The sequence below is a fragment of the Rhizobium sp. AAP43 genome (genome assembly GCF_001296045.1).
GTDB lineage: Bacteria > Pseudomonadota > Alphaproteobacteria > Rhizobiales > Rhizobiaceae > Allorhizobium.
On sequence record NZ_LJHS01000044.1, the window covers coordinates 1 to 56,158 of the forward strand.

Annotated in this window: 53 protein-coding genes (1 of these 53 cut by a window edge); 26 read left to right on the forward strand and 27 right to left on the reverse strand. The window is 60.6% G+C overall.

Going from position 1 to position 56,158, the window contains the following annotated elements:
* Nucleotides 1-17 precede the first annotated feature (17 nt).
* Nucleotides 18-1,031, forward strand: coding sequence for a porin (locus IP76_RS18755; RefSeq protein ID WP_054159770.1), 1,014 nt, complete (start codon nt 18-20; stop codon nt 1,029-1,031).
* Nucleotides 1,032-1,131: 100 nt separating this feature from the next.
* Here IP76_RS18755 and IP76_RS18760 read toward each other — a convergent pair whose 3' ends face one another.
* A complete protein-coding gene (locus IP76_RS18760) occupies nt 1,132-1,992 on the reverse strand; it encodes an alpha/beta fold hydrolase (RefSeq protein ID WP_054159771.1) in 861 nt (286 codons plus the stop codon).
* Nucleotides 1,993-2,133: 141 nt separating this feature from the next.
* Nucleotides 2,134-4,242, reverse strand: a complete 2,109-nt coding sequence (locus IP76_RS18765; RefSeq protein ID WP_054159772.1) for a transglycosylase SLT domain-containing protein — start codon at nt 4,240-4,242, stop codon at nt 2,134-2,136.
* 220 nt (nt 4,243-4,462) lie between these two features.
* On the opposite strand from IP76_RS18765, the gene dapA reads away from it, so the two are divergent.
* Complete coding sequence (dapA, locus tag IP76_RS18770; RefSeq protein ID WP_054159773.1) at nt 4,463-5,347, forward strand: 4-hydroxy-tetrahydrodipicolinate synthase; 885 nt, start codon at nt 4,463-4,465, stop codon at nt 5,345-5,347.
* Nucleotides 5,348-5,453: 106 nt separating this feature from the next.
* Here the strand turns inward: dapA and IP76_RS18775 are convergent, their stop codons facing one another.
* On the reverse strand, nt 5,454-6,437 hold the full coding sequence (locus IP76_RS18775; protein ID WP_054159774.1) for a hypothetical protein: 984 nt from the start codon (nt 6,435-6,437) through the stop codon (nt 5,454-5,456).
* Nucleotides 6,438-6,942: 505 nt separating this feature from the next.
* On the opposite strand from IP76_RS18775, the gene IP76_RS18780 reads away from it, so the two are divergent.
* The 3 genes from IP76_RS18780 (at nt 6,943) to IP76_RS18790 (ending at nt 8,771) form a co-directional block, all read left to right on the forward strand.
* Entirely contained in the window at nt 6,943-7,740 is a 798-nt protein-coding gene (locus IP76_RS18780; protein ID WP_156318644.1) for a hypothetical protein, read from the forward strand.
* A 130-nt stretch (nt 7,741-7,870) separates the two neighbouring features.
* Entirely contained in the window at nt 7,871-8,347 is a 477-nt protein-coding gene (gene smpB / locus IP76_RS18785; RefSeq protein ID WP_054159776.1) for an SsrA-binding protein SmpB, read from the forward strand.
* A gap of 4 nt (nt 8,348-8,351) precedes the next feature.
* A complete protein-coding gene (locus tag IP76_RS18790) occupies nt 8,352-8,771 on the forward strand; it encodes a DUF3830 family protein (RefSeq protein ID WP_054159777.1) in 420 nt (139 codons plus the stop codon).
* Between the two features lie 249 nt (nt 8,772-9,020).
* Here the strand turns inward: IP76_RS18790 and IP76_RS18795 are convergent, their stop codons facing one another.
* Nucleotides 9,021-9,605, reverse strand: a complete 585-nt coding sequence (locus IP76_RS18795) for an NYN domain-containing protein (protein WP_054159778.1) — start codon at nt 9,603-9,605, stop codon at nt 9,021-9,023.
* Between the two features lie 293 nt (nt 9,606-9,898).
* Between IP76_RS18795 and rpoZ the strand changes: the two genes are divergently transcribed.
* From rpoZ to era, 8 genes are all read left to right on the forward strand, one after another.
* Nucleotides 9,899-10,300, forward strand: coding sequence for a DNA-directed RNA polymerase subunit omega (gene rpoZ / locus IP76_RS18800; RefSeq protein WP_054159779.1), 402 nt, complete (start codon nt 9,899-9,901; stop codon nt 10,298-10,300).
* Between the two features lie 96 nt (nt 10,301-10,396).
* Entirely contained in the window at nt 10,397-12,625 is a 2,229-nt protein-coding gene (locus IP76_RS18805) for a bifunctional (p)ppGpp synthetase/guanosine-3',5'-bis(diphosphate) 3'-pyrophosphohydrolase (protein ID WP_054159780.1), read from the forward strand.
* 227 nt (nt 12,626-12,852) lie between these two features.
* Nucleotides 12,853-13,002, forward strand: a complete 150-nt coding sequence (locus IP76_RS22910) for a DUF3563 family protein (RefSeq protein ID WP_082352613.1) — start codon at nt 12,853-12,855, stop codon at nt 13,000-13,002.
* A gap of 126 nt (nt 13,003-13,128) precedes the next feature.
* Entirely contained in the window at nt 13,129-13,710 is a 582-nt protein-coding gene (locus tag IP76_RS18810) for a DUF2062 domain-containing protein (RefSeq protein ID WP_054159892.1), read from the forward strand.
* The gene (gene acpS, locus IP76_RS18815; RefSeq protein WP_054159781.1) at nt 13,711-14,118 is read left to right on the forward strand and encodes a holo-ACP synthase; all 408 of its coding nucleotides are present in this window, start codon (nt 13,711-13,713) and stop codon (nt 14,116-14,118) included.
* 93 nt (nt 14,119-14,211) lie between these two features.
* The gene (gene lepB, locus IP76_RS18820) at nt 14,212-14,949 is read left to right on the forward strand and encodes a signal peptidase I (RefSeq protein WP_054159782.1); all 738 of its coding nucleotides are present in this window, start codon (nt 14,212-14,214) and stop codon (nt 14,947-14,949) included.
* Nucleotides 14,946-15,668: a ribonuclease III gene (gene rnc / locus IP76_RS18825; RefSeq protein WP_054159783.1), complete on the forward strand. Its 723-nt coding sequence runs from the start codon at nt 14,946-14,948 to the stop codon at nt 15,666-15,668. Before lepB ends, rnc begins: the two co-directional genes overlap by 4 nt.
* A gap of 9 nt (nt 15,669-15,677) precedes the next feature.
* Nucleotides 15,678-16,619 carry a GTPase Era gene (gene era, locus IP76_RS18830; RefSeq protein ID WP_054159784.1) on the forward strand — a complete coding sequence of 314 codons (942 nt, stop codon included), beginning with the start codon at nt 15,678-15,680 and terminating at the stop codon, nt 16,617-16,619.
* Nucleotides 16,620-16,625: 6 nt separating this feature from the next.
* On the opposite strand, the gene IP76_RS18835 is transcribed toward era, so the two are convergent.
* On the reverse strand, nt 16,626-17,795 hold the full coding sequence (locus IP76_RS18835) for an AbrB family transcriptional regulator (RefSeq protein ID WP_245281510.1): 1,170 nt from the start codon (nt 17,793-17,795) through the stop codon (nt 16,626-16,628).
* 106 nt (nt 17,796-17,901) lie between these two features.
* Between IP76_RS18835 and IP76_RS18840 the strand changes: the two genes are divergently transcribed.
* The gene (locus IP76_RS18840; protein WP_197278382.1) at nt 17,902-18,534 is read left to right on the forward strand and encodes a TetR/AcrR family transcriptional regulator; all 633 of its coding nucleotides are present in this window, start codon (nt 17,902-17,904) and stop codon (nt 18,532-18,534) included.
* 41 nt (nt 18,535-18,575) lie between these two features.
* On the forward strand, nt 18,576-19,349 hold the full coding sequence (gene recO / locus IP76_RS18845; RefSeq protein ID WP_054159786.1) for a DNA repair protein RecO: 774 nt from the start codon (nt 18,576-18,578) through the stop codon (nt 19,347-19,349).
* On the opposite strand, the gene IP76_RS18850 is transcribed toward recO, so the two are convergent.
* From IP76_RS18850 to IP76_RS18870, 5 genes are all read right to left on the reverse strand, one after another.
* On the reverse strand, nt 19,277-19,531 hold the full coding sequence (locus IP76_RS18850) for a hypothetical protein (protein WP_054159787.1): 255 nt from the start codon (nt 19,529-19,531) through the stop codon (nt 19,277-19,279). The two genes, recO and IP76_RS18850, sit on opposite strands and share 73 nt — an antisense overlap.
* A 404-nt stretch (nt 19,532-19,935) precedes the next feature.
* Entirely contained in the window at nt 19,936-21,159 is a 1,224-nt protein-coding gene (locus IP76_RS18855; RefSeq protein ID WP_054159788.1) for an MFS transporter, read from the reverse strand.
* A 116-nt stretch (nt 21,160-21,275) separates the two neighbouring features.
* Nucleotides 21,276-22,121, reverse strand: coding sequence for an MOSC domain-containing protein (locus IP76_RS18860; protein WP_054159789.1), 846 nt, complete (start codon nt 22,119-22,121; stop codon nt 21,276-21,278).
* A gap of 8 nt (nt 22,122-22,129) precedes the next feature.
* A complete protein-coding gene (locus IP76_RS18865) occupies nt 22,130-22,783 on the reverse strand; it encodes an HD domain-containing protein (protein WP_082352624.1) in 654 nt (217 codons plus the stop codon).
* 139 nt (nt 22,784-22,922) lie between these two features.
* Nucleotides 22,923-25,247, reverse strand: coding sequence for a membrane-bound PQQ-dependent dehydrogenase, glucose/quinate/shikimate family (locus IP76_RS18870; RefSeq protein ID WP_306765495.1), 2,325 nt, complete (start codon nt 25,245-25,247; stop codon nt 22,923-22,925).
* Between the two features lie 211 nt (nt 25,248-25,458).
* Between IP76_RS18870 and IP76_RS18875 the strand changes: the two genes are divergently transcribed.
* The gene (locus IP76_RS18875; protein ID WP_054159791.1) at nt 25,459-26,604 is read left to right on the forward strand and encodes an acyltransferase; all 1,146 of its coding nucleotides are present in this window, start codon (nt 25,459-25,461) and stop codon (nt 26,602-26,604) included.
* Nucleotides 26,605-26,729: 125 nt separating this feature from the next.
* On the opposite strand, the gene IP76_RS18880 is transcribed toward IP76_RS18875, so the two are convergent.
* The gene (locus IP76_RS18880) at nt 26,730-27,734 is read right to left on the reverse strand and encodes a glycosyltransferase family 2 protein (protein ID WP_054159895.1); all 1,005 of its coding nucleotides are present in this window, start codon (nt 27,732-27,734) and stop codon (nt 26,730-26,732) included.
* Nucleotides 27,735-27,851: 117 nt separating this feature from the next.
* Nucleotides 27,852-28,844 carry a glycosyltransferase gene (locus IP76_RS18885; RefSeq protein WP_082352614.1) on the reverse strand — a complete coding sequence of 331 codons (993 nt, stop codon included), beginning with the start codon at nt 28,842-28,844 and terminating at the stop codon, nt 27,852-27,854.
* Between the two features lie 124 nt (nt 28,845-28,968).
* Between IP76_RS18885 and IP76_RS18890 the strand changes: the two genes are divergently transcribed.
* Nucleotides 28,969-29,289 carry a hypothetical protein gene (locus IP76_RS18890; RefSeq protein ID WP_156318645.1) on the forward strand — a complete coding sequence of 107 codons (321 nt, stop codon included), beginning with the start codon at nt 28,969-28,971 and terminating at the stop codon, nt 29,287-29,289.
* A 187-nt stretch (nt 29,290-29,476) separates the two neighbouring features.
* Here the strand turns inward: IP76_RS18890 and IP76_RS18895 are convergent, their stop codons facing one another.
* The 5 genes from IP76_RS18895 to IP76_RS18915 form a co-directional block, all read right to left on the reverse strand.
* The gene (locus IP76_RS18895) at nt 29,477-30,925 is read right to left on the reverse strand and encodes a hypothetical protein (protein WP_054159793.1); all 1,449 of its coding nucleotides are present in this window, start codon (nt 30,923-30,925) and stop codon (nt 29,477-29,479) included.
* Nucleotides 30,926-31,055: 130 nt separating this feature from the next.
* Nucleotides 31,056-32,423 (reverse strand): polysaccharide biosynthesis/export family protein, encoded by a 1,368-nt coding sequence (locus tag IP76_RS18900; protein ID WP_082352615.1) that lies wholly within the window; start codon nt 32,421-32,423, stop codon nt 31,056-31,058.
* On the reverse strand, nt 32,420-33,442 hold the full coding sequence (locus IP76_RS18905; protein WP_082352616.1) for a glycosyltransferase family 2 protein: 1,023 nt from the start codon (nt 33,440-33,442) through the stop codon (nt 32,420-32,422). The genes IP76_RS18900 and IP76_RS18905 overlap by 4 nt, the downstream gene beginning before the upstream one ends.
* A 4-nt stretch (nt 33,443-33,446) precedes the next feature.
* A complete protein-coding gene (locus tag IP76_RS18910) occupies nt 33,447-35,165 on the reverse strand; it encodes a Wzz/FepE/Etk N-terminal domain-containing protein (RefSeq protein ID WP_054159794.1) in 1,719 nt (572 codons plus the stop codon).
* Between the two features lie 86 nt (nt 35,166-35,251).
* Nucleotides 35,252-35,965 (reverse strand): sugar transferase, encoded by a 714-nt coding sequence (locus IP76_RS18915; protein WP_054159795.1) that lies wholly within the window; start codon nt 35,963-35,965, stop codon nt 35,252-35,254.
* Between the two features lie 445 nt (nt 35,966-36,410).
* Here IP76_RS18915 and IP76_RS18920 point away from each other — a divergent pair, with 445 nt between their 5' ends.
* The 5 genes from IP76_RS18920 (at nt 36,411) to IP76_RS18940 (ending at nt 42,418) form a co-directional block, all read left to right on the forward strand.
* Nucleotides 36,411-37,160, forward strand: a complete 750-nt coding sequence (locus IP76_RS18920; RefSeq protein ID WP_054159796.1) for a Crp/Fnr family transcriptional regulator — start codon at nt 36,411-36,413, stop codon at nt 37,158-37,160.
* A gap of 190 nt (nt 37,161-37,350) precedes the next feature.
* Nucleotides 37,351-38,721: a glycosyltransferase family 4 protein gene (locus IP76_RS18925; protein WP_197278383.1), complete on the forward strand. Its 1,371-nt coding sequence runs from the start codon at nt 37,351-37,353 to the stop codon at nt 38,719-38,721.
* A 148-nt stretch (nt 38,722-38,869) separates the two neighbouring features.
* Nucleotides 38,870-39,964 carry a glycosyltransferase gene (locus IP76_RS18930; protein WP_245281513.1) on the forward strand — a complete coding sequence of 365 codons (1,095 nt, stop codon included), beginning with the start codon at nt 38,870-38,872 and terminating at the stop codon, nt 39,962-39,964.
* 115 nt (nt 39,965-40,079) lie between these two features.
* Nucleotides 40,080-41,576: a lipopolysaccharide biosynthesis protein gene (locus IP76_RS18935; RefSeq protein ID WP_054159797.1), complete on the forward strand. Its 1,497-nt coding sequence runs from the start codon at nt 40,080-40,082 to the stop codon at nt 41,574-41,576.
* Nucleotides 41,573-42,418 (forward strand): glycoside hydrolase family 16 protein, encoded by an 846-nt coding sequence (locus IP76_RS18940; RefSeq protein ID WP_054159798.1) that lies wholly within the window; start codon nt 41,573-41,575, stop codon nt 42,416-42,418. Before IP76_RS18935 ends, IP76_RS18940 begins: the two co-directional genes overlap by 4 nt.
* A 133-nt stretch (nt 42,419-42,551) precedes the next feature.
* Here IP76_RS18940 and galE read toward each other — a convergent pair whose 3' ends face one another.
* Together galE and IP76_RS18950 are read right to left on the reverse strand one after the other, a co-directional pair.
* Entirely contained in the window at nt 42,552-43,538 is a 987-nt protein-coding gene (gene galE / locus IP76_RS18945) for a UDP-glucose 4-epimerase GalE (RefSeq protein WP_054159799.1), read from the reverse strand.
* 222 nt (nt 43,539-43,760) lie between these two features.
* A complete protein-coding gene (locus tag IP76_RS18950; RefSeq protein ID WP_054159800.1) occupies nt 43,761-46,589 on the reverse strand; it encodes a DUF2339 domain-containing protein in 2,829 nt (942 codons plus the stop codon).
* Between the two features lie 215 nt (nt 46,590-46,804).
* On the opposite strand from IP76_RS18950, the gene nadA reads away from it, so the two are divergent.
* Genes nadA through nadC form a run of 3 tightly spaced genes read left to right on the forward strand, consistent with a single transcriptional unit; the run spans nt 46,805 to nt 50,424 of the window.
* Nucleotides 46,805-47,875 carry a quinolinate synthase NadA gene (gene nadA / locus IP76_RS18955; protein ID WP_054159801.1) on the forward strand — a complete coding sequence of 357 codons (1,071 nt, stop codon included), beginning with the start codon at nt 46,805-46,807 and terminating at the stop codon, nt 47,873-47,875.
* Between the two features lie 38 nt (nt 47,876-47,913).
* The gene (locus IP76_RS18960; RefSeq protein WP_082352618.1) at nt 47,914-49,506 is read left to right on the forward strand and encodes an L-aspartate oxidase; all 1,593 of its coding nucleotides are present in this window, start codon (nt 47,914-47,916) and stop codon (nt 49,504-49,506) included.
* 12 nt (nt 49,507-49,518) lie between these two features.
* A complete protein-coding gene (nadC, locus tag IP76_RS18965) occupies nt 49,519-50,424 on the forward strand; it encodes a carboxylating nicotinate-nucleotide diphosphorylase (RefSeq protein WP_054159802.1) in 906 nt (301 codons plus the stop codon).
* 63 nt (nt 50,425-50,487) lie between these two features.
* Here the strand turns inward: nadC and IP76_RS18970 are convergent, their stop codons facing one another.
* The 8 genes from IP76_RS18970 to IP76_RS19005 form a co-directional block, all read right to left on the reverse strand.
* Entirely contained in the window at nt 50,488-51,480 is a 993-nt protein-coding gene (locus tag IP76_RS18970; RefSeq protein ID WP_054159803.1) for an NAD regulator, read from the reverse strand.
* Complete coding sequence (locus IP76_RS18975; protein ID WP_054159804.1) at nt 51,477-52,013, reverse strand: tyrosine phosphatase family protein; 537 nt, start codon at nt 52,011-52,013, stop codon at nt 51,477-51,479. Before IP76_RS18975 ends, IP76_RS18970 begins: the two co-directional genes overlap by 4 nt.
* Nucleotides 52,010-52,639, reverse strand: a complete 630-nt coding sequence (locus IP76_RS18980) for a YfbR-like 5'-deoxynucleotidase (protein WP_054159805.1) — start codon at nt 52,637-52,639, stop codon at nt 52,010-52,012. Before IP76_RS18980 ends, IP76_RS18975 begins: the two co-directional genes overlap by 4 nt.
* A 3-nt stretch (nt 52,640-52,642) precedes the next feature.
* Nucleotides 52,643-53,479, reverse strand: coding sequence for a folate-binding protein YgfZ (locus tag IP76_RS18985; protein ID WP_054159806.1), 837 nt, complete (start codon nt 53,477-53,479; stop codon nt 52,643-52,645).
* A gap of 89 nt (nt 53,480-53,568) precedes the next feature.
* Nucleotides 53,569-54,312 (reverse strand): hypothetical protein, encoded by a 744-nt coding sequence (locus tag IP76_RS18990; protein ID WP_054159807.1) that lies wholly within the window; start codon nt 54,310-54,312, stop codon nt 53,569-53,571.
* A gap of 18 nt (nt 54,313-54,330) precedes the next feature.
* On the reverse strand, nt 54,331-54,588 hold the full coding sequence (locus IP76_RS18995) for a hypothetical protein (protein ID WP_054159808.1): 258 nt from the start codon (nt 54,586-54,588) through the stop codon (nt 54,331-54,333).
* Nucleotides 54,589-54,684: 96 nt separating this feature from the next.
* Nucleotides 54,685-55,050 (reverse strand): TIGR02301 family protein, encoded by a 366-nt coding sequence (locus IP76_RS19000; RefSeq protein WP_156318650.1) that lies wholly within the window; start codon nt 55,048-55,050, stop codon nt 54,685-54,687.
* A 74-nt stretch (nt 55,051-55,124) separates the two neighbouring features.
* The gene (locus IP76_RS19005) at nt 55,125-55,553 is read right to left on the reverse strand and encodes an NUDIX hydrolase (RefSeq protein ID WP_082352626.1); all 429 of its coding nucleotides are present in this window, start codon (nt 55,551-55,553) and stop codon (nt 55,125-55,127) included.
* 128 nt (nt 55,554-55,681) lie between these two features.
* Between IP76_RS19005 and IP76_RS19010 the strand changes: the two genes are divergently transcribed.
* Nucleotides 55,682-56,158: the 5' portion of an SOS response-associated peptidase gene (locus IP76_RS19010; protein WP_054159810.1), read on the forward strand. Its footprint extends 285 nt past the window's final position; 477 of the gene's 762 nt are visible here — the first part of the coding sequence; its start codon is at nt 55,682-55,684; its stop codon lies beyond the right edge, outside the window.

The window sequence follows — 56,158 nt, forward strand, 5'->3', positions numbered from 1 at the left end:
TTGACTGGAGGTCAATAATGAACATCAAGAGCCTTCTCATCGGCTCCGCTGCAGCTCTCGCTGTAGTTTCCGGCGCCCAGGCTGCCGACGCCATCGTTGCTGCCGAGCCTGAGCCCATGGAATACGTTCGCGTTTGCGACGCTTTCGGCACCGGCTACTTCTACATCCCCGGCACCGAGACCTGCCTCAAGATCGGCGGCGAAGTTCGCTTCTCTTACGACTGGGCCAAGGTTGACGACGCTGACTTCGGCGGCGACTTCCAGACCCGCGCTCGCGTTGTCTTCGAAGCCAAGAACGACTCGGAAATCGGCACGATCGGTTCCTACATCCGTCTGCAGGGCACCAGCGACTCGACTTTCTCGGGTGTTGACGCTGCCGGCGACGACGTAACCCTCGGCTCGCTTGCTACCCTCGACCAGGCGTACATCACGGTTGGCGGCTTTAAGGCCGGTTACTTCCTGACCTGGCTCGACGACGTTGGCACGGCTTCTGAAGGCGACGCCTTCATCACCGACGCCAAGTTCGATGCAGTGTCCTACACCTACGCAACCGACTCCTTCACCGTTGGTCTCGGCGTTGACGAGCTGTCGAACGAAGGCTTCGACGACCTCGGCGTACAGGGCTTCGCTTCTGCTTCGCTCGGCGCAGCCACGATCTCTGCTTGGGGCGCATACGACTTCGACGCTGAAGAAGGCCTCGTTGTTGGCGAAGTCTCGGCTGAAGTTGGCCCGGGCACGTTCGAACTCTACGCTGGTTACGCTTCTGGCGCATCGACCTACGCACAGGTTGCTGAGTGGACCGTTGGCGCAGCTTACGGCTTCAAGGCTACCGAAAAGCTCACCATCACCCCGTCGGCTAACTACTGGGGCGACGTTGGCTTCGACAGCAATGTCGACGCATGGGGCGTAGGCCTTCTGGCTGAATACCAGATCGCAACTGGCCTGAAGGCTGCTGCGACCGTCGACTACTTCGACGCCGACGACAGCTCGGAAGCTTGGACCGGCTTCGTCCGTCTGACTCGCTCGTTCTAATTCGATCTTAGGATCGGATAGGGAAAGCCCGGCGTTTAGCCGGGCTTTTTCCGTTTTAGCGCCTTAGAACCTGCGTCAGCATGGCCGATGCGTGGCCCGCTCAGGCGGTAAGAAACGCCGCGATCTGCTTGGGGAGCGGTGCGAGGTGCAGGATCGGTGCATGGCCTTGGCCCTCGGCCTGGATGACAACGAGATCCGGTTTGCGGGCAGCCATGGCCTGCACGGTCTGATGTGACAGAAGCTGCGAGTTTTCTCCGCGGATCACCATCAGTGGCTTTTTCGCAAGACCTTCATAAGCCTCCCAGAGTGTGGGTAAGGGCGCATTGAGGTCGATCGCACTGATTTGCGCAGCGATGGCCGGGTCGTAATCGGATGATAGCCCGCCATCCTGTTTCCGGAACAGGGCCGCCGCCATGTCTCGCCAATCCTGATCTGACAGCCGCGGAAATTCCACGCCATAGACCTGGCGCAGTGCGGCGACTGCCTCATCGACTGTGCCCGGGGTCTCTCGGGCTGCCAGTTGGGTCTGGATCGTCCGGAGTCCGTCCGCTTCCAGCACCGGGCCAATGTCGTTGAGCACGGCCCGGTCGATCCGCTCTGGATGTGTCATCGCGAGCATGTGCAGGATCAGGCCGCCGCGCGAGGTGCCGATAAAGGCGGCTTGGTTCAGCGAAAGCGCGTCCATCACCGCGATAACATCGCTGGCTTCCACCGGTACCGTATAACGGGTCGGGTCCGGATCACGATCCGATCGCCCCCGTCCGCGCGACGAGATCGAAATGACCTGACGTCCATGCGGGGAGGCGGCGAGAATATGGGCAAGCCCGTCAAAATCGAGAAGGTTGCGGGTCAGACCTGGCAGACACACAACCGGGGTCCCGCCATTGGACACACCATAAAGCCGAAGATGCAGGCGCAAACTGTCCGGACCCGTGATGAAGCGATCCTCGACATCCACCATGCAGGCCATCTCCCCTCTGTGATACCGATTGCTGACAGCATTCGAAACCGGATAGGGACAATGCTAGTGCAATTCCAGCAAGACTGCGAAGCGATTTTGCCGGCGCAGATGGCGGAAGATTGGAAGGCGACAGAACTTCATTCAGCGCCCGAAGCGCAGATCGTGCACGATGTCGGTCTTCTGGCCAAGCCTTGTCTTGTAGACCTGATAGTTCTCCATGACCCGCTGCACATAGTTGCGCGTCTCGGGGAAGGGAATGCGCTCGATCCAGTCGACGACCTCGTCGATTGACTTCCCGCGCGGGTCGCCATAACGGCCAATCCATTCCGGCACTTTGCGCGGGCCTGCATTATAGGCAATGAAGGTCAGGATATAGGAGCCGCCAAAGGCGTCGATCTGCTCGCCGAGATAATGGGCGCCAAGCGTGGCGTTGAAGCCGGCATCGCGTGTCAGTTTTTCCGGCGCATAGGCAATGCCGTGGCGTTTTGCGACGCCACGCGCCGTGCCCGGCATCAGCTGCAGAAGCCCTTGTGCATTGGCTGGCGACACGGCCCCGGGATTGAACGAGCTTTCCTGCCGCGCAATCGCATAGGCAAGCGCCTTGCCGGAGCCGGCAATATCCGCAGCATCTGGAATGACACCGACCGGGAAGGCAAGCGCCGGCACATCGATCCCTCGGCCATAAGCCGTCTTGCCGATCTGCAGCGCCAGATGATGGCCGCCTTCGGATTTTTCCGCCCGCGCCGCCAGAAGCGCAAGTTCCCCCGGACTATCAAGCTGTTCGGCCAGCATCTTGTAAAGTCCCTGCGCGCGCCGGCCATGCCCCGCCGCCTCGTAACGTTCGATGGCACGCACCGCTTCGCGACCGGCAAAGCGCTCGCGTTCGGTGTTGCTTGGCGCCGGATAGGGGATGGTCAGGCCGGACGCGCCGCGGCGAGCGGCCGCGAGCTGTCCATAAAATGTGCTGGCATGACGCGCAGCCTGGGCAAATTGAGTGTCGGCCCGCGCCTTGTCGCCGGCTGCTTCCGCCGTACGGCCGAGCCAGTAATAGGCACGCGACTGAGAAAGCGGGCGGTCAGATGCCGCAAGGATCCGCTCGAAGTGAGGCCGAGCCAGCGTCGGGTTATGAAGCGATCGCAGCGCATACCAGCCGGCATGGAACTCGGCATCGACAATATCTGCGGGATCGGTCGCAACATGATTGGCGACGATCTGATAGGCCTCGCGCGCTTTCCCGAGATCGGCAAGCCCCCGGGCAATGATCCGCTGTTCGTTCCACCAGGCGCCCGCATCGACCAGCCGCTCGCGTTCCCTCGGCATGCGGGCAAAGAGTGTCGCGGCTTCTTCGTATTTCTGCTGCTTGCGCAGGTTTTCGATGCGTATAAAGAGAGCCGCAGGCTCCTTGGCCCATGCGGCCTCAAGCTTGCCGATCAGGTCGCCGGCATTGGCCGATCCCGCAATCAGCGCGGCCCAGGCCGTGTACAGTGGGTCTGCTTCCGCAAGTGCAGCAAAGCGTTTCGCCTGGCTGGCGCGGTCCTTGTAAAGCAGGCGCTCCATGCGCAGGCGGTGATCGGCCTTGTCCAGCATGCCGCCGAAATCGGCCAAAATCCGGTCTTCCCAGAAGGTTTCGAGCACTTCATCATGCCAGAGATGCTGGATAATGCGCTTGGCCGCGGCCGCATTGCCGGTATCGGCATGGGCACGGGCCAGCAGCAGCTGCCCCTCGGTCGTTTCCGGCGCCGTCGTTCCGAAGGCAGACAGGACTAGGCTTGCCGAAGGCTTCGCCTTGAAAAGCGCGCGCTCGGAATTCGAGCGAAACGTCTTGGCACCGGGCCAGCCCTCAAGCTCGCGGCTCGCCGCTGCAATCTCTTCCGCGGCAATCTCCGGCAGGCCGGACATGGCAATCGACCAGGTCAGCATGTGCCGATCCAGCCCGCTGGCCATCCGGTTGCGGATGGCAACCGCACCCGCCCCATCTCTGGCGGAAAGCGCATCCAGCCCCGCCTTCAGATCCGGATTGACGGCGGGAAGCCGGTTCGTTCGCGGAATGGTGCCGGTGGTCTCGGCAGACGGCAGGTCAAATGAGGGCGGCATGGCCTTGGTTGGCGCAAATCCCAGCGGCTTGCTCAGTGGCACGGGCACATCCTCTGGCAAGGATGGCATGTCCGACAATGCTCGCGCGACGTCCAGCGCACCCGAGGCGAGAACGCCACAGCTGACGATGGAAGCGAACAGGACGGCTCTTTTCATCCACACACCCGAAATTTGCGACCATATTGCCAATAGGCGGGTCTAAAGGTTAACGAAATCTTGTCGAACCCGGAAAAGGCGGCCTGGCCAATCCTTGCGGATTCCGTCACAAAACCGTTGAACATGCGCTTGTCGCACCAAAAGCTGCGAAGTAATGTGCAGCCGATTTAATTCAGGAATGCGGCCGAAGCGTGAATGTCGGCCCGTGGGAGTTCATTGCATGTTCCAGGGATCCATTCCCGCACTCGTCACGCCCTTCACCGATACGGGGGCCGTCGACGAGCAAGCCTTTCTCGCCCATGTCGAATGGCAGATCGCGGAAGGCTCCACCGGCCTGGTCCCGGTCGGCACCACGGGCGAATCCCCGACGCTGTCGCATGCCGAACACAAAAGAGTCGTCGAGCTCTGTGTTCAGGCGGCGGCCAAGCGCGTACCCGTCATTGCCGGTGCCGGCTCCAACAACACGGTGGAAGCCATCGAGCTTGCCCAGCACGCCGAAGCTGTCGGCGCAGACGCGCTGCTCGTCGTCACTCCCTATTATAACAAGCCGACCCAGAAGGGCCTGTTCGCCCACTACAAGGCGATTGCCGAGGCAACGGTCCTCCCGATCATCATCTACAACATCCCCGGCCGCTCGGTGATCGACATGACGCCAGAAACCATGGGCGCGCTGGCCAAAGCCCACAAGAACATTGTCGGCGTGAAGGATGCGACCGGCAAGATCGAGCGCGTCTCCGAACAGCGCATCACCTGCGGCACGGATTTCGTCCAGCTCTCGGGCGAAGATGCGACCGCACTCGGCTTCAACGCCCATGGCGGCGTCGGCTGCATTTCCGTCACCGCCAATGTCGCCCCGCGCCTCTGTGCAGACTTCCAGGCCGCAACGAGGGCCGGCGATTTTGTGAAAGCGCTTGAACTGCAAGACCGCCTGATGCCGCTGCACAAGGCCATCTTCATCGAGCCCGGCCTTTGCGGCGCAAAATACGCGCTCAACCGCCTCGGCCGCATGAACCGCAATGTCCGCCTGCCGCTGATGGCAACGCTTGAACCGGCAACGGAAGCTGCGATTGACGCGGCCATGGTCCATGCGGGACTGATGAATTGAGGGAATGACAAAAGGCCGGCGGAGACGCCGGCCTTTTTTGGGGTGGGTGTTGTTCCAAGATAGATATACTCAGATCTTGCAGACTGTTCTTTGCAATTTGTTGCTCTCAGAGCACCTGTTCACTTAGTTGGTCTAGAAATGCTAAATTTTGCTTTAGCAAGGTCAATTTCAGAAATGGTCGGACGTCATAGTAGCGCAAGCCCGCCAGTTGCAGTCCGTCTATGAACTGCAATTGAGCCTCCAACGTCGCTCTGTTTTGAGAGGCAAGTTCCTCCCAATCTGAAGATATAAATGCTTCGAATTCTGCTTCGGTTTTAGCTACGGCGCCAATTTTCTCCTCCCGCGTTTTGATAGCGTCTAGTAGAATGGTAACCTCATCCATCGGATAGCCATCCGGTCCTAATTGATTTGGAAAATTTGCCGGCGCTCGCGTGCTTATTGTGTGCTCGATTTCTTGAAGCATTTTTAGGATACGCTCACCTTTGAGTAGAGCTTCTTCAAAGCTCTCGCAATCGCGCACATTAGGATGTCCAATCGTACCTATTCCAATTTCATGAACCAGCTCATTTCTTTCAACAAAGAGTTGGTCTAGCAGTTGGCCGATCGAAAGGTCGTCAACTGCCCGGTTTAGTATGGCCGATAGCGCGTCCTTATGTATCCCGAGCGACTCGAATACACGACTGATTGCTGCGACATATTTCTCTTTAGAAGATATACCGGTAGAGCTTGCGATAAGGTGGGGGATGGTGAGTCCCTCAGCAACCATCTGGGCTAACTTGTCGTTGCTGATTGCTTGTTTGATATCATCACTGCGGATAACTCCCGGAGAAAAACAATACATATCGTATAGTCGAGATTTCGCGTGCCACTCCAGGCAGGTGACAAAGCCCACTCGATAATATGCAGTGAACTCAAACGAGCTTGGTGCGAAGCGCTGCTTTAACTGAGGCTCGAGCACCGTGCGAACGGAACGGATGTCTTCCAATAGGCTTTCAAGCCTAGCGATGGCCGACCAAGCTGTGAAGGTTGACACCTCGACAGCTATATAACGTTTTGCGAATTCGATTTGCGGAAGTGCTTGCTTCGACATGTGAGCCCCTGATGGTAAGCAGTGGGGTGGGCGATTGTCTTTCACGTTCTGGCTACATGATGACATGCGAGTGCCGGATTCGGGAAGACTGATCGCCTCCAGTGAGAACGAGCATAGCGTGTTCTAAGTGGGTATTGCGCATCAATGACCACAATGTTCCAATCACACCCCCACCTTTATTTCCCCCCTCATCCTCCATTACATATCCACGACAACAGCCACGCCCCGCCCGCGTATGGCGAAGACCACGACAAAACCACGGGCGAAACGGAAGATTTGACCATCACCCGCTGTGGTCATTCCTGCCCAACGTGACCGATGCGTGCTACAAGTGGCTGCGCGGCTCAAGACCGGTAAATCGCCTCCTCCTCGGCGACAAGCAAACACTCCGCGTGATCCGGCAGAACACGAATTGCCTTTATTCGCCTTCCATCCTCAGTTAACAGCTTCAGCTCGACACCAAGCGAGCGAAGACATGCCGTTGCGCTGGATCGGGATGTAATGAATGAGGGAAAAATTGCGCCTGCGGTTATCCATCATCTTCCCGGCATGTTCTGTTCTGGTTGCCCTGGGCTATCTGCAGCAGCTTTCTGAGTTGTCAGGGGGCGGACAGAGCCCTCGTCTCGGGTATTTTTTCCTTGTCGCGGCAACCGCCGGTGCCGTTGCGATTGCGCCCCTTGTGCCGTTCGTCCTGGCCACCGTTTTCAGCTGCACTGCCTTGCGTCTGCCCCGGCTTCTCGCTGTTGTCTTGGCGATCTTTGTCGGACTGTATGGGCTGATCCTAACGATGGGCGGTGCCATTTTTGCGGGCGGTGGCGCCACGATGGTGTTGCTTCACGGGGCGACGCTGACCTTGGCAGTTTCAGCGTCGGTGCTTCTGATTGCGCGGCATGGTCCTGGCACAGTGTTCCGCCGGCTGTCGTTCACACTATTCATGATCCCCACATGTGCAGCCATGTGGTCTCTGGCGACCGTGCCGATTGCCGTCTGGCGTTCGAACTCGATTGCACTCGGTGAGCCTATGTGCGTGGCGGAACATCATGACGGGAGCTATTCCCCCGTGTCATGGTCCTCTCAAAGGGCCTTCTCGCTCTACACAACCCGGACAGGCTACAAAAATGCAGACGCGTGGTACTTCCATCGCATTCTGCAGGTGAAGCGAACCTCAGGTTTCGAAGTTTTCAATTGGTCTTTCGCCACGATGAACTTCGAGCCGATCATGGCGCCTGAGAGGTATCTCGTCAAAATCGTTGGCGTCTGCGTTCCTCGCAAGGACTTCTGGTCCTCAGTTGCGGTCCTCTGATCTATCGACCGTTCTCCCCCCACCTTTATTTCCCCCCCATCCTCCATTACATATCCATGACAACAGCCACGCCCCGCCCGCGTATGGCGAAGACCACGACAAAATACCGGGCGAAACGGAAGACAAGACCATGGCCCCCAAAGGCTCGCAGCGCACCGTCAACAAGATCGTCGCGGAAAACCGCAAGGCGCGGTTCAACTACGAGATCATCGACACCTATGAGGCAGGCCTTGTGCTGACCGGCACGGAGGTCAAGTCGCTGCGCGAGGGCAAGGCCAATATTGCCGAATCCTATGCCTCGGATGAGGGCGAGGAGATCTGGCTGATCAATTCGCATCTGCCGGAATATCTGCAGGCCAACCGCTTCAATCACGAGCCGCGCCGCCGCCGCAAGCTGCTTCTGTCCAAGCGCGAGATCAACCGCCTGCGCGTTTCGATCAATCGCGAGGGCATGACGCTCGTGCCGCTCAAGATCTATTTCAACGAGAAGGGCAGGGCGAAGCTGGAGCTGGCGCTCGCCAAGGGCAAGAAGCTGCATGACAAGCGCGAGACCGAGAAGGAACGCGACTGGAACCGCCAGAAGCAGCGCCTGATGAAGACGGGTTGATCCCATGGCGCTCACCCATCTGAAGGTCACCGTCGGCCCCTTCATCTTCGAAGCCCGGTTCGAGCTGGAAAAGGCGCCCGAGACCTGCCGTATCTTCGAAACCTTCCTGCCGTTCCGCAACCAGGCGATCCATTCGCGCTGGTCGGGCGAGGCGGTCTGGGTGCCGCTCGGCGATTTCCAGTTCGGTGCCGGCTTTGAAAACCACACCGCCCATCCCTCGCGCGGCGACATTCTGCTGTATCCCGGCGGCTTCAGTGAGACGGAGTTGCTGTTTGCTTATGGCAGCTCGCAATTTGCCAGCAAGATGGGCGTGCTCGCCGGCAATCACTTTCTGACGGTCGTGAAGGGTGCGGAGCAGCTGGAGGCCATGGGCAAGATGATCTTGTGGCAGGGCGCGCAGGATATCGCTTTCGAGGCGATGTAAGTAAAGAAAGTCCCCTCCCAAACCCTCCCCACAAGGGGGAGGGCTTAACTCGGCCTCGCTGTCTCCGCCTCCGCTAAGCGGACGTCGATTGTAGGTGGAGCAGGGAAGCCGCGTGTCCTCTCCACACGATGAGGTGCCGGCAAACCGCTTGCTATATCGACAAAGGTGTACGCGACGCGAAAGCCCCTCCCCCTTGTGGGGAGGGGGTGGGGAGGGGATTTTTGTGACCTGAAATCGGAGGGCGAGCCCTCAGTGCTCGTCTTCGCTCACCGTCGCAGGCTCGGCGACGCGGGGTGCGCCGCGTTCGCTCGGGTCGCGGCCGATTTCCGCCTTCAGCGTCATCAGGTCGATGAAATGGTCGGACTGGCGGCGCAGGTCGTCTGCGATCATCGGCGGCTGGGTCGACATGGTCGAGACCACCGAAACCTTGCGGCCCTTGCGCTGCAGGGCTTCGACCAGCGTCGTGAAATCGCCGTCGCCGGAAAACAGCACCAGATGGTCGACCGTTTCGGACTGTTCCATGGCGTCGATCGCCAGCTCGATGTCCATATTGCCCTTGACCTTGCGGCGGCCCATGGAGTCCGTGAACTCCTTGGCAGGCTTGGTCACTACCTTGTAGCCGTTATAGTCAAGCCAGTCGATCAGCGGACGGATGGACGAATATTCCTGATCTTCGATCAGCGCCGTGTAGTAATAGGCGCGGAGCAGATAGCCGCGCTTCTGGAATGCCTTCAAAAGCTTGCGATAGTCGATATCGAAGCCGAGGCTCTTGGAAGCGGCATAGAGATTGGCGCCGTCAATAAAGAGAGCGATTTTTTCGCGTGGGTCGAACATCCCCGATATCCTTAAATCCAATAGAGGCAATATGGCTAAAGGCAATGAAAAACAAGACGTTGCCCCTCCACTTATGAACACTCCTGTAAATTATGAAGTGATCATATAATGACTATTTAGTGTGCTACCCGGGGTATTCCAAGCAGCTTGTGGTTGAAACCGGTTGTATCCGTGATCTTTTTGGGGTCAACAGGACCGTGAGAGGCGGGCGAGCACGAAAAACTTGAATTTCCTGTCCATTGATTGTATCGCAACCCTCAATTCCATACATTCACGACCGTAAAGGACAGGCTATGGCCCGCGTCACCGTTGAAGATTGCATCGACAAAGTCGAAAACCGCTTTGAGCTCGTGCTGCTCGCCAGCCATCGCGCTCGGCAGATTTCGCAAGGGGCGCCGATCACCATCGATCGCGACAAGGACAAGAACCCGGTCGTGGCGCTGCGCGAAATCGCTGACGAGACCCTGTCGCCGGATGATCTGAAGGAAGACCTCATCCATTCGCTGCAGAAGCACGTCGAAGTCGACGAGCCGGAGCAGGAGCCGAGCTCGATGCTCGCCAATACCGGTACGGCCGGCAAGGGCGACGAAGAGGACGAACTGCCCGAGACGCTCACCTTCGACCAGATGTCGGAAGAAGATCTTCTGGCTGGCATCGAAGGGCTTGTGCCGCCAGAAAAGAGCGACGATTACTAATCGTCAACCGGTCGGACGTAAGTCTGTCGGGAGCAGTTGGATTGTGTGCGCCAGTCATGTCGGCTGGCGCGCTTTTCGTTTCCGGGGGACGCTTGAATGATGCGGCAATACGAGCTTGTTGAGCGGGTTCAGAAGTACAAGCCCGACGCCAACGAAGCTCTCCTCAACAAGGCCTATGTCTATGCCATGCAGAAGCACGGCAAGCAGACGCGCGCCAGCGGAGACCCCTATATCTCCCATCCGCTTGAGGTTGCCGCCATCCTCACCGACATGCATCTGGATGAGTCCACGATAGCCGTCGCACTCCTGCATGACACGATCGAGGACACCTCTGCGACCCGCGCCGAGATCGACGAACTGTTCGGTGAAGACATCGGTCGCCTCGTCGAGGGACTGACAAAGATCAAGAAACTCGATCTCGTCACCAAGAAGGCCAAGCAGGCGGAAAACCTGCGCAAGCTCTTGCTCGCCATCTCCGACGACGTCCGTGTGCTCCTGGTGAAGCTCGCCGATCGCCTGCACAATATGCGTACCCTTGAGCATATGCGCGACGACAAGCGCGCCCGCATCTCCGAGGAGACGATGGACATCTATGCGCCGCTCGCCGGCCGCATGGGTATGCAGGATATGCGCGACGAACTGGAAGACCTGTCTTTCCGCTACATGAACCCCGAAGCCTATGAGACGGTGACCGACCGCCTGTCGGAACTTTCGACCCGCAACGAGGGGCTGATTACCAAGATCGAGGACGAGTTGCGCGACCTTCTCGTCGCCAACGGCCTTCTCAACACCTCCGTCAAGGGACGGCAGAAGAAGCCTTATTCCGTCTTCCGGAAAATGCAGTCGAAGTCGCTCTCCTTCGAGCAGCTTTCCGATGTCTATGGTTTCCGCATTCTCGTCGATGACATCCCGGGCTGCTACCGGGCGCTTGGCATCGTGCACACGCGCTGGCGCGTCGTGCCGGGGCGCTTCAAGGATTACATCTCGACGCCGAAGCAGAACGACTACCGCTCGATCCACACCACGATCGTTGGTCCGTCGCGCCAGCGAATCGAACTGCAGATTCGCACGCGCCGCATGCATGACATCGCCGAATTCGGCATCGCCGCCCACAGTCTCTACAAGGACGGGGAGGGCGGCGAGGCTGGCGAGCTTCTGTCGCGCGAGAGCAACGCCTATTCATGGCTGCGCCACACGATCGAGGCGCTGGCCGAGGGCGACAACCCGGAAGAATTCCTGGAGCACACCAAGCTTGAGCTGTTCCAGGATCAGGTCTTCTGTTTCACGCCCAAGGGCAAGCTGATCGCGCTGCCGCGCGGTGCGACGCCGATCGACTTTGCCTATGCCGTGCACACCAATGTCGGCGATACCTGCGTCGGCGCCAAGATCAACGGCTCGATCATGCCGCTGGTCACCCGCCTGTCGAACGGTGACGAGGTGGAGATCATCCGCTCCGGCATTCAGGTGCCTCCGGCGGCCTGGGAGGAGATCGTCGTCACCGGAAAAGCCCGCTCTGCCATCCGTCGCGCCACCCGCATGGCGATCCGCAAGCAATATGCCGGCCTTGGCCAGCGCATTCTCGAGCGTACATTCGAGCGCGCCGGCAAGGTGTTCTCGCGGGAAGTGCTGAAGCCGGTCCTGCATCGGCTGGGCCAGCGCGAGGTCGAGGATGCGATTGCCTCTGTCGGACGTGGTGAGACCTCCTCGCTCGACGTCTTGCGTGCCGTCTATCCAGACTATCAGGATGAGCGGGTCACGGTGAAACCATCCTCGGACGAGGGCTGGTTTGCCATGAACAGCGCCAATGGCATGGTCTTCAAGATCCCGGGAGCGGCCCACCCCAAGGGTATCGTGCCGACCGCCGGCGACGGGCCGGAGCCTCTGCCGATCCGCGGCATGTCTGGCAATTCAGAGGTGCATTTCTCCCCGGCCGGCGCCGTGCCGGGCGATCGCATCGTCGGCATCGTGCAGGATGGAAAGGGAATCACCATCTATCCGATCCAGGCCTCGGCCCTTCAGCGGTTCGAAAACGAGCCGGAGCGCTGGATCGATGTGCGCTGGGATCTCGACGAGGCGAACAAGTCGCGTTTTGTCGCCCGCATCCTGATCAATGCGCTGAACGAGCCGGGCACACTGGCGACGGTGGCGCAGTGCGTCGCTCGCCTCGACATCAATATCCGGATGCTCAACATGATCCGCGTGGCGACCGATTTTACCGAGATGGGGCTTGATCTGGAGGTCTGGGACCTGCGGCAGCTCAATCAGATGATTGGCGAGTTGAAGCAGCTCGACTGCATTTCGACGGTCAAGCGCGTCTACGATTAAGCACTTTGGATGTTGCGGCGTTGGTGCGCCGCAGCATCTGGCGCATGAATGTCCAGTTGGACGTAAAAAGCCTGCTTTTTCAGCACAGAATTGCCCAAATAGTAAACCTTGGTTAGCTCGTCATGCGCTCGACGCATGGCTGATGCGGGTATTTGGCGCTGGTGCCGTGTGCGTCGCAACATTATGTTCAGCTCAACAAATGAAGACAGCAAAACGAGGACTGAACAATGTTTACTCCGATCCGCAGATTTGCCCGTGCCCTCCGCGTTCCCAGCGTTGCAGAGCGTGAAATGATGTACCTCAACGGTGCGCGTGACATGGTCGATCTGGAATACCGCCAGCGCGAAATCGATCGTGGCCTCTTCCGTCGCGGCTGATCACGGCCCGGCGGACAGAGTTTGATGGATGGAACGCCGGCCTTTGCCGGCGTTTTGCGTTTTCGGTGGCATCGAACCGATGGCCCAGACTTGCAGGACCCATGGTCGATCCATTACATGATCACCATGCTGTTTCGTCGTCGCACACGCTTGCCGCTCAAGGCCAAGCTGCAAGAGCTGTTCTGGCCGAGGAAAGGCTTTTCCCGGCCGTTTCACTATGTCCGCCGACGCGTCCTGCGACTGACAGCCACGCCACATGCGGTGGCTGCAGGCTTCGCAGCCGGCATCGCCATTTCCTGGACGCCCTTCATCGGCCTGCACTTCCTGCTCGCCTTCGCCGTTGCCTATCTCCTGGCTGGGAACCTGATCGCTGCTGCCCTGGGGACGGCCTTTGGCAATCCGCTGACCTTTCCCTTCATCTGGGCAGTCACCTGGGAAGTTGGTCATCACATTCTTGGCGGTGAGACGTCGGGCGGTGGCAGGGTCGATCTCGAAAGCCTGTTCACGACTGTTGGGGCCGCAAAGCTCTGGGAGCCGCTGCTGAAGCCGATGCTGGTCGGTGCTGTACCGCTTGCGATTGTCTCCGGCATCATCATTTATCCGGTAACCTACAAAATGGTTGCGACGTTTCAGCGCCGCAGGCGCGAGCGTCTGGCAGACCGCGCCCGCGCGCACATGGCCCATGCCTTTGAAGAGCAGAGTATTTGAATGATTATCGGTATCGGCAGCGACCTCATCGACATCCGCCGGGTGGAAAAGTCCATCGAGCGCTTTGGTGCGCGTTTCACCGCCCGCTGTTTTACAGAGGCCGAGCAGGCGCGCTCCGAAGGCCGCAAGGACCGGGCAGCCTCCTATGCCAAGCGCTTCGCTGCCAAGGAGGCGACTGCCAAGGCACTCGGCACGGGCATCGCGCGTGGTGTCTTCTGGGCGGAGATGGGGGTGGTCAATCAGCCATCCGGCTCGCCGACCATGGAGTTGACCGGGCGTGCCGCGGAGCTTCTTGCCACGCTCCTGCCGCAAGGGCATGTCCCTTACGTCCACCTGACGATCACCGATGAATATCCCTATGCCCAGGCTTTCGTCGTGATCGAAGCCCGTCCGGTCGCGCAGCCGTGACCTGACGCCGGCCGAAAGCTTGGCTTCACGGTTGCCGCAGCCACGCGAACGGACTAGAGAGAGCAGGATTTTCGCAAGAAGGAACCGATCCGCGTGAGCGAAGAAAAGACACAAAGCGCCCTTTGGGAAAACATCAAGGTCATCATTCAGGCTCTTCTGCTGGCGGTCGTTATCCGAACCGTTTTCTTCCAGCCCTTTACGATTCCCTCCGGATCGATGATGCCGACGCTCTTGGTTGGCGACTACATCTTCGTCAACAAGTTCTCCTACGGCTATTCGAAGTATTCTCTGCCGTTTTCGCCGGACCTGTTCGAAGGTCGCGTCTTTGGCAGCGAACCGGAGCGTGGCGACATCGCCGTCTTCCGCTTCCCGCCCAATCCGAGCATTGATTACATCAAGCGCGTCATCGGTCTTCCGGGTGATCGTATCCAGGTGGTCAACGGCATTCTGAACGTCAATGGCAAGCCGGTCCCCAAGGTCGAGGACGGCGTCTTTACCTCGGACTACCGCATGGATCCGGGTACCGACGTGCCCGTCTTTCGCGAAACGCTCGACAATGGTGTAAGCTTCGACACGCTCGACCAGGCGCAGAATACCCGTGGCGACAACACCCGCGAATTCGTCGTGCCCGCCGGCCATTATTTCATGATGGGCGACAACCGGGACAATTCGCTCGACAGCCGCTTCGACGTCGGTTTCGTGCCTGCCGAAAATCTTGTCGGCAAGGCCTCGCTGATCTTCTTCTCGCTCGGTAACGACATCTCGTTCCGCGAAGTCTGGAAGTGGCCGGCCAACATGCGTTGGGATCGTCTGTTCAAGGTTGTCGAATGAACCGGAAAAAGGGCCTCAGCGAAGAGCAGTGGTCTATGATGGAGGACGCGGTCGGCCACAAGTTTGCCGATCGCGACCGTCTGGCCCGCGCGCTGACCCATGCAAGCGTGCAGTCGTCGAAAAGCGGTGGCGACTATGAAAGGCTGGAGTTTCTCGGCGACCGCGTCCTCGGGTTCTGCATTGCTGAACTTCTCTTCACCACCTTCCGCAATGCGACGGAGGGGGAGTTGTCGGTCCGCTTCAATCAGCTGGTCAGTGCCGAAGCCTGCGCGTCCGTTGCTGATGAGATGCAGCTCCATCGGTTTATCCGCACCGGTGCCGACGTTAAGGCGATCACGGCCAAGAACATGCTCAACGTTCGCGCCGATGTCGTCGAAAGCCTGATTGCGGCGATCTATCTCGATGCCGGCCTCGAAGCCGCGCGCAGCTTCATCCTGCGATACTGGACGGAGCGTGCCAAGCGCGCAGAGGGTGCTCGGCGTGATGCCAAGACCGAATTGCAGGAATGGACGCATGCCAAGTTTGGTGTGCCGCCCACATACAAGGTTGCCGATCGCTCCGGACCGGATCATGATCCCCGCTTCACGGTGATCGTCGAGATCCCCGGCATCCAGCCGGAGACCGGCATAGACCGATCCAAGCGGGCCGCCGAACAGGTAGCCGCCACAAAGATACTCGAACGCGAAGGCGTCTGGGCCAAAGCCTCGAACGCCAACTGATTGGATGCTATGACCGAAACAGAGACCCCGGACGGCGGCGAAGCCATCGTCAACACCCCGACCCGATCCGGCTTCGTTGCCCTGATCGGCCCGACCAATGCTGGCAAGTCGACCCTCGTCAACCGCTTCGTCGGTGCCAAGGTGTCAATCGTCAGCCACAAGGTGCAGACGACGCGCGCCGTCATGCGCGGCATTGCGATACACAAGAACGCCCAGATCGTCTTCATGGATACGCCCGGCATCTTCAAGCCGCGCCGCAAGCTCGACCGTGCCATGGTCACTTCGGCTTGGGGTGGGGCAAAGGATGCCGATATCATCCTGTTGCTGATCGACAGCGAACGAGGCCTGCGCGGCGACGCCGAAGCGATTCTGGAAGCGCTGAAGGATGTGCCGCAGCCGAAGATCCTGGTCTTGAACAAGATCGACCGCGTCGAGCGGGAAGCGCTGCTGAAGCTGGCAACCACCGCCAACGAGGCCGTCAAGTTCGACCGCACCTTCATGATTTCCGCGACAACGGGCTCTGGTTGCGACGATATCATGGATTATCTGGCGGACACCTTCCCGGAAGGTCCATGGTATTATCCGGAAGACCAGATTTCCGATCTGCCGATGCGCCAGCTGGCGGCCGAAATCACCCGGGAGAAGCTGTTCCTGCGCCTGCATCAGGAGCTTCCCTATTCTTCGCATGTCGAGACGGAGAAGTGGGAAGAGCGAAAGGACGGCTCCGTCCGGATCGAGCAGGTCATCTATGTCGAGCGCGACAGCCAGAAGAAGATCGTGCTCGGCAAGAACGGCGATGCGATCAAGGCCATCTCGACCGCATCACGCAAGGAGATGTCGGAGATCCTCGAGCAGACGGTTCATCTCTTCCTGTTCGTCAAGGTGCGCGAAAACTGGGGCAATGACCCGGAACGCTTCCGCGAAATGGGTCTTGAATTCCCGCGCGACTGATGATCGTCAGCCGCGTTGGCCTTTTGGCGTGATGCGGCTGGCAACGAAACTGGAGATCTGCGGCCCGATCAAAATGATGATGATCAGCCGCATGGTCTGCAGGGCCATGACAAAGGACATGTCGACATCGGTCGTCGCCGCAATGATTGCGATCGAATCGAGACCGCCCGGGCTGGTCGCTAGATAGGCCGTCAGCGGGTCGATACCCATGACCCGCCACAACAGAAATGCAAGCCCCCCACAGAAGGTCATCAGCACCAGGATGGAGCCGACGATCTGGGGCAGGGCGCTCGCCGCATGGCGCAGAATGCGCCGGGTGAAGGTCAGGCCCACCCGCCAGCCGATAATGCCGTAGGCAAGTGCAAGCAGCCAGGCCGGCAGGTTGAGCGTAATATATCCTAGGACATGTAGGATCGTGGTGGCCGCCAGCGGCAACAGCATCGTGCCGGCCGGGATCTTCAGCCGCGCGCCCACGGATGCCGCAAGCACTGCGACGATGAGCGTGAAGCCGAGATCAAGCCAGTCTGTTTCCGGAAACCAGACCGTCTCCCGCGCCACGCCGCCTTCAATGTTGAAAACGAAGGCTGCCATCATTGCTGCACCCGTCGCGACGAACACCACCCGCAAATACTGCATGAAGGCGACGAGCCGCGCATCGGCCCCATGCGCTTCGGCCATCAGCACCATGGCGGAGGCCGCGCCCGCAGATGTCCCCCAGACGGCCGTCGTGCCTGGCAGGATATCTGCCCGGGCAATTAGATAGCCAAGAAGACTGCTTGCGGAGACCACGGCGATCACGATGGCGAGGAAGACAGGCCAGTCGAGCGCGACGGCTTTCAGCGTCTCGACATCGAGCGCGCGCGCGATGATGCAGCCGAGAAGCGAATGCGCGAAGATGTAGGGATAGCGATGCACGGAAAGTCGCGCACCATTGGTCGCCACAAGGATTGCTGACGCCATAGGCCCGATCAGCAGCGCGCCTGGAATCTGGGCAAAATGGAGCAAGGCTGAAATGGCCACCGAGATAACGAGCAGAATCACCCAACGCAGCTGTGAGGGAAGGGAGGTCAGCAGACCCGGAGGCGGGGTGGCAGGCTGTTCGGCCGAAGGCGTGACCAAAGGCATGAGAGGGGACGTGCCCTGGGGCTTTGATTCCATGCGCTCGTCTTCAGCCATGACCGTCTGCGTCTTTCGTCTGAGGCCGTGCGTTTCGAAAACACTGGACGCTGGCGGCATTTGATCGAATAAATGAGATCGCCCTCACAAAACGAGTTTTATGAGAATGACCTCGCATAAGTCAAGTTCACCGACACAGCCAATCGCCAAGGAGCCGAAGCGCAAGCGGGGCATTGCCCGTGTCGCGAAACTGCTTGATGCCGGCGCGGCCGTCTTTGCGGAGCAGGGCTACAAGGCCGCAACCATGACCGAGATAGCTGCTCGCGCCGGCGCGCCGATCGGTTCGCTTTACCAGTTCTTCCCCAACAAGGATGTTCTGGCCGATGCCCTTGTGGCCCGTTACGGCGAGCATGTGGAGGCAGCCCTTGAGCGGATCCGGGCGGAGGCGGATCAGCTGGACGGACAGCGCCTCGCCGATCGCTTGCTCGACGTTCTGGTGTCGCATTCAGCCGAGCGCAGCCTCGCCCTCAGTCTTCTCGATGCGCGCTGGGAGCAACCCGGTGTTCGCCCTGGCGTGCTGCGCGAGAGCCTGCGCCGCGAGATTGCGAAGATCTTGCTGACCTGGCGTCCTGGTTGGACAGAGGAGAAGGCTCAGCCTGTCGCTATTGTCCTCCTTCAGGCCATGAAGTCGCTGGCGCAACTGCATGAAGAAAAACGATATCCGTCCAAGAACGAGGCGCTTGAGCAGTGGCGCGGCTGGGTTCGCCACTATCTCGTCCGGTTGGGGGAGCCCGCGTAACGGGCTGTCGTTTCCAGGCGATTTCAGGTAGACTCCATTCCATGCAATGGACCGATGAAGCAATTCTGCTCGGTGTGCGGCGACATGGCGAAACCAGCGTCATCGCCGAAATGATGACCCGTGAGCGTGGCCGCCATCTGGGCATGGTGCGTTCTGGTCGGTCGCGCAACATGCAGCCGGTGCTGCAGCCGGGCAACCGGCTGGAAGTCACTTGGCGTGCCCGCCTCGACGAGCATATCGGGGAATACCGTGTAGAGCCGCTCGTCTTGCGCGCAGGGCGGCTGATGGAGAGTGCAACGGCAGTCTATGGCGTGCAGGCGCTCGCCGCCCTCCTGCGCCTGCTGCCGGAGCGCGATCCGCATCCGCATCTGTTCGAAGCGCTGGATGTCATTCTGGATCACCTTCAGGAACCGGCAACGGCGGGTGAGCTCTTCGTCCGCTTCGAGCTGGCGCTGTTGAATGATCTCGGTTTTGGGCTGGACCTGGAAGAATGCGCAGCCACTGGCTTGCGCGATGATCTGGCCTTCGTGTCCCCGAAATCGGGTCGCGCAGTCAGTCGCGATGCAGGGGCGCCCTGGGCTGACAAGATGCTCGCCTTGCCCGGTTTTCTTGCGCCGGGCACGCGGCGTGGTGCCGATCCGGAAAGCCTCATAGAGGCGTTCAAGCTAACGGCTTTCTTCCTTGATCGACATGTTTACGTGCCGCGCGGGCTGGAACCGGGCGCGGCACGCGAAGGCTTCTGTCAGGCGGCGTTGAAGACGCTGCGTGCCTCGTTGGACGCCACATCATTGGCTGCACCCAGAAACACAGCCTGATCTTCCTCGGCTGATTTCGATACATGCTCGTGAATGGCGGCCTGCAGGTCGCGGACGCTGTCATAGCTGCCACCATCGAGATCGATGACGGGGTATTTGACGGCGATGAACTTGATCCGGTTGCCATCGGGAACAGTGATGCCGACCGGAACACCGGCATATTCAATAACTTGCTTTTTCATAACGTAATTCCCCGCCCGTACGGTTTGCGCACGGAGCTTCAGATAATGCCGATTGTTGATGTCAGAGCTTGTTCAGCGTCACATTCGACAGGCGTGGCAGTAATGGCGCTTCGCCATCACCAGGCGCGGGGCAGACGGCCAGGATCGGGCGGCATTTTGAAATACGATTTGCATTTCGCTGTCCTCCATCTTTGGCTGTGGTCACGCTTTCTTGCGACCATTGAAAGGTTGTGTGCCGGTAATCTCAACTAGCTGCCACAAGGTAGGTGTCAGATGCGAATCCGTCAACGGGGTGTCCGCAAAAAATAAAATAATTTTCTGTGACAGTCGTTGTGCGGCGCATCATGCGGAATAAAGATCCGGCATGAGTGAATTGTCGAAAAATAATCTCAGTTTGGGCCAAATTATGCCGGGCTGGGGGCGGGACGGGCCACGGCGGCCTCCCGGATCGGCCAATGCACGGTAGCCGCGAAGAGGCCAAGCGCCACACCCAGCCACCAGACCTGGTCGTAGCTGCCGAGGCGGTCGTAGAGAAAACCGCCGAGCCAGACGCCGAGGAAGGAGCCGATCTGGTGCGACAGGAAGACCAGTCCACCAAGAAGGCCAAGATGGCGTGTGCCGAACATCACGGCCACGAGTCCATTGGTTGGCGGCACGGTCGACAGCCAGAGAAGGCCCATGACGGCGGCGAAGATGACGACGGACAGTGGTGTCTGCGGCAGCAGCAGAAACAGTGTCACGATGATCGAGCGGCCGATATAGATCAGCGCCAGGAAATAGGCTTTCGAGTACCGCTGGCCGATATAGCCAGCGGCAAGCGAACCTATGATGTTGAAGAAACCGATCAGCGCCATGGCAATCACCGCATAACGCGGCTCAATGCCGATATCCCCGAGATAGGCAGGGAAATGCGCCGTGATGAAAGCCACCTGGAAGCCGCAGACGAAGAAGCCGGTGGTCAGCAGCAGGTAGCTTCTGTGTGTCAGCGCTTCCTTCAGGGCGTCAAGCACCGTCTGTTGATATTGGTTGCCCGACTGCGTGCCCGACTGCGCATTGCCGCGCAGCGGAAAGGCGAGCAGGGGGATGACAAGCATCATTACGGCGAGGATGACGAGACTGTCCGACCAGCCATAAGTGGAAATGAAGCCCTGGCTGAGCGGCGCAAAGAGAAACATGCCGGCAGAACCCGCAGCCGTGCCGATACCAAACGCCATGGAGCGCTGTTCTGGTGTCACATTGCGGGCGAAAGCCGAGAGTATGACGCTGAATGAGCCGGCGCCGATGGCCGTGCCGACCAGCACGCCGCCGCCGATATGCAGCCAGATCGGGGCCGTCGCATTGGCCATCATCACGAGGCCGGCCGCGTAGAGCACACCGGAACTCGCCAGCACACGCCCGGTGCCATACTTGTCAGCCAGTGCGCCGAAGAAGGGCTGGCTCAGGCCCCAGAACAGGTTCTGAAAAGCCATGGCAAGTCCGAATGTGGAGCGATCCCAGCCGCGATCGGCGAGCATTGGCAGTTGGAAGAAGCCCATGGCAGAGCGCGGCCCGAAGGTCATCACTGCGATCAGCGATCCGGCGAGGATGATCAGCCAGGGCATGGCAGGACGGCTGGCGGCTTTGGTCATGGGACTCTCCTGTGTCGCGCAGACCATAGATCACGATTGCCACGACGAAAAACGCCTTTTGATGAAGCCCTCATCAGTAGAATTGATAGGCGTCAGGTGGTCCGGCGGGCGCGTGTTCAGCGCTGCTTGATCGCCCAGACCTCGCGTTCTCCTGTAACTGTCACGCTGTCGCCGACCTGAACTGTGCCTTCGCCGCGCGGTACGGCATTCCAGCCGAACAAAGGGCCGGGAACACGTCGGTCGGCCGACATGCGGATCCGGCCCATGGCCGGCATCGGATTGGCGCCATCGCGTGAGCCGTTCTTCTGGTCCTGCGTTGTCATGATGCAGCGCGGGCATGGCTTGACGAAGTCGAACTGAATGCCGCCGATCTCGATGCCAGCCCAACGATCTTCCGCCCAGGGCGCGTCGCAGTCGAGCACGATATTGGGCCGGAACCTGTTCATGCCGACTGCGCCTTCGCCATGCTGCTCCATGTCCGCATTGAGGGCCGCGAGCGAGCCGGTCGTGGTAACGAGGATCTGATAGCCATCGGCAAATCCCATCGGTGTTCCCTGGCCCGCCCATTCGGGGCTTGCTTCCCGCCGGCTTTCGCCATCGATGAACGCGAGCCGAACCGGCCGACCGAACCAGTCTGAGAGCTTGGCATTGACGCTGTCATCGGCCACGGCGGCATCGACGATCGACCTCCAGATGGCCACCTTTTGCCGATGGTCCGGTTGCGGCGGCGCCACCATCATCTCGCGGCCATCGTCTAGCTTTAGGGTGACATAGGCGGCACCGGGAATGGCGGTCAGCCCTGCAAGGGCCGGTAATTCGCGCTGGGTAATGAAGTGCCCGTCGGGATCGGTCAGCATCATCCGCCGGTCACCGGCAAGGCCCATGGCCTCGATGCGAGCCTTCGGCACAGCGATCCCGCGCGCACTCTTGAAGGGGTAGACGACGAGTTCGGTGATCTGCATGGCGTGCCTCAGATTTCATCGCGGAAAAGAGTGAGAAACTCGACCAGTCGACTGTGGCGCTCGGTGGCCAGTTTGCGGCCGGCCTCGGTCTGGAAACCGGCAGAAAGCTTGAGCAGCTTCGCCGGAAAATGGTCGATCGCATAACGCCGGTCGTCGAGCGACCGGTTGTCGGCATCCGGGTCACCGGCGTGATAGAGCGCCGATCCCATGCGGCCGGCGATGTAGAAGCAGCGTGCCACACCCACCATGCCGATCGCATCCAGCCTGTCGGCATCCTGGAGAATCTTCGCTTCAAGGCTTTTCGGAGGGATGCCCGCAGAATAGCTGTGCGTCAGGATCGCATGGGCGACGGCTGCAATCTGCATTCTTTCCCAGCCGAGGGCCGCGAGAATGCCGGATGCCTTGTCCGCCGCAAGCCGCGAAGCTTCCGCCCTTAGCGGCGAGTTCTTTTCGACTGCCACGCAATCATGCAACAGCACGGCGGCAGCGAGAACCGTACCATCGCCACCTTCCTCCGCGTGGATGCGCATGGCATTGCGAAAGACGCGGTGGATATGGGCGAGATCGTGCGAACCATCATCGCCTTCAGTGGCATGGGGCAGAAGATTGGCGGCAAGGCCCGCATGTGGCGCGAAGTCGGCCGCAGTCAGCTGATCGGTCACGATGTCTCCCTTGTCGGTCGGCCCACCCGCCGGGGCGCGCTTGGAAGGAGAGAGGTTTACGACGCTTTTCAGCGTCGTCCACCCGGAAAGTGCCAAACTGACAGCTTATCCCGCAGCGAAACCCAGGGCAGCATCCAAATCAGGAGCCGCTCGCCTTTCCTGGAAGAGCGAAGGCTATCAGGTAATCGCCACTTTCCTCCGAGAAGGGCGCACCACCGACAGACACAACCACATATTGCCGCCCTGTCTTCGGCGAGACATAGGTCATCGGCGTGGCGCTGGCGCTCACCGGCAGGGGGTATTGCCAGAGCATCGTCCCGTTCTCGGCGTCATAGGCGCGGATGTAATGATCCTGGAAACCTGCAAAGAACACCAGGCCGCCGGCGGTTGTCATGCTGCCGGCATAGGTCGGCAGGCCAAGCGGCATCGGCATGCTGAGCTTGAGGCGCAACGGTCCGAGCTCTTCTGCGGTGCCGGCTGGCACCTGCCAGGCGATCGTCTTCGTCGTGAGGTCTATGGCCGTAATCGTGCCGAAAGGCGGCTGGTTGCACGGCACGCCGATCGGCGATTCCCACATTTCGGTTTCCATGCCGTAAGGTGTGCCGAATTGCGGCGCGGGGCCATGGCCGGCCGCATCGCTGAACTGGTCGGCATACTCTGCACGGGAAATGAGCCTGAATACGCTTGGAACGCGGATATCGTTCAGGAACACGCGGTTGTTCGGGACGTCGACGGAAACACTGCCCCAGTTCATCCCGCCGAGATTGCCGGGTTGCTGCAGGGCGGGCTGAAGCCCGATCGGGGTGAAGTCCCCGTCGTAACGCAGCTTGCGGAAGGCGATCCGGCAGGCGAGCTGATCGAACATGGTCAGGCCCCAGGCCTTCTCTTCCGACAGTCTGTCCGCGCCAATCACCGGCATGTCGACCGAGTAAGGCTGTGTGGATGCCAGCTTTTCCTCAGGCGCAGCGCCCGATTGCGGCACCGGCCTTTCTTCGACGCGGCTGATCGCTTCGCCGGTCGCCCGGTCGAGCAGGAAAACCTGTCCGCGCTTGGTCGTCTGCAGCACGGCCGCAATCGTGCCACCCTTGCCGTCCGGCAGGTCGATCAGCGCAGGTTGTGACGGCAGGTCATAGTCCCAGATGTCATGATTGACCGTGCGGAACCTCCAGCGCTCCCGGCCGGTGGTCACGTCCAGCGCCACCAGCGTGGCATTGTAGGCGTCGGCATGCGCGGGCCGCTCGGCGCCGTAATAGTCGGGCGTCGCATTGCCGAGCGGCGCATAGATGAGGCCGAGCTTTTCGTCGAAGGCCGCGGTCGTCCACATATTGGGCGTTCCTCGGCTGTAGCTCTTGCCCTCGGGCGGCAATCGGGTGATCGAGGGATCTGCGAGATCCCAGGCCCATTCCAACTCGCCGGTGATGGCGTTGAACGCCCTGATGACGCCGGAGGGTTCGCCGGTTTCCTGATTGTCCTTCACCCAGCCGCCGATGATGATCCGGTCGCGGGCAACGAGCGGTGCCGATGTCTGGAAATAGTAGCCAGCCTTCAGCTCGCCCATGCCGACGGCGAGCGACACCGTACCGTTACTGCCGAAATCCGGGCAGGGCGTGCCGGTTTTGGTGTCGAGCGCCATCAGTCGAGCATCGATCGTCGTCATGATCAGGCGCTCGTGGCAGGGAGCGGCAGGCTCTGGCGCGGGGGCGGACATTTTGAAATAACCGAGACCCCGACAACGCTGCCACATCGGCGCTTCCGCCTTCGGATCAAAAGTCCAGCGCGGCGCGCCGCTATCGACATCGAGCGCCGCAACGACATTGCTGGGCGTGCAGGAATATAGCGTATCGCCGAGGAGAAGCGGTGTGTTCTGGTCAACGCCAACCGTCTTGCCGGTCCGATACGTCCAGGCGGGTTCAAGCTGCCCGACGGTATCGCGATTGATCTGGTCGAAGGTCGAATAGCGCAGGCCCGAGGTCGTCTTGCCATAGGACGTCCAGTCGCTTGGTCGATTGTCACCTGCGACTTGTCTGTAGGCGGTCGTCGCATCCGTCGGCCGGATCGCGCCATGTTCAGCGAAGGCGAGCGAAAGGATTGCCACGAGCGGCAGGGCCGTGGCCACCGCACCGGCAAGGCCGCTGCGCCTGCTGATGGTCGGGCAGAGACGCAAGCTGACCAGAAAGGCAAGGCAGGCGATGACGAGCGGCGAAAGCAGCCGGGGGAAAAGCGCCCAGAAGTCGAGACCCGCTTCCCAGATCGCCCAGGGCAGGGTGATGATCGCAACCGCCACGACAATCCTCAGGCCTGTGGCCCGACCTGAATAGAGAAGGATTGCCGCTGCGACATAGGCGATGCCGACCAGCGCGTAATAGGGGGAGCCCCCCAGGGCAATGAGCCAGGCCCCGCCAGCCAAAAGGCCCATTCCGGCCAGGAGGAGGACACCGCAAAGAAGACGACAGAACAAGGTCACGGCAGGGGCTCCGCAATCGAGGGGGCATGTCTGTGCTGATTGAGGAACGTGGCGCCGCCGAATACGGCGGTCTCTTCCGAGTTTCGAAACATGCTTAAAATTATAGGCAGTGTTGCCATGGTCACTGACAGCCCGATGATGTGCAATCTAACATGGAGGCGAGGCAACAGGTTTTTGATGCCTGCGTCAAGGTAAACTGCAAGGTGTTTTCATGCTTCTCGAAGAAAAACTGGGTTTGTCTGGTGGTCGTCCGACCGGCTTCGACTACATGCGAATTATCCTGTCAATCTTGGTGGTGTGGATCCATACGGCCCGTGTGACAACGGGGAATGATTTGTTCATTTGGGAATCGGCTGCTCGGCCATTCCTGAAGTCTGTTTTGCCAATGTTCTTCATTCTGAGCGGTTTTCTAGTTGCCGGAAGCTTGGGGCGTGCGCGAACGCTGGTTTCGTTCCTCGGCAATCGCTTCATCCGCATCTATCCGGCTCTGGCGGTCGAAGTCTTCCTCTCGGCGCTTCTGCTGGGCGTCTTGTTCACCAGCCTTAGCCCAAGCGCCTACTTCACCGATCCGGAATTCTTCCGCTATCTGTTCAACGTCACCGGCCATATCCATTTCACGCTGCCCGGCGTGTTCGAAACCAATCCGGACGGCGGAACCGCCAATATCCAGCTCTGGACGGTGCCTTACGAACTCGAATGCTACGCCGCGATTGCCATCCTCTTTCTGGTTGGTGTGGTGCGTTATCGCATTCTCTCGATTGCGGCGGTCGTTGGCTGCACGATTACCTATGGGCTGATCCGCTACGCCAAGCACGGTCCGGAATGGGCGAGTTTTCCGACTGTCATGTCGGGCAACCTCCTGATCTGCGGTTTCCTGCTTGGCGTCGTCTTCTATCTGTATCGCGATCGCATCCTCTGGGATCGACGCCTTTTCGGCCTATCCTGTGCGTCAGTGCTGTTCAGCTACTGGTACACCTCAATCGGCGATTTTCTGGCTCTACCGGGGCTTGGCTACATCACCGTTTTCCTCGGGCTCTGTTCGCCGCGCAAGATCGGCATTCTCAAGGGCGCCGACTATTCCTACGGTATCTTTCTCTATGGATACCCGATCCAGCAGGCGCTCTATGCACTCGGACCCGCTGGGCAGAACTGGTTCGTCAATGGCCTGCTTGCCACCGTTTTGGCCGCCGGTTTTGCTGCCATGTCTTGGCATTTCGTCGAGAAGCCAGCCTTGAAGCTGAGAAGGGTTGTGATGGCGTTGGAAGAGCGCTGGCTCGAGCTGTCCGGGCGTTTGCGGTTTCGGCGCAGGCTCGGTCTTCCGGGTGCCGCGCCCTCCGCAACAGTGGCCGTGAAATGAGGGGCTGGCGTCGCTGAAGATGTTGGGCAGGCATGATAATTCCCGATGAGCGCGACCCGGTTTGGGCCGTGATCACCTCTGGGAGTTGAGAACGCGCTCTATGATGAAATAGAGCGCGTTTGGTGTTACATTGACTGGTCCCATCCCCCGCCATCGATCAGTCCGTTGTCGAAAAGATCGCGCCAGCCGGTATAAGGCTGGCTTTCCGCGCCGAGAAAGACTTCATTCCCCGCACCGGCTGTATAGGCCGCATACTCTGCTGTATGTTCGGACAGGTTGGACTGGTCCGTGACCTTCTCGACAAAGGTCGACAGAAACTTGAAATGCAAGAGAGCGCCGGTCACTGGCGGGATGCCGACGGGATCGGACAGGTTGAGGGCGAGAGGCCAGATCTGGTGTGACGATTTTAGATAGAGCCGTTCGCCGCAGACATGCACGAGCGGGATCTTGTTCAGCGCCGGCCCATCCCAGAGGCGTTCACGAAAATAGATCCGACCGCGCACGCCCCCCTTGATCCAGGTTGTATTTTCGCGTGGATCATGATGGCGAACATAGCCGGAGCGATCGAAAAGCGGGCAGATATCGAGGGGGTCGCGACCAGGTTCGCAGACATTGTCTGACAGTCGTCCGCGGCCGTACATATCGACCATGATTGCCCGGAGTGACCGAAGTCCGTGCCGGGCAAGATGGGCCGTCAGGTCGCTGATCCCACGGCGGTCGTCATGTGGAAAGACGAGGAACTCGTCCGCATCCACATAAAGCACCCATTTTTCGCGGCAGAGGCGGTTGATCACCTCATTTACCCAGTCATTGCCGAAGCGGGCCGCCTTGTAGGAGCCGGTTGCCGACACAACCGAGATGTCGGCCTGCCCAGCCAGAATATCGGCCGTGCTGTCGCTCGACTGGTTGTCGATAAAGATGAAATGCTCGAAGCCGAGCCGCCGGTAGTAGTCGAGAAAGAAGGCCAGACGGTGCCCCTCATTGCGGACCACGCAAACCACGACATGCTGCGCGGCAGATAAGGCCGCCTCGTTCAGCGTATAGCGCAGCTGGCGCGATTTGATCAGGCGGCGAAGCCGGGCCTTGGAATAATGCAGGGCGCTTGCGGTTGCCGGTGAGGCAAATGTCATGCTGTGCGCCTCCATTCTGGCCTGAGAGGATCGCTGTTGCGACCCTTGGTCCTCGGGCGGTTCCGGGGCAAGAAGGATGTAGCTCTGTCTGTCACGCGGATTTTCCCAGTTGGCGGCTCAAGCGGGGTAATTTCCGGTCAAGGCATACTCAAGTGGATTGCGTTTGCGTCCGCCTGCAAGTGCATGAAGCGTCCGCTCCCGCATCGACCGCAACGTATAGACGAGCTTGCGCTCGAGTGAGATGCCACGATAGAGGCGGGCGAAAAGCGGGTCTTCACGCCGCAGTTCGCGATAGATCCTGCTCTCGGCATCCGTCCAGGGAAAGTAGGTTCCATGCCATGGCTTCGGATGCGCCATGTAATGCACAATGCTGAGCGAGCGCATGTCGACCATGTGCAGGAACTGCTTGGGGAAATTCCACTTGTTGGAAATCAGGATCAGCGACTGGCCGGCAACGTGATTGAGGGCGCCCTGGTCGTGTTTTCCATCGCAGGCCTCAGGATTGGTCAGGAACAGATTGAACGCCTCTTCGCCAATCCAGCCTTCCCGATTGAACTTCAACACGCCGGCGTTGAAATAATGGCTGTCCCTGCCATGCGCCAGAAGATCGCGCAGCGCCAGATAGTCGCGTGCGGCGTAGAACTTTCCTGGCGGCGCTACCAGTTTCTCAAGGTCTTCGAGCGGGCGGATGACCTGGGTGTCGCCGTCAAGGTAGATGATCTGTGTATAGTGTTTCGGTAATATTTGCGGGAGGATCAACTTCGCCATGGTGCTGACGCTGATTCGACCCTGGAAATGCCCGAGATCCAGCCGTCCAAGTGAGCTCGCCAGCGCCTCAGAGACGTCGAGAAGGATCACGCCCTTTGCTGCCAGCAGTTCCCTCAGCGCCGCAAAATCAGTGATTGCCTCGGAGAGCAGGACGCAGATATCCGTGCTGTGAGAGCTTTGCTTGCGGGCCTGCAGCGCCGACATGATCGTCGGAAAGGCGTATTCCCCATCGGTCACATAGACCACACACTGAGTGTTGAGGGATTGCGCCGCTTCGGGCTTTGGGTTGCCCTGGGCCTCACCCTTGGTTGTGTTGCCATCATTGATTGCCTGGCGAACCATAAAATTTCCCCATTCCTGTTTTTACTGAATACTTAGCGAAGAAACGCATTACTATGCTGCTGACGCAGGTATTTTTCTTGATTCGTATTGGTGTCCGACGGGACATTGCTCCAGGGAGCGGATCATGGGCAGAGGTAACGTCGGAATGTCGAGCGCCGCACTTCTGGTTTTCGCAGTGTCTTCCCTTGCCGGTACGGTGCTTCGTGCCTGGGCCTTTGCACTGACATCCCTGGGAGTCGTCCTTGCCGTCCTTGTTGTGCTCCTCTTTCAGGGCGAGCCTCTGTTCCGCAGTCTGATCCTCGGCCTGAAGTTGCTGGTGCTCATGCAGACCAGTTATGTGCTGGGGCTTTTCGTCAGCCATTTTGTCAGCCAGATGGTCCGTCGCCGGAAAGGTCGCCCCCTGAGCGACAGGAGCCGCATGGGCGGCGAGCCGCCGCCTTCTTGAACGGGTCGAGACATCAACCCCTTCATAGGCCATGACGGAATGAACACGCTTCTGACGGAGGCGTTTGGTTTGCTCTCCGGTATCGCCTGCAAGCGCAGCGGAAACAGCACGCGCATATGGCGACTGTCGGGCCCGCGATACCGGCGCAAAACGGCTTGCCACACCCCATCCGGGCGCACAGGTCCTGTCAGACAAGACGGACTCCTTCCGGAAAGGCGGCCGGTCCTGCATCGTCGGATGCGAGCACAGCCTGACTGGTCCTCGCCCTCGGCGCGCTGATGCCGGCTGCGAGCCCCGCGATCAGGCTGAACAAGAGCCCGAGATCGGTGCTGGTGCCGGCCAAGGCGGCCGCGACTATCTGGCTTAGCGAAGACATGAGGGCGGCCATTCCGATGGCGAAATCGTAAGAGTGTTTCGAATCCAGTCGCCGTGTGGCGCGCAGAAGCCTGTAGAGGAAAAGCAGAAACAGCAAAGTTCCGATGATGCCGACATTCGACAGCAGCGCCACAACGAAGCTTGATGCGCGCACGGAGCCCAAACCGGCCCCCATGCCGACGGTATCGAGGAAAGAAATCAGGGCAAGTGTGTTCCAGGCGGTCCGCTCCTCTCCCGATTGGGAACCGAGCTTGTTGGAAAAGGCTTCGACGCCAACATCTGTAATCATCTGCCAGATCGCAGGCATCAGCATCAGTCCCAGCAAGAGGCATGGCAGGACAAGAACGAACAGCAGCAGGAATGTGGCATGCGACGTGCGTGCACGGCCTCGCCAGACCCGGACAAGGCAAAACAGCACGCAGACGGCTGTCATGACCGCGCCCGCGGCATAGGCCGTGGTTGATGTGCACAGCAGAAGGGAGATGCCCGTCACGCAGGTGATCGGTCCAAGCCAACGCACGGGATAGCGCTCGAGCCAGAGGATGAGCGTGAAGACGAAGAGGGAGAGCGCGATGGCGCCAAAGGAACTTGCTTCAGGAAACGATCCGACGATGCGCTTGAACCCGGCAAATGTGTCCGTCGTATGCATGGTGTAGTTGGCATTGCGAATGACATCCAGCGCCTGCGGCACGCCTGCGTAATAGGTGGTGACATCAAGCAGCGCGAAGAGGCAGCAGGTCGCAGCCGTCGCGATCACTGCATGGGTCAGAAAGCGTGCGTGGCCGTTGCGGGCCAGAGCCGCGACGATGGCGAAGCAGGCGAGATCTGCCAGCAGATAGACAGATTGGGTGAAGTTCGATGAGCCGGGCCGAAGCGGCGAGGCGAGGGTCGACATCATGGAGTTCGCGCCGCGCGCAGAGGAATAGACGAGGCTTGCATCGGCAAAGATCCTCGGCAGAAAATAGGCGGTTGCGACAGAAAACATGATATAGGCGGCAAACCAGTAGCCTGGCCCGGGGTGAGCGAGGCTTGCCAGGCTCGCATGCAGATGCGCAGGCCGCACGGCAACACTGATGAACAGAAACAAGAGCAGCAAATGGCTGGGCTGCACACTATTGCCGCCGAGCGCCGGGAGCTGGATGGCCGCCGCCGCACCGAACAACAGTGACATGGCAAGGATCGCCGCGCTCCAGCGCGGCCCGAGATAGACCCCGACGGCGCCGAGCAGTATTGTCAGAAGACCGATGATTTCTAGCGACACGATGGCGATCCCGGCTTTGGCGGGGCGTAAAGAAGCGGCAGGGCATCAGCCCCGCCCGCCATTGGGCGAACGGGATTCTGTGCCTTCGACTGAAATACGCAGACGTCCAAAAGGCTCACATTGGCATCCTTTACGGTCCGACCTGCAGCGTGCCGGGGGGCAGTATGCCAGCAGCTGTTGTGTCCAGCGCGATCTTTGCGTTATTGCCGGCTGGCATCAGGCTGGTTGACTTGCCAATGCCCTGGGCACCGGCCCGCGACGTGCTGATGCCGATCTCGACCAGATCATGCGGCACGAGCAAAGTCGCTTCGTCCCCTGGAATCACCGTTGTGCTGCCGTCGGCATTGCGGCGAATGATGCGGTAGGTTCTCTGTTCGCTCCTCGTTTCGTCTGCTGCCGCTTCCAGCTGTGCCAGCTGTTCGTTGTATCCGGCCTGTTGACCAAGGAGTTGCGCCACCTGCATTTCGATCGAGGCCCGCGACAGGGCTGCGTCGATCGTGTTGAGTTCCTGCTGGTTTTCCGCATTGCGCTGATAGACCAGGTTCGCCTTCTCGCGATCGCTTTCGCTCACCGCCTGGCGGGCCCGGGTAAGCGCGATCTCGAGGTCGAGAAGATTGCTCTGCAGGGTCGCAAGGTCACGGTCGATGGCCAGCTGGCGGCTGTTCGTGATTGCGCCCTTGGTCACCAGGCTGGTGGCCGTCTCCAGTTCCTTTCTCGCACGGTCGATCTGCTGTTTCTGGGACTTGATCTTGGCATCCAGAGACTGGATCTCCTGACCATAAAGCGTCACCAGGTCGTCCGCTGCCGCGATCCGGCTAGACAGTTGGACCCGACGCAACTGCAGCAGGTTCAGTTCGTCTGCTTTCGCCGCTTCAATATTGGCCGCGCCGACGAGTTCCGCCGGGATGTCGAAATCGTCGCGGCCCTCGATTTCTGCGGTCAGGCGCGCGCGGCGCAAGAGCAGTTCGCGCTGGCCGACAACGGCCGTGCGATAGGCGCCCGCTGCCTGGATCTGGTCCCGCAGCAGATAGGCATTGTCTCCGCGCGACCGCAGGAAGCCGCCGGCGACGCTGACCGCCTTCATCGTCGTCATGCCGGCCTGGAAAGGATAGCGCCCCGGGCTCTGGACAGACCCGACAACGAAGATCGGGGCATGTTCCTCGACTTCGATGGCAACGGAAGGCGGCGTTGGCAGACCGGCCCGCTCGGCGAGCGTCACGGCCAGGGTCTCGGCCAGTTCCTGGGTGGTCTTGCCGCTTGCTGGCACGGTGCCAATGACGGGGACCGCGATTTCGCCCGCTTCGTTGATCGTGTAGACGCCTTCCAAGGCTTCCCAGCTGGCATAGCGTCCATCTGCAGAGCGCCATTCGACCACGCGAAGCCGGATCTGGTCCTCAACGACGAGCCGTTGGCTTTCCGCCGCCGCAGGCGCGCTTGTAAAGAGGCTGGTGATGAGGGACAGGCCAAGGGCCAAACGTGAGATCCGATGAACCATCATGGTCGAGATCCTTGCGTTGCAGGTGAGGGGATTGGGCTTCGGGCACTCGGCTGCAGATCGATTTCAAGGATCCGTGCGGGATCGAGTCTGCGCCGAAGGAGATCGCCCATCGCCATGAGATTGCCGAGGAAGCGGCCACGGCGATCCACTTCCGTTGTCTTGAAGAGCGTGCCGATGAAATTGGCCGTGATGTTGCGCCCGATCTGTCGGAAACCACGCAGTGGTGAAAGCGTGCCCTTGCGCATCATCCGCCAGGGATTGGCGACTTGCGAATAACCCAGCCGACGGCCCGGCTGGCGTCCGGAGCGAACCCCGAGATGCACACCAAGGGCACCGGGGACTTCGACGCAGCGGCCGTGACGGGCAAGTGCCCGGCTGAAATCAACGTCTTCGAGCCATCCATAGAGTGGCAGTGATTCGTCGAACCGGATGCCGTGATCGCGCGCTGTCGCAATCTTGACCGCCATGTTGCAACCATAAGCGTTGTAGATATCGCGAACAGTGCCCGAAGCCGCCTGCGGTTCGCTGGTGTCGAGCCGAGAGACGGCCTCTGCAAGGCCGATCGCCGAACCGAGGATGCCGTCGGCAATCACGCGACCCGTGGCAATCGCGATGTCCGGATCCGCAGCAAAGGCCTGCTGCATGCGAGCGGCAAACTGCGGATGAGGCACAAAATCATCGTCAAAGAACAGCACGAGATCGGCCTTGTCGGCGCAGGCCGAGAGGATCGCGTTGCGCTGGCGTGTCAGCCCGCTGGGGCCTGTCAGCAATTGCACCCGATCGCATGCGGCAAGCCCTGCTGCATGGTCAAGCACGGGAACGCAGACAATGATCGGTATGTCCGGCATGGCAGGGGATAGCAGATAGGCGACGGTTGCCGCGAGCGTCTCCGCCCGGCCAGCCGAGGCAATACCGATCGCCAGGCGCGGAAGGGTGGCTTGCCCTTCCGTGCATTGCGGTCGTTCCTTGCTCTGCTCTACGTGCGCAAGTCGGCCGAGTTGCGATGGATACTGCGCCATCCTCTCAGTCCTGCCGGCTCTTGTTGATGATGGCGCCCGCGACGTCCGCGCCAACCAGCCGCAGGTCGCCAGTCGCCTTCGCCAGCGCATCCAGCGTGGTCTGCCCCTCGATCGCCACCAGAAGGACTGTGTCCAGTTCCGGTGAAAGCGCGTTGGCATCGGGTGCATCCTCGACCGCGGCAATGTCGAAGATGATTGTATCGTAGTCTGCCTTCATCGTTGCAAGGGTCAGCTTCGTCGTCCGCGAACCCAGCCGAACCGCGGGCGATACGCCGTCTCGCTGTCCGCAAGGCAGGAAGTGAAGGTTCGGGTTCAGGTCCACCGTAAGGTCAGCAAGTGGCGCGGTGCTGGAGAGAGCCTTGATCAGCCCTTTTGATCCATCATGGTTGAGTAGACGGCTCAGCGATGCCTTGCCGCCAACGGTATCGACAAGCAGCGTCCGCGCGCCGGAGGCCGCCGACTGCAGCGCCATTTCTCGAGCGATCGTGGATGCCCCGCAGCCCGGGCCGATGCCGATAACACCGATCGCCGTCTTGCGCTTTCGGCGCAGGTTGAGCAGCAGCGGCGTCAACACCTCCAACTCCGGCATGCGCCGCAGCACCACCTTGTCCGATGGCGGAACTTCGGGGTCCCCTCCGGTCTGGCAAGGCGCGAGGCTGCGGATTGGCAGCCGACGGATGCGGGCAAGAACAGAGACGCCGGCCACGTCTGCAATCGGCGAGCGCCGGGTGATCCGCCGGTCGGCAGCATGCGCCAGCATGGCGATCATCAAGCCGAGACCGAGGCCAACAAGCAGGCTGAAAGCCAGGAGCAGGGTAGAACGCGGGCTTGCTTTTGAGAGCGGTGGCGTTGCCGGGGAGACGATCGTCGCATCGGAGACGGGCGAAGAGACGCGTTGCTTGGCTTCCGTAAAGGCAGTCAGCGTGCTTTCGAACAGGTTGCGCCGCGCCTGAGCCTGACTTTCGAGTTCGGCGAGGCGATATTGGTCTTTCGGATTGGCACGGAACGCGGCGAGGTCGTTTGCCGCCTTTGTCAGGCCGCCCTGCTGCTCATTCACCAGCCGTTCCAGCCAGTTGCTGTATTGCTGTGCCGACTGCGATTTCATTTCGAGGTTTTTGGCGATGTAGGCCCGTGCGAGCATATCCGCGATCTCTGCGGATCGCTCTCGGCTGTTTGCCGACGCCGAGATTTCGACAACCATCGAACGGCCAATCCGCCTGGCCCATGTGACATTGCGCAGTTTCGCGACGACGAGGTCCAGCATCGCTTCCTGGTCTGTGCCGGCGGACGCGCCATCTGGCTGCCCGGAAGGGGACACAAGATTGAGCAGTGCTGACTTGATCCGGTCGCGCAGGGAGGTCGTGTCCGTGAATTGCGGATCACTGGTCAGGTTGAGGTTGATCGCTGCGCTGCGCAGCACGTCGCTGGCGCGGGCAATCTCGATTTCACCCTCAATGAACGTGTCTTCAGCCAGCGCCCGGGCCGCATCTCCGCTATTGATTTGCGGCGAGACCAGCAGTTGGGTCGATGCCACATAGGACGGTTCAGCCATGAGGAGATAGATGAGGGTCAGGCCAACCGTCACAAGCGGGACGCTGGCGATGATCCGAAACCGACGGCGGACAAAGAACGTGACGTCGGCGAGCGAAAACGGCTCTTCCTTTCCCGATTGTGGAAACATCGAAAGTGCAGGCAGTCGCTGGAAACTCTGATTGGTCGACACACTCTTCCCCAATACTTGAAACTTCTTCCGGCATCTTGAGAACCCTTTGGGTACACAGGTGACAAAGTGCCGGCATATGCTTGGCTTCAGTAGGCGCCTTCGCGTGAGAACAGGACAGGTACGGTTTTTGCCATGATCCAGAGATCCCAGGAGAGCGACCACCGCGTGACATACTCCACGTCAAGCGCCACACGGTGTTCGAAACAGGTGTTGCTCCTGCCGCTCGTCTGCCAGTGCCCGGTCAGGCCAGGCCGCGCGGCGGTGTAGAGATCGACGTGGTCGCCATAGCGAATCAGTTCTTCGCGGGTGACGGGGCGCGGTCCCACGATACTCATGTGACCGGCAAGTACATTGAGAAGTTGTGGAAGTTCATCCAGGCTGGACTTGCGCAGCACTTCCCCGACAACCGTGATCCGCGGATCGTTTCGCAGCTTGCGCGTCTCTTCCCACTCGGCACGAGCCTCGGGATTGTCCTTCAGAAGGGCCGCAAGCTGTGCGGCGGCATCCGTCCGCATGGTTCGGAACTTCAGACAGCCAAAATCCCGGCCTCGCCAGCCCACTCGACGGTGCGAGTAGAACACCGTGCCGCCATCGGAGGCTTTGATCAGCAGGGCGACCAGCAGTGCCATGGGAAGCAGAGCGATGATCGCAATCAAGGAAATAGTGATGTCTAGCACACGCTTGACAATATTGCTTCTCAATGGAAGGCGATACACGCCTAGATGGCGGATATCAGCGTCTTCGGGTTTCAAGCTGATCCAAGAGTCGGTACCATCCAGACCCTGAAATTCGGTCGTCATCTACATCTCCGGGGCGCGTCGCACTTCGCCTTTGCGCTCGACCCTCAGATTGTTGCGTCGCAATGTTGCTGTCTGTGACCCCGGTTACAAACATTAATAATTTATTCATGATACTGATCTCTCCATTGCGAAATTCTAATCAGACCAATTTTGGAGGTATCTCATCGCGTTCATGCAACTTTCTCGACTCAATTTTCAAAACTCTATAAGCATAGTTTAGATCCATAATATTGACGTCTCGAATGTTGTCTCTAGGCGTTAAGGCAATCAAAAATGCTTATCGAATGCGCATATGCATTCGAATTGTGCTTTCGAATGATCTGAAATACCCTCAGTTTTTACTGGGAAATTTGGATCAAATTTGACTGCGATCAGATCAGAATTCCTCTTGGCAGACCAGAAATTGTGCAGTGCGTCATATTTGAGTGCGTAGGGAGTTGATGCAATGAATGGAGCAGTGACGAGCCCGCTTGCGGGCGAGAAGATACGCGCTTTGCGAGCGGGCAAGGTCTCGTCTCCGTTCATTTGCGGAGGCGATGATGGGTTGCTTGCCAATTGGGCTCAGCATTTCCCGCAGTATCGCTATACTATTCGTAACTTCCGGCGTGGCGATGTTATTGCTGGCGCCGGCGTAAGTGGCGACATGTTCGCACGGATACAGCGTGGACTGGTCGGAGCCAACGCCCTGTTGTCTGACGGCCGGGAGTTCATTGTCGAGATCATGCCGAAGGGCAGTGTTGTCGGCGAAATCGAGGTGCTGCGCCGGCAGCCGATGAACCTGGAATACAAGGCTGTTTCCGATTGCGAACTGCATTTCTATGACGGTCGGCTGCTCCGCGAAATGTGCGCGAAGGATCCGAATTTTCAGTTCCAGTTGTTGTCGCGCGCCCTGGCCAGGATCACGGAACTCGAACTGCGGATCATCGCAAATGCCGGCGGCAGTTTGATCTCCCGACTGGCCCAGACCCTGCTTCGGCTTTCGGCGGTCTACGGCATTGACGGCACGGATGGCGATGAGGTGACCATCTCCCAGCATGAATTGGCGGCCACGCTCCCGGCTTCGCGGGAGAAGGTGAACCAGTGTCTGCGCCGTTTGCGTGAAAGCAAGGTGATTGACGGGACGCATGGAACGATCCGCATCCTCAATCGGCCGGCATTGGAAAACCACGCGCGCAGCGGTGGCGCCTTGGCCTGACCCGCTGGACACCTGAATTGACTGGCGCGTCGGCAACGCGCGTTGGTCCAGTCAGGTGGGACTGGCGAGACTTCTTGCGGTTTGGGCAGCGGGTGTCGCCAGATTCCCGACGATATGTTTGCTGCTGGTTCTGTCTCCGACCCGCAGCGTGAAAGACGACCTGGAGCCGCGGGGTGTGTGGATGGATAGCATGAACATGGCGCATTGGGGGGCATCACTGCGATCCCCGAACACGTCATTGGCGGCGGGGGCACAAGAGGCCAGGGCACCGACGACCGGGCTTTCCACCATTGATCGGGTGGTCGTGATCGACGACTATTCTGTTGCAAGAGGCGGCGCGACAGCCCTGGCAATTCGGGCGGCGCAATTGCTCGCCGATGCGGGCCTTCGGGTCACCTATATCTGCGGTGACAAGGGCGATGAGGGAGCCCTTGCGGCCAGTGGCATCGAGCTCGTGGCGCTCGGGGGTGCCGACCTCCTCAACGCCGATCGCGTGACAGCTGTGCTGAACGGAGTGCACAATCGCCCGGCCGCTGCCGCAATCTCTGCCTGGATCGCCAAAAATGACAGTCCAGCCACGCTTTATCATGTACACGGATGGTCGAAGATCCTGTCGCCTTCGGTGTTTGAGGCCCTGTCTCCGGTCGCCAGTCGGTGCCTGGTCCATGCCCATGACTTCTTCTCGGCATGTCCGAACGGCGCATTTTACGATTACACCCGGCAGGAAACCTGCACGCGCACGCCACTCGGGTTTGATTGCCTGAAGACGGCCTGTGACAAGCGCAGCTATACCCACAAGATCTGGCGTTCGGTGCGCGGCGCCAATCTCTTCCTTCAGCTGCGCCGCCGCCAGGCGTTCGGCCGGCTGGTGATGCTGCATGACAAGATGACCGGCTATTTCGAGCGTTCCGGCTATGATGCCGATCGGCTTGTGACGATCCGCAATCCGGCGGCTCCTTATACGCGCGAGCGGGTGCGCGCCGAAGATAACAGCGAATTCTTCTTCATCGGGCGGCTCGATCCTGAAAAAGGTGTCGCGGACGCGGTCGCTGCCGCTGGCCGAGCGGGGGTTCGGCTCTGCATCATCGGCGATGGCCCTTTGCGGGCGGAGCTTGAAAAGGCGGGTGATCACGTCCGTTTCCTCGGCTGGCGTTCCCATGCCGAGATCGCCGACGCCATCAAGTCGGCGCGGGCGGTCATCATGCCGTCGCGCTACCCGGAGCCGTTCGGCCTCGTGGCTGTCGAGGCGGCTGCGAGCGGTGTCCCCGTGATCCTGCCGGCCAGCGCTTTCCTGGCCGAAGAAATGACCGAGCTTGGCTTCGCTTTGTCCTTCGATGGCGCGAACCAGCAGAGCATGGTCAGCGCCTTGCAGGCACTCGACCGCATGCCCTCTGAGGATGTGAGAGTGATGAGCGAGCAGGCTTTTGCCTCCGCCCCCTCACTGTTCAACCGGCCGGAGGATTGGCGGGATGCGCTGGTCGCGGCCTATGCCGCGATGCTGAGCCCCGCTGCCGCGGAGGTCGTGCGGTCCAAGGGTTTCACCGAACAATCGCCGATCTGACGAAAGGGCTGGCTTCAAGACCATGGATACACTGACAAGCCTCGCAGCCCCGCCACGGCATGCACCGAAAGTCCCGGACGCTCCCGTCGTCGGGGGAACTCCACAAAAGCCTCTGCGCGTCGCAATCGTGCATTATTGGCTGGTCTCCATGCGCGGCGGCGAGAAGGTGATCGAGGAACTTTGCCAGCTGTTTCCGCAAGCCGACATCTTTACGCTGGTTTGTGATGAAACCAGGCTGAGTGCGCGCCTGCGTCAGCACCGCATCACGACATCCTTCCTGCAGAAAATCCCGGGTGCCCGCCGCCACTACACCAAGATGCTGCCGCTCATGCCATTCGCGCTCGAGCATTTCGACCTGCAGGACTATGATCTGGTCATTTCCAGCGAATCTGGTCCCGCCAAGGCGATCGTGACGCGGCCGGATGCTTTGCATGTCTGCTACTGCCATTCGCCGATGCGTTACATCTGGGACCAGTTCCACCTGTATCGGAAGGGCTTGCCCTGGATCGGCCGTGTGATGATGTCGCTGACAGCGCCCATCCTGCGCGTCTGGGACGTAACGACGGCAGCCCGGGTCGATACCTTTGTCGCCAATTCGGCCTATATCGGCAGCCGCATCCGGCGCTTCTACAATCGGGATGCGACAGTGATCCACCCCCCGGTGGCCGTCGATGATTTCAAGCTCGGCACCGGCCAGGGCGAGTTCTACCTCTATGCCGGCCAGTTGACCGGCTATAAGCGCGCCGATCTCGCGGTGCGCGCCTGCACCGAAAGCGGGCGGCAACTGGTGGTGATCGGCGAGGGGGAACAAACGGCGCATCTGCGCGCAATTGCTGGCCCCTCCGTGACCTTTCTCGGCCATCAGCCATTCCCTGTTCTGGCGGAGCATCTGTCGCGCTGCCGGGCGCTGCTGTTTCCCGGAACGGAGGATTTCGGCATTCTGCCGGTCGAGGCCATGGCAAGCGGCAGGCCTGTGATTGCCTTTGATGCCGGCGGTGCGCGCGAAACCGTCTCGTCCCCGGATGTCGGTCTGCGCTTTGCGGAGCAAACCGTGGAGGGAATGCTAGAGGCGATCAATGCCTTTGAGGCGCGTGAGAGTGAATTCGACCCGGCGGTGATCCGTCGCCACGCCGAGCGCTTTTCATCGGAGGTCTTTCGCTCCCGTTTCCGGACGCTGGTTGAGGACTTGCTGACCAGCCGCGCGATGCCCGGTGTCGACACCCAGACAGGGAGTTCGGCGTGACGCATCCGGGGTCTGGCCTTTTCCGAGCCTGGTTGGCGGCGGGAGCCGGGGGTGAACGTGACGCAGAGTGCCCTGCGCGCATCCCCTTGTCGACCAATGTGCGGGAGGGGGCGATATGACCGGTATCAGTCATCGGATCGCCAATGCCAGCCTCTGGAGTGTGGCTGGCAAGCTTGTCGCCCGCCTGATCGACTTTGCCAGCCTCCTGTGTCTCGCACGCCTTCTGACGCCGGAGGATTTCGGTCTGGTCGCAATCGCCGTCTCGATCCTCGTGATTGTCGAGACGGTGCTCGAATTGCCGCTGACCCAAGCCTTGTTGCGCCACGAGGAACTGACGAACGACCTGATCGATACCGCCTTCACCCTCAGCCTGATCCGGGGTGGTGTCATGGCGCTACTGCTGGTTGCACTCGCCTGGCCGGTCGGCCACTTTTATGACGATCCGCGCCTGGTGCCGCTGATAGCTGTGCTGGCGGTGGCACCTGCGATGCGCAGCGTCGTCAGTCCCCGGCTGGTGATCTTCATGCGCGACTTTGATTTCAAGCGCGAATTCGTCATGGATCTCGCGGTCAAATTCGCCTCGCTCATTGCTGCCGTCGGGGTCGCCTTTGCAACCGGCAGCTATTGGGGACTGGCGATCGGCGCGATCACCGGGCCGATCCTGGGCGGCATCCTGTCCTATGTTTTCGCCCCGATGCGGCCGCGTCTGACGCTGTGCGAGTGGCACGCCTTTCGAGACATCATCGGCTGGAACAGCGTGGCGCAGGTGCTGATGTCGTTTAACTGGCAGCTCGATCGGCTGCTCTTGCCGCGTTTTGCCAGCCTCTCGGCCCTCGGTGCCTTCAGCGTATCGGATAGCATCGCCGGCATCCCGCACCAGGTCTTTGTCGGGCCGCTGCTGCGACCACTGATTGCCGGTTTCACCCATGTCTCCGATGCCGGCAAACGGATCGAGGCCTATCTCAAGGCAACCCATGCCATCGTGCTGACAGCGGCACCCGTTTTGATCATTCTGACGGTGCTTGCCGAGCCGGTGCTACGGCTCGCTGTCGGAGACAAGTGGGTCTTTGCCGCACCGATCTTCCAGGGGCTGTGCATCGTCAGCATCATCACGCTGCCATCGGCAATCATGCCGCCGCTCGCCATGGTTCGCGACAGGACAAGCCTCGTCGCCTTGCGTATGGCGATCGAGTTTGCCGTCCGCATCCCCGTTACCATTGCCGCCGTGATCCAGTTTGGCCTTGCTGGCGCGATCGGTGCTCGTCTCGTCGGCGTGCTCGTCGCCTATCTCACCTGCATTCTCATCGTCCGGCATCTGATCGGCCTGTCGCTGCGCCGGCAGGTTGCCGTTTTCGCCAAGGCGCTGCTGCCAGCACTCCCCATGGCGCTCGGCCTCTGGTGGATCGAGCCGAACCTTGCGGCTCTCCCGGCAGGTATCTTGCTGTTTGTTGCGCTCTCCGCCGCGAGTGCAGGTGCCATGGCTCTATTCTGGCTGTGCGCGCTCCTCTTGTGGATCCTGACGGACCGACCGGCTGGATTGGAAAAGATTGTCATCGAGAAACTGCGCGCTGGTCGGCAGCGGTTTTCCGTCGCGTTGGAGCAAGGCCCATGAGGACCACATCGAAATGGAAGCTGCGGGCCGCTGCGGTCAGCATCGTGATCTTGGGAGCACTGACTGCCTTGGTCCCGTATTCGGGCAGCCTGGCCGAGGATGCGCCTTTAAACCTTGACGATTTCGACATGACCTTCGAGGAGAATTTCGATACGTTGAGCGTCTCACCATGGGGTGAGCGATCGACGCGCTGGATTGCCCATACGCCCTGGAATGGGGATTTCGGCGCCGCCCGTTTCAGCGATCCGCTCGACGGTTTTCCCTTCACCACCAAGGACGGCATCCTGCGCATCGAAGCGCGCAAGGGCGACGATGGAAACTGGCGCGCCGGACTTCTCTCCTCGACCAATCCACGCGGGGACGGGTTCTCGCAGAAATTCGGCTATTTCGAAGCGCGGATGAAGCTGCCGCCGGGCAAGGGCGTCTGGCCTGCCTTCTGGCTCATCGGCCTTGACCGCTCCGGCTTTACCGCCGAAATCGACGTGTTGGAATATTACGGGCGGGCACCCTACGAATTCTCCAGCGGCTACCACATTTGGCGCGAAAGCCATGGCGGCAAGAACCAGAACGATGGCTTCTGGACGGCAGTGCCCGAGGGCAGCCTGAGCAGCGATTTTCACACTTGGGGCGTGGAGATCAAAGCGGACCGCACGACGATCTACTTCGATCGCAAGCCGGTCTGGGGCTTCGACACCCCGCCGGAGTTTCATATGCCCTTCTTCCCGCTGGTCAATCTGGCCCTCGGCGCCGGCTGGCCGATCGATGAGACGCCAAACCCGTCCTATCTCTATGTCGACTACATCCACGTCTACCAGCGCAAGGCTGCAAGCCCGACCGAATGACAAGATGCGGTGCGCTGAACCGAAGGCGATTCCGCTACGCCTGGGAAGTGGCCTGGCGTCGGGAATGGTTTAAAAAAGATAGCTAGCCACTGAGGGCGCTTCATATTCGCCGGCTGTGCTCTAAGCCCTGCTTCTAGGCAATATGATTGCTTCTGGCATGCCAGTCCCAGGCGGAACGGATGATGTCGGAAAGCCCGAAGCGGGGTTCCCAGCCCAGAACTTCGCGAGCCTTGGCATTGTTGGCAACCAGCGATGTGGAATCCCCTTCGCGCCTCCGGCCATATTCCACCGGGAAGGGGCGGCCCGAGACTTCGGAAATGGCGCCCAGCAGCTCCTTGACCGTCGTGCCATGGCCGGTGCCGAGATTGATCTCGACGGTCTCGCCACCGCCGAGGAGATAATCAACCGCCCGTACATGTGCATCTGCCAGATCCAGCACATGGATATAGTCGCGCACGCAGGTGCCATCGCGTGTGTCATAGTCGGTACCGAAGACCTTGAAGCCCTCGCGCCGCCCAAGGGCCGCCTCGATCGCCAAGGGGATCGCATGGGTTTCCGGCGTATGCCATTCGCCGATCCGGCCCTCGAAGTCGGCGCCTGCTGCGTTGAAATAGCGCAACATCACCGATCGCAGGTTCTTATAGGTGCCGAAGTCCTTCAGCGCCTGCTCGATGATGTATTTCGTCCGTCCGTAGGGATTGATCGGCGCTTGCGGATGGCTTTCGTCCATCGGCACCGTCTCCGGCAGGCCGTAGGTGGCGCAGGTCGATGAAAAGACGAAGGCCTCGACGCCGGCCTCCATGGCGACGGACAGCAGCGTCAGAGCGCCGATCACGTTGTTATCATAGAAGGCGACGGGATCCTTGACCGACTGCCCGACTTCAATCAGTGCGGCGAAATGCAGAACTGCGTCCGGCTGGTGCGTTGCAAAGACTTCCGCCAGCCGCGCACGGTCGCGAATGTCGCCCTGTTCAAACGGACCCCATTTGACGAATTCCGCATGGCCGTTCGACAGGTTGTCGTAAACCACCGGCTGATAGCCGCGTTCGGCGAGAAGCAGGCAGGTATGCGAGCCGATATAGCCGGCTCCGCCAACGACGAGGATCTTCTTGAGCGACATGGAGTACCACACTTGAGATTTGGGGAGGACTTCAAAGGCGGGGGCGGAATGGGTCTAAAGAATGAATGGCGGACAATCCCGTCAGGGACGCCCTGGCAAAAAGGCATATGCCTCGCATTTTTACGGAGGAATGTCCGCCCGTCCAGTGCGCTGCACAAGAATTGACGGGCGGCATGCTGGGTTCAACGGACCAATTTGGGGCTGTCCCGTCGATCCCGTCGTCTACCCCTCCAGAACCTCTCCCGGCGCATCTCTGCCATCGTCAGGAGTTGAGGATTTGCGCGCCAGAATGCGTTGGTAGAAAAGTCCGATGCCGATCAGCACAAAGCCGAGGCCGATGAAGGAGAGTGCTCTGAGCACGCCTTCGAGGTGGCTCATGTCGACAAGGAAGGCCTTGGCGACGGAGAGCATGACGATGACGGCCGAAGTAATGCGCAGGCTTCTTGCATCGAAGCGCGAGCCAAGCACCAGAAGGCCAACGCCAATCACAAGCCAGGCCACGGAATAGCTGTAGGTTTCCGCCTGTTCGAAGCCCTTCCAGTAGGCGATGTATTCGCCCTGCCAGAAGCGCCGAACGCTGAGCGTCACCCAGGAAAAGCCGAGGGTCGCGCCGGAGAGTGCGAGCATGGTGACGTAAGGCAGCGGGCGCTTGCCGCGGGCATAAACGGCAAGACCCGCATAGCTCAGGCCCGGGATCAGATAGCCGATCAGGAGGAGGTTGACCAAGGGCCATTCTCCGGTGCTTTCGCCGCTGAAATACGGATTGAGGCCGCCGAGATGCAGGCTGAGGATCTGCACTATCGACAGCCCGCCCGCGATCATCGAGCCGTAACGGAAAACATGGCTCGGCGATTTCCGGTCGAGCGTCATCAGGATGCCGGACATGCCGATGACAAGCAGCGTGTAGATCGACTGCTCGCCAAGCGTCGGCGTGCTGGAATCAAGCACGCCACCATTCATGGCGTGGCGGACCAGAATGGCGATCGTGAGCAGGCTCATCAGTGCGGCAATACCCTGCAGCGCGTTGCGAACCCGCTCGCCGGGCCAGTTGCGCAGCTCATAGGCGGCGATAATGGCCAGCAGTGCCGGAATGCCATATCCGGGCAGCAGCTGGTTGAAGAACGGCGTGCGGCTCAGCGCATCCGGCCCGACCAGTGTGGGATCGGAACCGATCCGGAGCATGACGCCGGCCAGCGCTGCGACCATCATCCAGGGCAGGCTCGCCCAGCTGCGCAGCCGGGTTGCCATGAGGAAGCCGAAACCGAGGACGGCAAGGGCAAGCGTCGTGACCAGCCCATCCGTCATGACGTGCAGGGCCAAGGCAAAGGCTGCAAAGCCACCCGACACGAGAATGTCGCGTGCCGGACCGTCAATCATGCCGAACCGCCCTCGATGCAGGAGCTCCGCCGCGACGATCAGGGCGGCACCCACCCCAACCGCATAAAGGCCATGGGTCAGATCGAAGGCGTAGATCCCGTAGAACAGAAAACTGATCGTTGCGAGAAGGATCGGCATGGCAGCTGCAAGGCTGGCCCAGACGGTGGCCATTACGGGCGCTTGGCGACCGGAGCGTGCCAGGAAGGCCACACCGAGCATCAGGAAAATCGCACCGAGCCCGAGCAGGACCAGAACCAGCGGACCGTCGAAGTCGGTCAGGACCGCGCTGGAGCCTTGGGCATCGATCAGGTCGTTGACGAGTTGCGTTACCATCGAACCGTCGAACAACGCGCCAATCACCGCGCCGAAACCGGCAAGCATGGAGGGCCAGATGGCACCCTTGTTCTGGCTGCCGGCGGCCGCAAGCGTGGCAATCAATGTGGCGAAGACATAGGAGGGAAAGAGGTCCGTATCCCCATCAAGACCAAGCATGGCGAGCGCCGGCAAAAGAATTGCGATCGCCATCGAAATGTCGAGCCAGATGGGCCCTCGGCCCAGCTGCCGGGAGACGCTATCAACGATCACGGCCTGATCCGTTGCGCCATCATCCTCCCGGATGCGGCCGGGCCAGACCAGCGCCCACGAGGCGATCATTGCGATCAGCGCCAGCGCCACCGGCGTGAGCTCGGTATAGTCCGAAAAGGCGAGGTAGGCGATCACCCAGAAGCCGAGTGCCAGATGGGCAAGTCCGGGCACCAGATGCCAACCCCTGATGCGGGATGCGGCCGAGGTGGCGACCTGGACGACGGCCAGGAAGCCGAACAGCGTCCAAGGGCGCGGACCTGTGCTGGCGATCAGCGCCGGAGTGATCATCGATCCGGCGAGACCGAGGCCTGCAAGCGCCTGTCCGTGCAGGAGCGATAGACCGAGAACGGCAAAGGCCGTGAGCGCCAGCAGGAGGAAGGCTGGCGTCGGGCCGATGAATTCGTAAATGCCATGGGCCGCATAGATGGATCCGAAGATCGAGACGGCACCAGCGGCCGTCAGGATGCCGGGGATCATGGCGTTTTCATAGAGCGCTGCAGCCTTCGGCAGCGCCTTGCGCCGGATCAGCTCTGCGCCGCCGATCAGGATAAGACCGAAAAAGGCTGCGAGTGACAGCCGGACACCGGGGCCAAGAAGGCCGCTTTCGATCGAGTAACGCACGAGGAAAATGCCGCCAAGCGCCAGCGCCAGCCCACCGGCCCAGACCGCCCAGCGTGCGCCGAGCAGATTTTCCAGGCTGTCCTGCGAGGCCGACGCAGTGCGCGGAGCCGTGAGAAGAACTGGCTCGGTCGAGAGCGTGATGGCGGGTTCAGCCGCCTCACTGACGCCATCGGCCGTGGTTTCCTCGCGTGCGGCGATGACGGGTGGTTCGAGGTCTGCCTCTTCGGCTATAGCCTCGGAGATTGCAGGGGCCATCGGTCTGTCAGGTTCTGCCAACACATTTTGCGCAGCGTCATCCGAAGCCGCTTCAGTCGAGATAGTTGGGGGTGCTTTATCCGTCTGATCAAGCTTGAGCAGACGCTCGCGCAAGGTTCCGACCTCTTGTTCGAGAGATGAAACGCGTTTTCCCGTTCCCCTGATAATGGAAACGAGAATAACGAACTGGATAATCATCAGGGTCAGAAGCATGGACGTCTCGCAATTGTGCCTTAATCCCAGTCTTAGCGCCTTTCTGTGTGGAAGAAAGCGCGGAGTGTCACGCAACAGCAGGAACGACTGAAGTCTTCACGCCGGGCCTTGCAAACCGTCATGAAACTTTCTAAATCCATGCCACCGGCAACCGCCGGTTTTCTTAGCGTTCAGTTATGCTCAATGTGAGTATAATTCGGGAGGAGCAGGCCGCCATGGAAACCGCAACCGTCTTCAATGGGGTCTCGAAACCCATTTCCGCAGCCGCGCGTCACGGCATTCTCGAGAGGCCGGAGCTGAGCTACACGCCCGCTGTCGCCAAGGAAACCGAGCATCTCTACGAGCGCGTGCGCGACTTCATACCGGCGATCGAATGGCCGGTCTTTGCCCCCTATATCCATGCGATCAACCGGCTGAAAAAGGAACGCGGTGCGGTCATCCTTGCCCATAATTATCAGACGCCGGAGATCTTTCATTGCGTCGCTGACATCAAGGGCGATTCGCTGCAGCTTGCCCGTGATGCCACCCGGGTCGATGCCGAGATCATCATTCAATGCGGTGTGCATTTCATGGCCGAGACGTCAAAGCTGCTCAATCCGCAAAAGACGGTTCTGATCCCCGATGGCCGCGCCGGCTGTTCCCTGTCGGAATCGATCACCGGCGCCGATGTGCGCCTATTGAGAGAGCGCTATCCCGGCGTGCCTGTGGTCACCTATGTGAACACCTCGGCCGACGTGAAGGCCGAGACCGATATCTGCTGCACCTCTGCCAATGCCGTGGATGTGGTCAACAGCTTCGACAGCGACACCGTGCTCTGCATCCCCGATGAATATCTGGCCATGAACGTTGCCAACCAGACGACGAAAAAGATCCTCACCTGGAAGGGCCACTGCGAAGTGCATGAGCGCTTCACGGCCGACGAATTGCTGGAATACAAGCGCGCCGATCCGCGCATCGAGATCGTCGCCCATCCCGAATGCCATCCAAGTGTGCTGGCGGTGTCCGATTATGCCGGCTCGACCAAGGGCATGATCGACTACGTCAAGACCAAGCAACCCCAGCGCGTTCTGCTGGTCACCGAATGCTCCATGGCCTCGAACATCCAGGTCGAAGTCCCCGAGGTCGACTTCGTCAAACCCTGCAATCTCTGTCCGCACATGAAGCGCATCACGCTGCCAAAGATCCTCGACAGCCTGCTCTTCATGACCGAGGAAGTGACCGTCGACCCGGCCATCGCTGACCGCGCGCGACTGGCAGTAGAACGGATGATCAACCTGAAGAATTGAGCGGTGATACCGCGCATAAGGACCTCGGGGGAGGAAAAATGGCTATCAATCTGGAGGCGATGCGGCCGCAATCCTGGCAGGGCATCGATGATATCGTCATTGTCGGTGGCGGGCTGGCGGGGCTGTTTTGCGCGCTGAAGCTTGCGCCACGGCCTGTGACCGTGCTGGCGGCAGCCCCGATCGGGCAGGGGGCGTCCTCGGCCTGGGCGCAAGGCGGCATTGCGGCTGCCATGAGCCCGGGCGATAGCTTCGACAAGCATCTGGCCGACACGGTTGCAGCCGGTGCTGGTCTGGTCGAGGAGAAGGTCGCCCGGCTGATGATATCAGAGGGGCCGGATCGTATTCACGATTTGCTCGCCTATGGCGTGCCCTTTGACCGTGATCTCGAAGGCCATTTGCTTTTGTCGCGCGAGGCAGCCCATTCCGAGCGCCGCATCGTCCGGGTTGCGGGTGACAAGGCCGGCGGCGCGATCATGGAAGCGCTGGTCGCAGCCGTCCGCCGCACGCCCTCGATCCGTGTCATGGAAGGCTATGTGGTCGAGGAGCTGATTGCCGAGGGGCGCTTCGTCTCCGGTGTTGTTGCTCGTCCCGATGCGGGGCAGTCGAAGACACGTGTCGCCTTTCCGGCCCGCGCCGTTGTCTTGTGTTCCGGTGGTATCGGTCATCTCTATCAGGTGACGACCAATCCGGCCGAGGCTCGGGGTACCGGTCTTGGCATGGCCGCCCGCGCAGGAGCCGTGATCGCGGATCCCGAATTCGTCCAGTACCATCCGACCGCCATCGATGTCGGACAGGATCCGGCGCCTCTAGCCACGGAAGCCTTGCGCGGCGATGGCGCAACCCTGGTCAACCGTGCCGGCCATCGCTTCATGCTCGACCTGCATCCGGACGCCGAACTTGCGCCGCGCGATATCGTGGCACGCGGCGTCTTTGCCGAAGTGGCCGCCGGACGGGGTGCCTTTCTCGACTGCACGAAAGCCATCGGTCGGGACTTCGCCACCCATTTTCCGACGGTTTACGCCTCCTGCATGGCGGCCGGCATCGATCCGGTCACGCAGGGCATCCCGGTCGTACCGGCAGTGCACTATCACATGGGCGGCGTCGCGGTGGATGCCGATGGGCGGACCTCGCTCGATGGCCTCTGGGCCGCCGGCGAAGTGACCTCCAGCGGCGTCCATGGCGCCAACCGGCTGGCCTCGAATTCGCTTCTGGAGGCGGTCGTCTTTGCCGGGCGCATTGCCGACAGCATCAAGGGCATGCTGCCGGAATCGGCGCTCTATGAATGGCCGACCTCGGCCGGCGAGAACGACGATCTGGTGACGGTTGAAGACAGCGCTGAACTCAAGCGCCTGCGTCAGCTGATGAGCGCCCATGCCGGCGTGATCCGCGACGAGGAGGGGCTGAAGGTCCTGATCCGGGAACTGGCAGCGCTGGACCGCGCCCGGTCACGTGTGCGCTTCTCCAACATCTGCGCGGCCGCCAAGCTGATCGCGGTCGGCGCCTTGCTGCGCACCGAAAGCCGTGGTGCCCATATGCGCTCCGACCATCCATTTCCGGTCGAGAGCCAGCGTCACCGCACCTATCTGACCCTGAAGACCGCTGACCGGATCATTGCCGATATCGCCGGCTGAGAGAGGACTGTCATGACCATTTCCCTGTTGCCGCAATTGTCGCCCTTGATGGTCGAGGATCTCGTGCGCATGGCCTTGGCCGAAGATCTCGGCCGGGCAGGTGACATCACCACTTACGCAACGATCGGACCGGAAAAGCAGGCCATGGCGGCGATGAACAGCCGCGAAAGCGGGGTTGTCGCCGGCCTTCCTCTGGCCGAGACCGCCTTCCGGCTGATCGATCCGGCAGTCTGCTTCGAGCGGCTCACGACAGATGGCGACCGGGTCTCACCCGGTCAGGTGCTTGCCCGTGTCACAGGGCCGGCGCGGGCGGTGCTTTCGGCCGAACGGGTGGCACTGAACTTCCTGATGCACCTGTCGGGCGTCGCAAGCTACACGGCGCGCTTCGCCGAGGCGATCGCGGGAACGTCGGCAAAAGTGACCTGCACACGCAAGACCCTGCCGGGCCTGAGAGCCGTCGAGAAATATGCGGTTCGGCTCGGCGGCGGCTCGAACCATCGCTTCGGTCTCGATGATGCGATCCTGATCAAGGACAACCATATCGCGGTTGCCGGCGGTGTCGCGCAAGCGATCGAGGCGGCCCGTGCCTATGCCGGGCACCTCGTCAAGCTGGAGGTCGAGGTTGATGGCCTTGACCAGATGCGCGAGGCGCTCTCGGTCAGGCCTGACGTGATCCTGCTCGACAATATGGGGCCGGATCTCTTGCGGGAGGCGGTCGCGATCAATCGCCTGCATCACGGTCTCGGCGCGGAAGACTATGCAACGACGCCATCCCGCGTGGTCCTGGAAGCCTCCGGAAATGTCCGTCTTGACACGATCCGCGCCCTTGCCGAGACCGGTGTCGACTACATCTCCACCTCGAAGATCACCATGGCGGCGCCAACACTCGATATCGGCCTCGACATCGCGGTTCACTGATCGAAGCCGTATGTCCCCGTGCGGAATGATTGCGCAAGCCGCGATGCGCCGGGAGCTGTAAGGTCAACCGCCGGGCTGGCCTGTTGACCGGCCGCCGAGGCGAAGGCCCGGTGCCGGCCGCTCTTCGAGGATCTGGCGCCGGAAGCGGAAAAGGGCTGCCGGCCGTCCACCGGTTGCAGCCTTGCTGTGCCCGGTCGGCTCGACGAGTTCAGCCCCCTCGACCAGGCGTCGAAAATTCTGCTTGTGAACATGCCTGCCGGCAATCGCTTCGACCGTCACCTGCAGTTCGGTGAGCGTAAACTCTGGCGCCATCAGCTCGAAGATGACAGGCCGATACTTGATCTTGCTGCGCAATCTCGCCAGCGCCGTCGCCGCGATCCGCCGGTGATCGTGCCGCATCGGGCGTCCGAGCGCATGCGCAACAGATCGTTCGGCCACACGACCGTCCAGCACCGCCTCATCGAGCAGGCCGGCCTCATAGAGCAGTTCATAGCGCTCCAGCACGCGTTCTTCGTCAAACGGGAAGTCATCCTGGCCAAAGGCAAGCTTGAGCCGCGACGGGCGCGACGGGACTGGGGCCGAGCCCATACTGCCACTGGGCTCTGCTGCCCAAGCCCGAAGAGCCGGCAGGATGACCCGATCGATCACCGCCGGCCGCCCGTTTCGCCAGTCCTCCCAGGGCAGGAAACTGTACCAGTCCCGCCAGACGGCCCCGGCCGCCTCAAGGCGTGCCGTCTTGGCGGCATCCGTTCGCGTCAGAGCCAGATAGCCGACGGATACGACATGCGGCCCGAGGTCGCCCGGCATCTTGTGGCGTCCGCGATCGCCGAAGGTGTAGAGCTGTTCGATATAGCCAAGTTCAAGCGCCGTCTGTGCCTCGACGGTGCCGCGCAGCGATCGCTCCATCGTGCTGTGGCGCACGGGATCGAAAGGCCCGAAGGGCAGGGCGTCAAGGGTATGCTGCATGTCGGCGACGACGAGGAGCTGGGGACCTTGATCGATCATCGCGACGATCGCCGCATTAAGGCCGATCTCGATCCCGGCAGGTGTCGTCATTGTCCGGCCTGTCCCATGTCGGGCAAGGCAAGCGCAAAGGGCGCATTGCCGTCCGTATCCGCCCCGCGCCCAATCGCCTTCACGGCCTTGATCAGCCGCCCCTCGCGGCCGAGCATGCCATCGGCAATCTCGATCAGTCGGCTGTTCGGGGTGGCGAAGGGTGAGGCCTCTCGCAGTCTTAGTGCCAAGGCTTCGTCATCATCGTCAGGTGCAACCGCAAGGCTGACGATCATCGCGGCCGCCGGCGAACGGGAAACGCCCATCCAGCAATGCACGACAAGTGGCGCCGTCTGGTCCCAGCTCCGTGCGAATGCGATGATCTCGGCGACATGTGCTTCTTGCGGGGCAATCAGGTCGCCGGTGCCGGCAAAGGTGATGTCGTTCATCCCGAGCTTCAGGTGTCGCGACGCCTGGATCACCGCTGGCCGGTGAAAATCCTGGTTGGCGGCCAGCAGGCTGATCATCTCGCGCGCCTTGTGGCGCACCGCCATTTCGGCAATCCGGGCGAGTGGCGAAACAACAATCAGGCTCATGCCCGAGCCCTGTTTGACGATTGGCGCTCGGCTTCGATCGCCTCAAACCGCTCGATGAATTTCGCCTGCGCCTGAAAGGTCGGCAGTGGCTCGATCAGGATCGTGTCGCGCTCAAATCCCTTCGGTTGGCCAAAGAACTTGCGCGCCTCCACTTCCGAAAATCCGGCAAGGACGGTGGCCTCGAAATAGGCTGAGATCATGTCGGCCTTCTTGATCAGGCCTTTCAGCGCCGCTGTCGGATGGGCGGGAAGGCCAAAGCGCAGATGGATGGCCGCTTCCAGACGTTTCTCAACGACCTTGTATCCACCGCCGACCACGGCCTTGAACGGCGAAATCATGTCGCCGATCACATATTCCGGCGCATCATGCAAAAGCGCCAGCATGAGGTCGTTTGAGTTTGCCTTCGGATTTGAACGACGAAACACATCCTCGACAATCAGGCTGTGTTGCGCCACCGAAAAGGCGTGCTCACCGAATGTCTGGCCATTCCAGCGAGCCACACGCGCCAGGCCATGGGCGATATCGGTGATTTCCACATCAAGCGGCGAAGGATCAAGCAGGTCGAGACGGCGGCCGGACAGCATGCGCTGCCAGGCACGGTTGGACGAAACAGTCGACGAGGCCATGGGTCAGCCTTCCTCGGATGCAACGGGAAAGTCGAGGCCGCTCCACTGGGGAAGCGTCAGGGTCACCGGCACCGAGCCAGCCAAGATTGTCTGCCCTTGCGCCATGGCCTCGCCGGCCTTGTCGATACGAAGGATGGCGAGCCCCTTGTTCTCGTAAACCGAACCGAGCGTGCCAATGGACTTTTGTTCGACGGTCATCTCCACGCCGCCGAATGGCAGAGCAGTGTCACCCGTGACAATCACCAGGCGGCGACGCGCCGTCGAGCGATGCTGCATGCGCGACACCACTTCCTGGCCGACATAGCAACCCTTGCGGAAGGAAACGCCACCGATTTTGTCGAACAGGACGTCGTGCGGAAACGCATCCTGAAGGGCGAAGTCCGAGCCCGATTCCGGGATGCCGCAGGCAATCCGGAGCGCATCAAAGGCAGCCTGATCCAAGACAGGAGCGGTGGGGCCCATGTTTCGGTGGACGCTGACACCCGCGACTGCAAATCGATGATCGACGAAACCGGCCGTGGTTGCTTCACCGAAGTGGACGGTCGTTCCCTTTGTCTCCAGGATCTCGATCGTGACGGCCGCCCGAAGCTTGTACATGGTCAAGCGGCGGACAAGCGCGTCTGCCTGATCCATCGTCGTTTCGAGAATCAACTGACCCTCGCCACGCCAGACAAGGAAATCGAAGAGGATCTTGCCCTGAGGCGTCAGGAGCGCGCCAGGCCAGGCTTCGCCAGCGGGCACCTGGCCGAGATCGGTGGTGATCAGGTTCTGCAGGAAATGCTCTGCATCCGGACCGCCGATCCGAAGGAAGGTCCGGTCTGGCAGGAAGGCTGAAGGCATTGCGAGTCACCGAATGATTGCTGTTGCCGGACAGTTAGGCGCTCGCAGTCTACCCGACAAGCCCGCCCTTCAACAGCCCACAGTTGGGATCAGTCGCCGACGGTGAAGAATTTCCAGCGGCCATCGGGGGTGATGCCGAGGCGGAAGAAGTTGTAATTGCCGTATTCCTGCATTTCAGCGACGTCGCCGGCGGTCACGATGCGCAACAGCTCCACCTTTTCGGCAGGCGTCAGCAGGCCGATGGCCTTGCCGGCGAAATAGGGCCAGACATAGGCCTCGTCCGGTGTGCCCTTATCCTGAACGACATAGCCGGTCGAGAGGATGTCGAGCATGATCGCCAGAACCTCAAGTCCGTCTGCGTCTCCCGACATGCTCTTGAGAGTCTGGAGGATGTCCTGGTCTGGATTGAGAGCCGAAAGCTGCGTCTGCTCCGGGCCGGGGTTCAGCAGCGGCTTCAAACGCGCGATATCGCCGGTGAGCGCCGCTTCCATGATCAGGCGGCGCATCCGGCGCACAGGCTCAGGCGCTTTTTCGAGATCATAGAAGACTTCTGCAGGCGGCTCGGCGGCCAGATCATCTGCGGCCTCCGCCTCGTCGTCGCGGATGAGTGGGTCGGGATCTGGAATGACCGGGATAGTGTCTTCCACGACCGGAGGATCGATGGGCTCCACCGTATCGTCCGATGTCGCAGGTGATGTGTCCGGTTCGCTCGGCGTGATGTCGCGAATGTCCGAAAGCGCGAGCGCAGGGCTCGAGAAATACGGAAGAGGGGCGGCCGAAAGCCCAACTGCGGCAGCCAGGCAAAGGAGCCGGACCCGCGATAACATCGTCATGTCAGTCCTCGATGAAGGTTACTGCAGTTGCCGCTCGGGCGAAAACTCTCCCGCCAGGAGCCTCGACTTCAGTGCGTCGAGAATGGCTTCGGCGCCATGCTCACCGTGAATGCGGATGGTTTCGCGCATGGCGAGCGCAAAGGCAGCATCGGCGATGATCTCCGGCTCGATGCCGTCTGCCATGCCGTCTGCCCAGGCCTCGTTCTGATATTCCAGCGCCGCCTGCATTTTTTCATGCACGATCATATCGTCGATTTCGTTTCGGCGCGGATCCATGGGCATTCCTCGAAGCACTCTTACTCAGTCGTTAATGACCCTATCAGGGTTTTGCCAAAACGACACGGGGCAAGATCGGAAGAGGTGAATTATTCGTTAATTTCCGTAGCGTGCGGTAATTTCCGCCGCCAGTGTTGCGCCTTCGTTACGGTAATTCTCCTCTGCACGAACTGCGGCGGCTGTGCAAGTCGTGTAAACCGATGCGAATGACCGATAACCGCGATTGTAAGCGGCGGTCAGCCGTGCCCGGCGCTTCGGCTCGGCCTTGGTCTCGTTTTCCATCAGATCCGATAGTGACTGGCGCCATTCCGGCTCGGCTGCAGAATTGCACAAATTGCGCAGGTAATGCACGGCACCGACCACCTCGGACAAACGGGTGAGGCGATCGTCGTAAGGGGCTGGCTTCTCGAAGCCCGCAGCTTCGCTGCCGCCGGCCTGCGGCACGGCCTCTGTCTGCGCCATGGCTGGAGAAACGAGGGCGACGCCCAGCGCCAGTGCGGCGATCGCAAGGGGGGGGGCTCTGTTGAGATGCTGGCTCATGCGATGACCTCAAGACTGTTTGGCGCCAGCCGCAGAAGGCAGGCCCGAACGCTGTCCGGGATCGGCATGGCGAGAGCCTCTTCCGGAAGATACCAGCCCGCTTCGAGCGCGTCGCTATCCGCGCATGCCAGCGAATCGGCAGCGGCGTCAACGAGGAAGACGGACAGAATATAGTGGCTACCGGCAAGGCCGGGTTCCGGCAGAAGCTCGACGGTCTCGAACAGGCGAGGATTGGAGCCGGCGATCCCGGTCTCCTCCAGCAGTTCACGAAGCGCAGTATCGGCTGCGGTCTCGCCTGCCTCGGCCCGTCCGCCGGGAAAGGCGAAGAGGTCTGCGGCGGGCGGATTGGCGCGGCGCACGAGCAGATAGCGTCCGTCGCGATGGACAATGGCGGATGAGGCGAGTCGCGGTTCAGTCATGGGCATGCAGGTCGGATGTCCTTTCCCGTCGCCGAAGAAGGCGACATGCGGTGCGATTATCACGTCTAACTTCCGACACTGCAAGTTTCACCCATGGCTTGACCTGTTCTGGCGCGGCTGCCATGCATTTCCCTATGTGTGGACGTTTCGCTTTGACCGCGAGCCCGGAAGAAGTTCGCGAATTGCTGGGTCTCCTCGAACTGGATGGCTTTCCGGCGCGCTACAATATTGCGCCGACGCAGCCCATCCTGGTTGCCATTGCCACGCCGCCCTCCGCACATGGATCGAACCGGCCCGACCGTAAGGCCTTGCTTGTGCGCTGGGGTCTCATTCCCTCCTGGGTCAAGGATCCGAAGGAATTCACGCTGCTCGTCAACGCGCGATCCGAAACCGCTGCCGAGAAGGCATCCTTTCGCGGCGCGATGCGCCATCATCGCATTCTGGTGCCGGCCTCCGGCTTCTACGAATGGCACCGGCCCTCCAAGGAAAGCGGCGAAAAGTCTCAGGCCTACTGGATCCGTCCGAAGGCAGGCGGCATTGTCTGCTTCGCGGGGCTGATGGAAAGCTATCTGTCGAAGGACGGCTCGGAAATCGACACCGGCTGCATTCTG

Excerpts from the sequence above, each read along its gene's own strand:
- IP76_RS18835 (WP_245281510.1), bottom strand. The coding sequence starts at position 17,795 with ATGGCTGAAGACGAGCGCATGGAATCAAAGCCCCAGGGCACGTCCCCT.
- IP76_RS18880 (WP_054159895.1), bottom strand. The coding sequence starts at position 27,734 with ATGACATTTGCCTCACCGGCAACCGCAAGCGCCCTGCATTATTCCAAG.
- smpB (WP_054159776.1), top strand. The coding sequence starts at position 7,871 with ATGGCCCCCAAAGGCTCGCAGCGCACCGTCAACAAGATCGTCGCGGAA.
- IP76_RS22910 (WP_082352613.1), top strand. The coding sequence starts at position 12,853 with ATGTTTACTCCGATCCGCAGATTTGCCCGTGCCCTCCGCGTTCCCAGC.
- dapA (WP_054159773.1), top strand. The coding sequence starts at position 4,463 with ATGTTCCAGGGATCCATTCCCGCACTCGTCACGCCCTTCACCGATACG.
- IP76_RS18765 (WP_054159772.1), bottom strand. The coding sequence starts at position 4,242 with ATGAAAAGAGCCGTCCTGTTCGCTTCCATCGTCAGCTGTGGCGTTCTC.
- IP76_RS18885 (WP_082352614.1), bottom strand. The coding sequence starts at position 28,844 with ATGGTTCGCCAGGCAATCAATGATGGCAACACAACCAAGGGTGAGGCC.
- IP76_RS18780 (WP_156318644.1), top strand. The coding sequence starts at position 6,943 with ATGAGGGAAAAATTGCGCCTGCGGTTATCCATCATCTTCCCGGCATGT.
- galE (WP_054159799.1), bottom strand. The coding sequence starts at position 43,538 with ATGTCGCTCAAGAAGATCCTCGTCGTTGGCGGAGCCGGCTATATCGGC.
- IP76_RS18875 (WP_054159791.1), top strand. The coding sequence starts at position 25,459 with ATGCTTCTCGAAGAAAAACTGGGTTTGTCTGGTGGTCGTCCGACCGGC.
- IP76_RS18790 (WP_054159777.1), top strand. The coding sequence starts at position 8,352 with ATGGCGCTCACCCATCTGAAGGTCACCGTCGGCCCCTTCATCTTCGAA.
- IP76_RS18950 (WP_054159800.1), bottom strand. The coding sequence starts at position 46,589 with ATGCTTCTGACCCTGATGATTATCCAGTTCGTTATTCTCGTTTCCATT.
- recO (WP_054159786.1), top strand. The coding sequence starts at position 18,576 with ATGCAATGGACCGATGAAGCAATTCTGCTCGGTGTGCGGCGACATGGC.
- nadC (WP_054159802.1), top strand. The coding sequence starts at position 49,519 with ATGACCATTTCCCTGTTGCCGCAATTGTCGCCCTTGATGGTCGAGGAT.
- IP76_RS18840 (WP_197278382.1), top strand. The coding sequence starts at position 17,902 with ATGACCTCGCATAAGTCAAGTTCACCGACACAGCCAATCGCCAAGGAG.
- IP76_RS18850 (WP_054159787.1), bottom strand. The coding sequence starts at position 19,531 with ATGAAAAAGCAAGTTATTGAATATGCCGGTGTTCCGGTCGGCATCACT.
- IP76_RS18755 (WP_054159770.1), top strand. The coding sequence starts at position 18 with ATGAACATCAAGAGCCTTCTCATCGGCTCCGCTGCAGCTCTCGCTGTA.
- IP76_RS18915 (WP_054159795.1), bottom strand. The coding sequence starts at position 35,965 with ATGACGACCGAATTTCAGGGTCTGGATGGTACCGACTCTTGGATCAGC.
- IP76_RS18930 (WP_245281513.1), top strand. The coding sequence starts at position 38,870 with ATGCGCGGCGGCGAGAAGGTGATCGAGGAACTTTGCCAGCTGTTTCCG.
- IP76_RS18970 (WP_054159803.1), bottom strand. The coding sequence starts at position 51,480 with ATGACGACACCTGCCGGGATCGAGATCGGCCTTAATGCGGCGATCGTC.
- IP76_RS18810 (WP_054159892.1), top strand. The coding sequence starts at position 13,129 with ATGCTGTTTCGTCGTCGCACACGCTTGCCGCTCAAGGCCAAGCTGCAA.
- IP76_RS18940 (WP_054159798.1), top strand. The coding sequence starts at position 41,573 with ATGAGGACCACATCGAAATGGAAGCTGCGGGCCGCTGCGGTCAGCATC.
- IP76_RS18920 (WP_054159796.1), top strand. The coding sequence starts at position 36,411 with ATGAATGGAGCAGTGACGAGCCCGCTTGCGGGCGAGAAGATACGCGCT.
- IP76_RS18980 (WP_054159805.1), bottom strand. The coding sequence starts at position 52,639 with ATGGCCTCGTCGACTGTTTCGTCCAACCGTGCCTGGCAGCGCATGCTG.
- nadA (WP_054159801.1), top strand. The coding sequence starts at position 46,805 with ATGGAAACCGCAACCGTCTTCAATGGGGTCTCGAAACCCATTTCCGCA.
- IP76_RS18900 (WP_082352615.1), bottom strand. The coding sequence starts at position 32,423 with ATGATGGTTCATCGGATCTCACGTTTGGCCCTTGGCCTGTCCCTCATC.
- IP76_RS18890 (WP_156318645.1), top strand. The coding sequence starts at position 28,969 with ATGGGCAGAGGTAACGTCGGAATGTCGAGCGCCGCACTTCTGGTTTTC.
- rpoZ (WP_054159779.1), top strand. The coding sequence starts at position 9,899 with ATGGCCCGCGTCACCGTTGAAGATTGCATCGACAAAGTCGAAAACCGC.
- IP76_RS19000 (WP_156318650.1), bottom strand. The coding sequence starts at position 55,050 with ATGGCGCAGACAGAGGCCGTGCCGCAGGCCGGCGGCAGCGAAGCTGCG.
- IP76_RS18995 (WP_054159808.1), bottom strand. The coding sequence starts at position 54,588 with ATGGATCCGCGCCGAAACGAAATCGACGATATGATCGTGCATGAAAAA.
- rnc (WP_054159783.1), top strand. The coding sequence starts at position 14,946 with ATGAACCGGAAAAAGGGCCTCAGCGAAGAGCAGTGGTCTATGATGGAG.
- IP76_RS18795 (WP_054159778.1), bottom strand. The coding sequence starts at position 9,605 with ATGTTCGACCCACGCGAAAAAATCGCTCTCTTTATTGACGGCGCCAAT.
- IP76_RS18975 (WP_054159804.1), bottom strand. The coding sequence starts at position 52,013 with ATGAGCCTGATTGTTGTTTCGCCACTCGCCCGGATTGCCGAAATGGCG.
- IP76_RS18860 (WP_054159789.1), bottom strand. The coding sequence starts at position 22,121 with ATGCAGATCACCGAACTCGTCGTCTACCCCTTCAAGAGTGCGCGCGGG.
- IP76_RS18760 (WP_054159771.1), bottom strand. The coding sequence starts at position 1,992 with ATGGTGGATGTCGAGGATCGCTTCATCACGGGTCCGGACAGTTTGCGC.
- IP76_RS18985 (WP_054159806.1), bottom strand. The coding sequence starts at position 53,479 with ATGCCTTCAGCCTTCCTGCCAGACCGGACCTTCCTTCGGATCGGCGGT.
- IP76_RS18905 (WP_082352616.1), bottom strand. The coding sequence starts at position 33,442 with ATGGCGCAGTATCCATCGCAACTCGGCCGACTTGCGCACGTAGAGCAG.
- IP76_RS18935 (WP_054159797.1), top strand. The coding sequence starts at position 40,080 with ATGACCGGTATCAGTCATCGGATCGCCAATGCCAGCCTCTGGAGTGTG.
- IP76_RS18990 (WP_054159807.1), bottom strand. The coding sequence starts at position 54,312 with ATGACGATGTTATCGCGGGTCCGGCTCCTTTGCCTGGCTGCCGCAGTT.
- IP76_RS18775 (WP_054159774.1), bottom strand. The coding sequence starts at position 6,437 with ATGTCGAAGCAAGCACTTCCGCAAATCGAATTCGCAAAACGTTATATA.
- era (WP_054159784.1), top strand. The coding sequence starts at position 15,678 with ATGACCGAAACAGAGACCCCGGACGGCGGCGAAGCCATCGTCAACACC.
- IP76_RS18855 (WP_054159788.1), bottom strand. The coding sequence starts at position 21,159 with ATGACCAAAGCCGCCAGCCGTCCTGCCATGCCCTGGCTGATCATCCTC.
- IP76_RS18925 (WP_197278383.1), top strand. The coding sequence starts at position 37,351 with ATGAACATGGCGCATTGGGGGGCATCACTGCGATCCCCGAACACGTCA.
- IP76_RS19005 (WP_082352626.1), bottom strand. The coding sequence starts at position 55,553 with ATGCCCATGACTGAACCGCGACTCGCCTCATCCGCCATTGTCCATCGC.
- IP76_RS18960 (WP_082352618.1), top strand. The coding sequence starts at position 47,914 with ATGGCTATCAATCTGGAGGCGATGCGGCCGCAATCCTGGCAGGGCATC.
- acpS (WP_054159781.1), top strand. The coding sequence starts at position 13,711 with ATGATTATCGGTATCGGCAGCGACCTCATCGACATCCGCCGGGTGGAA.
- IP76_RS18805 (WP_054159780.1), top strand. The coding sequence starts at position 10,397 with ATGATGCGGCAATACGAGCTTGTTGAGCGGGTTCAGAAGTACAAGCCC.